At 70.1% G+C, this 49,545-nt stretch carries 45 protein-coding genes and 1 pseudogene; 25 read left to right on the forward strand and 21 right to left on the reverse strand.

Features of this window, described 5'->3' with window-relative positions; genetic code table 11:
- Nucleotides 1-482 precede the first annotated feature (482 nt).
- The 6 genes from ABZ208_RS33350 to ABZ208_RS33375 form a co-directional block, all read right to left on the reverse strand.
- Entirely contained in the window at nt 483-3,257 is a 2,775-nt protein-coding gene (locus tag ABZ208_RS33350) for a hypothetical protein (RefSeq protein ID WP_356913187.1), read from the reverse strand.
- A gap of 173 nt (nt 3,258-3,430) precedes the next feature.
- Nucleotides 3,431-4,324 (reverse strand): glycoside hydrolase family 19 protein, encoded by an 894-nt coding sequence (locus tag ABZ208_RS33355; protein ID WP_356913188.1) that lies wholly within the window; start codon nt 4,322-4,324, stop codon nt 3,431-3,433.
- Nucleotides 4,325-4,463: 139 nt separating this feature from the next.
- Complete coding sequence (locus ABZ208_RS33360) at nt 4,464-6,002, reverse strand: carboxylesterase family protein (RefSeq protein WP_356913189.1); 1,539 nt, start codon at nt 6,000-6,002, stop codon at nt 4,464-4,466.
- 88 nt (nt 6,003-6,090) lie between these two features.
- Nucleotides 6,091-6,912 carry a DUF4253 domain-containing protein gene (locus ABZ208_RS33365; RefSeq protein ID WP_356913190.1) on the reverse strand — a complete coding sequence of 274 codons (822 nt, stop codon included), beginning with the start codon at nt 6,910-6,912 and terminating at the stop codon, nt 6,091-6,093.
- 97 nt (nt 6,913-7,009) lie between these two features.
- The gene (locus ABZ208_RS33370; RefSeq protein WP_356913191.1) at nt 7,010-7,246 is read right to left on the reverse strand and encodes a DUF397 domain-containing protein; all 237 of its coding nucleotides are present in this window, start codon (nt 7,244-7,246) and stop codon (nt 7,010-7,012) included.
- The gene (locus ABZ208_RS33375) at nt 7,243-8,067 is read right to left on the reverse strand and encodes a helix-turn-helix transcriptional regulator (protein ID WP_356913192.1); all 825 of its coding nucleotides are present in this window, start codon (nt 8,065-8,067) and stop codon (nt 7,243-7,245) included. Before ABZ208_RS33375 ends, ABZ208_RS33370 begins: the two co-directional genes overlap by 4 nt.
- Before the next feature lie 113 nt (nt 8,068-8,180).
- On the opposite strand from ABZ208_RS33375, the gene ABZ208_RS33380 reads away from it, so the two are divergent.
- Entirely contained in the window at nt 8,181-8,582 is a 402-nt protein-coding gene (locus tag ABZ208_RS33380; RefSeq protein ID WP_356913193.1) for an ATP-binding protein, read from the forward strand.
- Here the strand turns inward: ABZ208_RS33380 and ABZ208_RS33385 are convergent.
- Nucleotides 8,572-9,207, reverse strand: coding sequence for a hypothetical protein (locus ABZ208_RS33385; protein ID WP_356913194.1), 636 nt, complete (start codon nt 9,205-9,207; stop codon nt 8,572-8,574). The two genes, ABZ208_RS33380 and ABZ208_RS33385, sit on opposite strands and share 11 nt — an antisense overlap.
- Before the next feature lie 156 nt (nt 9,208-9,363).
- Between ABZ208_RS33385 and ABZ208_RS33390 the strand changes: the two genes are divergently transcribed.
- Nucleotides 9,364-9,633, forward strand: coding sequence for a DUF1876 domain-containing protein (locus ABZ208_RS33390; RefSeq protein ID WP_356913195.1), 270 nt, complete (start codon nt 9,364-9,366; stop codon nt 9,631-9,633).
- 12 nt (nt 9,634-9,645) lie between these two features.
- On the opposite strand, the gene argS is transcribed toward ABZ208_RS33390, so the two are convergent.
- Nucleotides 9,646-11,415, reverse strand: coding sequence for an arginine--tRNA ligase (gene argS, locus ABZ208_RS33395; protein ID WP_356913196.1), 1,770 nt, complete (start codon nt 11,413-11,415; stop codon nt 9,646-9,648).
- Nucleotides 11,416-11,574: 159 nt separating this feature from the next.
- Here argS and lysS point away from each other — a divergent pair, with 159 nt between their 5' ends.
- Entirely contained in the window at nt 11,575-13,311 is a 1,737-nt protein-coding gene (gene lysS, locus ABZ208_RS33400) for a lysine--tRNA ligase (protein WP_356913197.1), read from the forward strand.
- A gap of 239 nt (nt 13,312-13,550) precedes the next feature.
- Here the strand turns inward: lysS and ABZ208_RS33405 are convergent, their stop codons facing one another.
- Entirely contained in the window at nt 13,551-14,963 is a 1,413-nt protein-coding gene (locus ABZ208_RS33405; protein WP_356913198.1) for a PLP-dependent aminotransferase family protein, read from the reverse strand.
- 434 nt (nt 14,964-15,397) lie between these two features.
- Between ABZ208_RS33405 and ABZ208_RS33410 the strand changes: the two genes are divergently transcribed.
- The 14 genes from ABZ208_RS33410 to ABZ208_RS33475 all read left to right on the forward strand — a co-directional run bounded on the left by ABZ208_RS33410 (nt 15,398) and on the right by ABZ208_RS33475 (nt 30,194).
- Complete coding sequence (locus ABZ208_RS33410) at nt 15,398-16,864, forward strand: anthranilate synthase component I family protein (RefSeq protein WP_356913199.1); 1,467 nt, start codon at nt 15,398-15,400, stop codon at nt 16,862-16,864.
- Nucleotides 16,865-16,905: 41 nt separating this feature from the next.
- Nucleotides 16,906-17,508, forward strand: a complete 603-nt coding sequence (locus ABZ208_RS33415) for an aminodeoxychorismate/anthranilate synthase component II (protein WP_356913229.1) — start codon at nt 16,906-16,908, stop codon at nt 17,506-17,508.
- A 227-nt stretch (nt 17,509-17,735) separates the two neighbouring features.
- Nucleotides 17,736-19,157, forward strand: coding sequence for a phenylacetate--CoA ligase family protein (locus tag ABZ208_RS33420; protein WP_356913200.1), 1,422 nt, complete (start codon nt 17,736-17,738; stop codon nt 19,155-19,157).
- A complete protein-coding gene (locus ABZ208_RS33425; RefSeq protein ID WP_356913201.1) occupies nt 19,141-19,794 on the forward strand; it encodes a hypothetical protein in 654 nt (217 codons plus the stop codon). The genes ABZ208_RS33420 and ABZ208_RS33425 overlap by 17 nt, the downstream gene beginning before the upstream one ends.
- A 38-nt stretch (nt 19,795-19,832) precedes the next feature.
- Nucleotides 19,833-21,122, forward strand: a complete 1,290-nt coding sequence (locus tag ABZ208_RS33430; protein ID WP_356913202.1) for an amidohydrolase family protein — start codon at nt 19,833-19,835, stop codon at nt 21,120-21,122.
- Complete coding sequence (locus ABZ208_RS33435) at nt 21,122-22,369, forward strand: MFS transporter (RefSeq protein ID WP_356913203.1); 1,248 nt, start codon at nt 21,122-21,124, stop codon at nt 22,367-22,369. Before ABZ208_RS33430 ends, ABZ208_RS33435 begins: the two co-directional genes overlap by 1 nt.
- 174 nt (nt 22,370-22,543) lie before the next feature.
- Complete coding sequence (locus ABZ208_RS33440; protein WP_356913204.1) at nt 22,544-23,314, forward strand: phenylalanine--tRNA ligase beta subunit-related protein; 771 nt, start codon at nt 22,544-22,546, stop codon at nt 23,312-23,314.
- Nucleotides 23,315-23,343: 29 nt separating this feature from the next.
- Entirely contained in the window at nt 23,344-24,561 is a 1,218-nt protein-coding gene (locus tag ABZ208_RS33445; protein ID WP_356913205.1) for an ATP-grasp domain-containing protein, read from the forward strand.
- The gene (locus tag ABZ208_RS33450) at nt 24,561-25,871 is read left to right on the forward strand and encodes an MFS transporter (protein WP_356913206.1); all 1,311 of its coding nucleotides are present in this window, start codon (nt 24,561-24,563) and stop codon (nt 25,869-25,871) included. Before ABZ208_RS33445 ends, ABZ208_RS33450 begins: the two co-directional genes overlap by 1 nt.
- 1 nt (nt 25,872) lies before the next feature.
- Complete coding sequence (locus ABZ208_RS33455) at nt 25,873-27,177, forward strand: TrpB-like pyridoxal phosphate-dependent enzyme (protein ID WP_356913207.1); 1,305 nt, start codon at nt 25,873-25,875, stop codon at nt 27,175-27,177.
- An 87-nt stretch (nt 27,178-27,264) separates the two neighbouring features.
- Nucleotides 27,265-27,957 (forward strand): flavodoxin family protein, encoded by a 693-nt coding sequence (locus ABZ208_RS33460; RefSeq protein WP_356913208.1) that lies wholly within the window; start codon nt 27,265-27,267, stop codon nt 27,955-27,957.
- 82 nt (nt 27,958-28,039) lie between these two features.
- Nucleotides 28,040-28,417: a cupin domain-containing protein gene (locus tag ABZ208_RS33465; protein WP_356913209.1), complete on the forward strand. Its 378-nt coding sequence runs from the start codon at nt 28,040-28,042 to the stop codon at nt 28,415-28,417.
- Nucleotides 28,414-28,731 carry a chorismate mutase gene (locus tag ABZ208_RS33470; protein WP_328397930.1) on the forward strand — a complete coding sequence of 106 codons (318 nt, stop codon included), beginning with the start codon at nt 28,414-28,416 and terminating at the stop codon, nt 28,729-28,731. The genes ABZ208_RS33465 and ABZ208_RS33470 overlap by 4 nt, the downstream gene beginning before the upstream one ends.
- Nucleotides 28,728-30,194 carry a UbiD family decarboxylase gene (locus ABZ208_RS33475; protein ID WP_356913210.1) on the forward strand — a complete coding sequence of 489 codons (1,467 nt, stop codon included), beginning with the start codon at nt 28,728-28,730 and terminating at the stop codon, nt 30,192-30,194. Before ABZ208_RS33470 ends, ABZ208_RS33475 begins: the two co-directional genes overlap by 4 nt.
- Here the strand turns inward: ABZ208_RS33475 and ABZ208_RS33480 are convergent.
- The 4 genes from ABZ208_RS33480 to ABZ208_RS33495 form a co-directional block, all read right to left on the reverse strand.
- Nucleotides 30,130-31,650, reverse strand: a complete 1,521-nt coding sequence (locus tag ABZ208_RS33480; protein WP_356913211.1) for a PLP-dependent aminotransferase family protein — start codon at nt 31,648-31,650, stop codon at nt 30,130-30,132. The genes ABZ208_RS33475 and ABZ208_RS33480 overlap by 65 nt on opposite strands.
- A 15-nt stretch (nt 31,651-31,665) precedes the next feature.
- Nucleotides 31,666-32,997: a DUF2637 domain-containing protein gene (locus ABZ208_RS33485; protein ID WP_356913212.1), complete on the reverse strand. Its 1,332-nt coding sequence runs from the start codon at nt 32,995-32,997 to the stop codon at nt 31,666-31,668.
- Between the two features lie 158 nt (nt 32,998-33,155).
- A complete protein-coding gene (locus tag ABZ208_RS33490) occupies nt 33,156-33,872 on the reverse strand; it encodes a DUF3558 family protein (RefSeq protein WP_356913213.1) in 717 nt (238 codons plus the stop codon).
- A gap of 123 nt (nt 33,873-33,995) precedes the next feature.
- The gene (locus ABZ208_RS33495) at nt 33,996-34,877 is read right to left on the reverse strand and encodes a DUF3558 domain-containing protein (protein ID WP_356913214.1); all 882 of its coding nucleotides are present in this window, start codon (nt 34,875-34,877) and stop codon (nt 33,996-33,998) included.
- Between the two features lie 195 nt (nt 34,878-35,072).
- Here ABZ208_RS33495 and ABZ208_RS33500 point away from each other — a divergent pair, with 195 nt between their 5' ends.
- On the forward strand, nt 35,073-36,329 hold the full coding sequence (locus ABZ208_RS33500; RefSeq protein WP_356913215.1) for an RtcB family protein: 1,257 nt from the start codon (nt 35,073-35,075) through the stop codon (nt 36,327-36,329).
- Nucleotides 36,330-36,600: 271 nt separating this feature from the next.
- Here the strand turns inward: ABZ208_RS33500 and ABZ208_RS33505 are convergent, their stop codons facing one another.
- Complete coding sequence (locus ABZ208_RS33505) at nt 36,601-37,518, reverse strand: hypothetical protein (RefSeq protein WP_356913216.1); 918 nt, start codon at nt 37,516-37,518, stop codon at nt 36,601-36,603.
- 291 nt (nt 37,519-37,809) lie between these two features.
- On the opposite strand from ABZ208_RS33505, the pseudogene ABZ208_RS33510 reads away from it, so the two are divergent.
- The 4 genes and pseudogenes from ABZ208_RS33510 to ABZ208_RS33525 all read left to right on the forward strand — a co-directional run.
- Nucleotides 37,810-38,211: pseudogene (locus ABZ208_RS33510) on the forward strand (RtcB family protein); the annotation flags it as partial.
- Nucleotides 38,212-38,475: 264 nt separating this feature from the next.
- A complete protein-coding gene (locus ABZ208_RS33515) occupies nt 38,476-39,945 on the forward strand; it encodes an amino acid permease (protein ID WP_356913217.1) in 1,470 nt (489 codons plus the stop codon).
- A gap of 488 nt (nt 39,946-40,433) precedes the next feature.
- On the forward strand, nt 40,434-41,351 hold the full coding sequence (locus tag ABZ208_RS33520) for a DUF2637 domain-containing protein (RefSeq protein ID WP_356913218.1): 918 nt from the start codon (nt 40,434-40,436) through the stop codon (nt 41,349-41,351).
- 253 nt (nt 41,352-41,604) lie between these two features.
- A complete protein-coding gene (locus ABZ208_RS33525) occupies nt 41,605-42,033 on the forward strand; it encodes a nuclear transport factor 2 family protein (RefSeq protein WP_356913219.1) in 429 nt (142 codons plus the stop codon).
- Here ABZ208_RS33525 and ABZ208_RS33530 read toward each other — a convergent pair.
- Nucleotides 42,020-42,823 (reverse strand): oxidoreductase, encoded by an 804-nt coding sequence (locus ABZ208_RS33530; protein WP_356913230.1) that lies wholly within the window; start codon nt 42,821-42,823, stop codon nt 42,020-42,022. The two genes, ABZ208_RS33525 and ABZ208_RS33530, sit on opposite strands and share 14 nt — an antisense overlap.
- 196 nt (nt 42,824-43,019) lie before the next feature.
- On the opposite strand from ABZ208_RS33530, the gene ABZ208_RS33535 reads away from it, so the two are divergent.
- Nucleotides 43,020-43,694 carry a DNA-binding response regulator gene (locus ABZ208_RS33535; protein WP_356913220.1) on the forward strand — a complete coding sequence of 225 codons (675 nt, stop codon included), beginning with the start codon at nt 43,020-43,022 and terminating at the stop codon, nt 43,692-43,694.
- 44 nt (nt 43,695-43,738) lie between these two features.
- Here the strand turns inward: ABZ208_RS33535 and ABZ208_RS33540 are convergent, their stop codons facing one another.
- Entirely contained in the window at nt 43,739-44,503 is a 765-nt protein-coding gene (locus ABZ208_RS33540) for an SDR family oxidoreductase (protein WP_356913221.1), read from the reverse strand.
- A gap of 83 nt (nt 44,504-44,586) precedes the next feature.
- Nucleotides 44,587-44,934 carry a YnfA family protein gene (locus tag ABZ208_RS33545; RefSeq protein WP_356913222.1) on the reverse strand — a complete coding sequence of 116 codons (348 nt, stop codon included), beginning with the start codon at nt 44,932-44,934 and terminating at the stop codon, nt 44,587-44,589.
- A 176-nt stretch (nt 44,935-45,110) separates the two neighbouring features.
- Between ABZ208_RS33545 and ABZ208_RS33550 the strand changes: the two genes are divergently transcribed.
- Nucleotides 45,111-45,599 (forward strand): MarR family transcriptional regulator, encoded by a 489-nt coding sequence (locus tag ABZ208_RS33550; protein WP_356913223.1) that lies wholly within the window; start codon nt 45,111-45,113, stop codon nt 45,597-45,599.
- A gap of 44 nt (nt 45,600-45,643) precedes the next feature.
- On the opposite strand, the gene ABZ208_RS33555 is transcribed toward ABZ208_RS33550, so the two are convergent.
- The 4 genes from ABZ208_RS33555 to ABZ208_RS33570 form a co-directional block, all read right to left on the reverse strand.
- The gene (locus tag ABZ208_RS33555; protein WP_356913224.1) at nt 45,644-46,369 is read right to left on the reverse strand and encodes a Mut7-C RNAse domain-containing protein; all 726 of its coding nucleotides are present in this window, start codon (nt 46,367-46,369) and stop codon (nt 45,644-45,646) included.
- Nucleotides 46,370-46,473: 104 nt separating this feature from the next.
- A complete protein-coding gene (locus ABZ208_RS33560) occupies nt 46,474-47,313 on the reverse strand; it encodes an NAD(P)H-binding protein (protein ID WP_356913225.1) in 840 nt (279 codons plus the stop codon).
- Between the two features lie 109 nt (nt 47,314-47,422).
- Nucleotides 47,423-47,947, reverse strand: coding sequence for a GNAT family N-acetyltransferase (locus tag ABZ208_RS33565; protein WP_356913226.1), 525 nt, complete (start codon nt 47,945-47,947; stop codon nt 47,423-47,425).
- A 40-nt stretch (nt 47,948-47,987) separates the two neighbouring features.
- Entirely contained in the window at nt 47,988-48,815 is an 828-nt protein-coding gene (locus ABZ208_RS33570; protein ID WP_356913227.1) for a helix-turn-helix domain-containing protein, read from the reverse strand.
- Nucleotides 48,816-48,878: 63 nt separating this feature from the next.
- On the opposite strand from ABZ208_RS33570, the gene ABZ208_RS33575 reads away from it, so the two are divergent.
- Complete coding sequence (locus tag ABZ208_RS33575) at nt 48,879-49,454, forward strand: TIGR03086 family metal-binding protein (RefSeq protein ID WP_356913228.1); 576 nt, start codon at nt 48,879-48,881, stop codon at nt 49,452-49,454.
- Nucleotides 49,455-49,545: the final 91 nt, after the last annotated feature.

Consider the following 49,545-nt stretch of genomic DNA (forward strand, 5'->3'; position numbering starts at 1 on the left):
CCGATGACCGTCTGGAGCAGCACCGCCTCCGCCTGCCCGCGGGGCAGCGCCGAGATCAGGGCAAGGGCTCTGCCGCGGCGGTCTGCGCGACCGCCGGAGCGGCCTGCGAGTGCGCTCCTGGATGCGCCCGCGGCGGTCCAGGCGGCAGGCGGGGGACGGCGTCGGGGCCTGCCGGTGGATCGCCGCCGCGCTCGTCCTGTACGTGGTGGCGTGATGGTGACCGGCAGTCAGAACGTGCCGCTCGACGACGGGCTCGACAAGGTGTCCCAGGTGGGCGGCCCTGCTCAGCTCACGTACCGCCACGGTACGCAGGGTGCCCAGGACGTCGGCGCAAGTCGCTCAGATCCTGGGCGCCCTGTGCGCCCGTAGCACTCGCCGCAACGCGGTTCGCCCGCGAGGCGCCGGCCGACACACAGGCATCGGCCGGCGCGACCCGGGCGGGGGTACTGGGGCGCTGCCCGGCTGCCGGGAGGCTCAGTGCCCTACGACGCGTCGAGCACCGTGCCGGTCAGCGCCGGGCCTTGGGGCTGGCCTTCGTCGTCGGTGGGCTGGAGGCCCACGTACTCCTTCGGCTCGGCCACCTGGTCCCGGACCGTGGGGACGGTCACCTCCGCGCTGGTCTTCCCGGCGGGTACGGACGCCCACAGGGAGGCGAACTCCAGCTGTGACAGCGGGACCTCCCCCTCGGGGACATTGCCGATCATGTCGAGCAGCCACTGCCGGTCGACGTCCTTGGTGGACAGCTCGGGGCGGCCCGGAACGGGCACGAACCGCAGCGTCCTCGTCATCTCGACGTCGGCGGGTGCGGACAGGGAGACCCGCCACTTCAGCGGCTGTCCCTCGGTCACCTCGCCGGCGACCGGCTTCACGGTGATCTTGGGCATCGGGTCGTCGTTCTCGGCGGTGACGCCGCCGGAGTGCGAGCCGACGACGGCCCCTCGGACCGCCTTCACGAGCACGTCGTGGGACTCGTCCCAGGCGTAGCGCTTGTTGCCCTTCACCTTCACCGTCACGTCGATGGTGCTGCTGCCGGGCCGTACCGTCACCAGCCGGTCCTTGCCCTTGCCCGTGCCCGGGTCCAGGACATAGAACCGCACCGTGCCGCTGCCCTTGCCGGACACGCGTGCGGGCACCCGGTACGTGCGTTCGCCCGAGTTGCCCTCCTTGACCTTCAGGCGGCCGAGGTCGACGCGGGTCAGCGGAGCCTCCTGTACGGCGGGGGTGCCCGGGTTCCAGGCCCAGGCGTCCATCAGCCACGCCCGCCCGGAGCGGTTGCGCGGGGTCAGCTCCAGGGAGGCGACCCGGCGCAGGTCGAGGCCGGCGCGGGTGGCGGCGGTGAGCGGTACGCGCACCTCGCGCGCCCAGTAGGAGGCGGTGCGGTCGCTTCCGGGCAGGCCGTCCACCTTGACGCGGCCGAGGTCGGCCCGCTTGCCGGAGGCGTCGGTGACGGACACGTCCAGCTGTGTTCCGGTGGAGTTCGGCGGCACGAACACGCGCAGCGCGAGGCTCTTGGCGCCCTTGGCGGAGAGCGGCTTCTCGGGGCGCACCTTCACCGCCGAGCCGGGCGCGGACCAGCGCAGTGCCACGGCGCGGCGGCCGGTCTCGCGTTGCGGCTGCCACTGCGCGAAGTGCGGCGAGGAGCCGCCGGCCTCCGCGTCAAGGCATGCGGTGCGCGGGTCGGGGTCGACCGCGGAGCACAGCCGTGCGCCGGTCACCTTCACGGAGCCGTCCGGCAGGAACCCGGCGCCGCGGTTCGCGCCGACCGCGTGGGTCAGCACCCGCGCGGGGTCGGCGGAGGGGGCCCGGCGGCCCGAGCCGTCGAGCAGCTCGCGCACCCGGTCGTCCCCGGCGACGAACAGCCGGGCCGCGGCGGCGATGTAGGTGGCGCCGGCCCGGTGCTGCTGGTCGGCGGTCAGCCGGGTCGCGGTGCCCGGCGAGCACACCGGGTCCGGCTGCTCGGGGTCGTGCCAGAAGTCGTCGTTGGCGGGCGCCTGGGCCTGGCCCGGCGTCCACTCGCTGTTGAAGTAGTTGTGGTTGGCGCCGACCATGTAGACCGCGCTGTGCAGGGCCTTGCCCCGGCTGACACCGCGGGTGCCGTCGGCGTACACCTGGCCCTGGAGGTCGGAGACATCGCCGTCGCAGCCCGGCAGGATCGTCAGCGACGGCACGTCCGGCACCGGGTTCTGGCCGAAGATCGTCGGTCCGATGAGCACGGTCCCGCGGATGTGCCAGCGCACCTTTCCGCGGTAGCCGTCCCGGTCGGCCGGGGGCGGGTAGAGGCTGTCCATGGAGGCGCGGTTGACGCCCTCGCCGCCGCGAGAGTGGCCGACGAGCAGGACGCGGGACAGGTCGGCCTTCGGCGCCTTGCGTACGGCCGCCGGTGCCGCGGCCGGCTTCGCGGACCAGTCGGCCCAGCGGGCCAGGTGCGTCCGCACCAGCGAGGAGCGCGCCTGCGCGCCACCGTCCTCGGCGTCCCCGTCCTGGCCGTTGATGCCGTTGGCGGAGATCGACACGGTCACGTAGCCCTGGGAGGCCAGCAGCTCCTGGTCGCGCAGATAGCCCCGGTGGCTCGGGATGGGCTTGGCGCCCTTGGCGCAGGGCCAGTCGATGTTCGGCTCATCGCTGCCCGGGACATAGCAGGTCGCGTGCCGGCCGTGCAGGAACAGCGCGATCGGACGCTTGCCGGTGGCGCCCTTCGGCGCCACGACGACGCCGCGCATCTCGACGGGCGCCGAGAAGCCGGGCAGGCGGACCGGGTCGAGCGTGTACTCGCCGGTGACCGTGCCGTACGTGCCGGGCTTGCCCGGGTCGACGGAGCCCGCCGGGAGCTGGGCGGGCGGCTTGGCGGCGGGTGGCGCGGAACCCCTGTCCTGGGCGTCAGAGCCTTCCTGGTCCAGTCGCCGCCCGGCCGCCATCACCTCAAGGTTGGCCAGGTCGGCCGTCCGTGCCTCGTCGAGGGGCAGCCGGAAGGTGCGGCCGTCCTCGTCCGGCTCGGGTGCGCCGACCAGCTTGCCGTCGGCATGGAACTCCACGCGTGCGTCGCCTGCCGGCACCGGCTTCGGGGAGCGCCATTCCAGCGCGCTCTCGCCGTCGGTGTTCGTGATCCGCCAGCCGGGCGGCAGATCACCGTCGTTGTCCGCCGCGGCTGCGGGCCGGATGCCGGGTGGCTGCGTCTGGGCCTGTGCCACCGCCGGCGACACCCCCGCCACTGTGAGCACCGCTATCGCGGTGGCCCATATCCTCCGGGCACGTATCAACGGTCCCCTCCTCAACCCCGTGGTCCGGGCGCCCGGTTGGCCCGAATGCCCTCGACCCCGGAGGACGGGGAGAAGATCCCGCGGGTTGCCTGTGGATCTCGCCAACATGGTGCGGCCGCGGGCCCGGGGGAACGCCCCGGGGCCGCGGCCCGTTCATGAGCCCGCCGGGGCGGTCAGCAGTAGAGGTTCCCGCCCGGGGCGACGCCCAGGATCTGCGTGAACTGCTGGTACTTGGAGACCCGGCTCTGGACCTGCGCCGGGTTCTTGCCGTCGCACTCCAGGGAGCCGTTGATGGAGCGGATGGTCTGACCGAATCCGGCCTGGTTGACCATCGCGTTGTGCGGGGTCATCGTGCCGGGGCCGTTCTGGGTGTTCCAGTACCAGAGGCCGGTCTTCCAGGCCACGGCCGATTCGCGCTCCACCCGCCAGGGGTTGTTGAGAAGGTCGATGCCGAGGGCGTCTCCCGCCGCCTTGTAGTTGAAGTTCCAGCTGAGCTGGATCGGTCCGCGGCCGTAGTACGCGGCCTGGCCCGCCGGGCAGCCGTAGGGCTGGCTCCAGTCGCAGTAGTGCGGGTAGTTGGCGGTGTTCTGCTCCACGACGTGGACCAGGCCGCCGGTCTCGTGGCTGACGTTCGCGAGGAAGGCTGCGGCCTCCTGCTTCTTGACGGTGTCGCTGCCGGTGTTGGCGAAGCCCGGGTAGGCGCTCAGGGCCGCCGTGAGGCCGCTGTACGTGTAGAACGAATTCCGGCTCGGGAACATCTGGTTGAACTGTGCCTCGCTGACCACGAAGCCGGAGGGGGACGGGTTCCCGCCGCCGCTACAGGTGTACGGGTCCCAGTACCAGGTGCTGATCGTCGGGTCGTAGCCCGGGTTGTCGTGCTCGGCTATGTAGTACGAGCCGTTGTACCTGACAACGTTGCCAGTCGTGTACCAGGCGCCCTGCTGCCAGTTGGGGGCGGTGTCGCAGACGCCGGCGGCGGACGCGGCCGAGGCGGAAGGCATCAGTACGGCGGCCAGACCGGTGGCGACGAGGACCGCGACCAGCAGCGCCATGAGGCGGTTTCTCATGACTTCGTTCACTCCTTTGCACGGCAACGGCCTTACCCGGAGCAGCAGTTCGCTCCGGGCCGACCGCGGTGGGGGGCTGTGTCCACACTCAAGCGTGCTGTCATGATCCAGTCAAGGTATAGACCAATGTGGGTCTTGGTCAGCCGAGAAGTTCCTTCCAGAACGGGTACTTGTGTCCACCCTCGAAGTCCGTCGGCCGCGGCCCGGCGGACGACAGCGACCGCACACTCGGCGCTGCGGGGGTGTACGGCTTCCAGGCCGCCCGGCCGGTGCGGGCGAAGTCCGACCAGGTGTCGATCAATGAGGCGGACAGGGCCTGTTGGGTCGTGTTCAAGGGCTCGGCCCACCCCAGGTCGAACAGGTACGGCAGCTCGGCGAGATGCGGCGCTCCGACCGGGAAGCTCCCCCGGGGCAGATCCTTGAACCAGGGGTTCTCGGCCTCGGCGAACTCGTACGCGTACGTCTGCGTACGCGCCCCCAGAGCGCGGTTCGTGTCGACCGCCGTACGGCCCCAGAGCGCGTCGGTCATCGCTGCCGCCAGCGCCCGCCCGTGCGAGGCGCCGTACGCGCTGGCCGGATAGCGCGCGAGGATGCGGTCCACGGCCCCGGCACCGAAGGCCTGCGACAGATACGTCCGTACGTCGGCGTCGGTGAGGGTCGCCGCCGGGTCCTCAATGCGTTTGGCGAACTCCGCACCCCAGATACGGAACGTCTCCTCGTCCCGGTTGATCCCGTGCAGCACCGGGACGCGGTTGAAGCGGCCGGACGCGAACGCCTCGCGAGGCGCGCGGGGAAGCAGCTTCGTCCCGTACACCGGGCCGTACCGGGTCTCCTCGTCGTCCGCCGCAACCAGCTGCTCGGCCCCGACCTCACGGAGATCCTTCTCGAACTTGCTGTCCAGCTTCTCGGCATTGCGCAGCGCCTCGGCGCGGGTGAGGTTCTCGTGGTCGTCGAGGCAGGGGCCGCTCTGCAGGATCGCCCGGTCGAACAGGCCGGCCGACGCGGGTGACACGAGGTTCGCGCAGACGCTGCGGGCCCCACCCGACTCGCCGAACAGTGTGATGTTGCGCGGATCGCCGCCGAACGCGGCGGCGTTCGCCCGGACCCAGCGCAGGGCGGCCTGCTGGTCCTGGAGACCGTAGTTGCCGTCGCCGAGCCAGCCGAGCGCTCCCAGTCGGTAGTTGACCGTCACCACGACCGCATCGCCCTGTGCGGCCAGACGCTCGGCGCCGTACATCGCGCCCTCTCCGTCCTCGTGGTCGCCGCCGTGCAGCCAGACCATGACCGGGCGGGGGGCGGCCGCGACGGTGCGCGGGGTGGTGACGTTCAGGAACAGGCAGTTCTCCTCGTTGCTCTTCGGCCCCTTGATCCCGATCGCTCCGGACTGCGCACAGGCCGCACCCGGCCGGGTGGCGTCCCGCACCCCGCGCCGGCCGGGCGCAGGCGCGGGCGCCGTCCAGCGGCGGCCCGCGGTGGGCGGGGCGGCGTACGGGACCCCCTGGAACACGCGCGCCGTCCCGGTGAGCGTGCCGCGGAGCGCCCCCTTGTCGGTGTGGACGACAGGGGAGGCGGTCCGGTCCGAGGCGGTGGACGTGGCCGGGGTGGCCGTGGCGGCCGTGGCGGTGGTCAGGGCGAGGGCGGCGATCGTGAGTGCGAGTGTCGCTGTCGTCTTCAACATGCCCATGACGCTAAGGAGTTGAAGACCGCGAGGGCAGCCGGTCATCCCCCGGTCCGGTGGTGGTGTCAGGTGCACCGTCACCGATCGCTCAGTCCCACCAGAACGACCAGGCCCGGTTGTCCAGAATGTCCTTGGCGGCACAGGCGCGCAGAGAGTTGTTGCCGTTCTGCATGATGCTGTCCGGGCAGAAGGCGAAGTGTTCGGCCGCCACGGCCTCTGCCTCGGCCATCGTGGTCGGGGGCGACGCCACCGAGACGACCAGCTCGTCGAAGGAGAGCGCGACGACCCTCGCGCCGAACCGGTCCTCCCAGGACCGCAGCACCGCGCAGAGGCGCGCGACATCGTTCTCGTAGTTCAGCGGGCCGGTCCAGCCGATGGCCGCCGGTATGTCGGCGCTGCGGCGGGCCGGGACGAGTGCCATGCGCGCGCCGTGCATCCAGCCGACCTCGTCGGCGAGGTCGGCTGCCACCTCGGCCGCGTGTGCGTCCGGGTCGACCGCGGAGGCGGGGGCGGGAGCGAGACCCGGCCACGCGGAGTCGAACGGCTCGGCGTCGAGCTCCTCGCCCAGCTCGTCCTCCGCGTACTCCTCCCAGAACGAGGCGAGCACCTCCTCGGCATCGTGGTCGCCCGGGTACGACATCCTGTCCGGGCTGAGCTCCCACTCCGTGGGCCAGTGGTCACGGGGGCCGCCGTGGATCAGTACGGGATGGAGGCCGGCGCTCCTGCGGGCGGGCAGCAGCCCGGCCCAGTCGTCGGGGGCTGCGGGTTCGTCGGCGAACCAGAGCAGTGGCTCGTGCCATGTGCCGTCGAGCGTCGCGTCGACCAGTGCTCCGGGCGGCAGGTGCAGCCCCAGGGACCGCCCTGTCGGGTCGGTGGCCAGGGCAGGCAGGGGATTGGGAAGCATCGCCATGGCGTGACTGTAGGGGCGGCCACTGACAGTGGGCTGTCCAGCTACAGCCGGGCCATGCCAGGGATCACAACTGATCCGGCGGCCGCGGCCCTTGGTGTCAGGCGAGCGTGGCCGTGAAGCCGGACCAGGTGGCGGGGGCGAGGGTGAGCACGGGGCCGTCGGGGTTCTTGGAGTCCCGGACGTGGACGGCGGCGGGGTGGGCGGCGACCTCGACGCACTCGCCGCCTTCGCTGCCGCTGTAGCTGGACTTGCGCCAGGTGTACGCGACTTCCAGGCAGGCGCCGCCTTCATCGCCGCTGTAGCTGGACTTGAACCACGAAAGTGCGGTGCTCATTGCTCTCCTACCAGCCGGCCCAACAGACCCTTCGTTTCCTCGGGATTGAGGGCCTGCGTTCGCAGCATCGCATACTTCTGCGCCAGGATGCTGACCTCATTCGGGTCGGTGACCAGCTGGCTGCCGCGCTGCGTCTCGGTGTAGGCCAGATGCTGGTGGTCGGGCGTTTCGAGCAGGATGAAGGGGCCGTTGAGCCCGGCGTGAGTGTGCCGTCCGAGCGGCATGACCTGGAGCGTGATGCCCGGAAGGCCGGCACAGACGCGTAGATGGCCGAGGGTTTCCACGTACACCTCGTCCCCGCCAAGACGGTCCCGCACAATCGCCTCCGAGATGATGAAGCTGGCCATCGGCGGAACCTTGCGATGCAAGATCTCCTGGCGTTCCAGTCGCGCCGCCACCTGGGCGGTGATCTCGTCCTCGCTCAGGATCGGGACCTTGCTACGGAACACCGCCCGCGCGTACCTCTCCGTCTGCAACAGCCCCGGCAGCACCTGGTTCTCGAACCACGACAGCGCGATCGCCTCGCGCTCCAGGTCCATGTACTGCTCCGCCCACGCCGGGATCAGATCGATCTCCGGCATGTTCGCCACCGCCGTCCCCAGCGCCCCCTTCGTCCCCAGCACCCCGTCCAGCAGCTCCGCCAGATCCGGTTTCAGCGGGCGGCGGCCCTGTTCGATCGAGGCGACCGTCTCCGCGTGGACGCAGATCCGGTCGGCCAGTTCCCGCTGCGTGAGGGCGGCGGTCTCGCGGAACCGGGCCACCAGCGCGCCTACGAGCCTCATCGCCGACGCGTTCTTCCGCTGCCGCTTCCTGGGGTGCATGCCCGTTCAACTCCCCACCCTCGGACGTACGTCACGCCTGCCGCGCCCGTACGGAAATCCCGTACGGGTGCGCGCACTGCATCACGGTAGTCACCGTCCGTGACGCTCGTCTCATGGATGACGTGATGCAACAGCCGCTTCTCCGCGAGCGGCTCTACCGGCGTGAGCGACGATCCGTGCCCGCTGCCCGGGAGTTCGTCCGCACGACGGCCGTCGGCTGGGGCCTGGACGCCCGTCTGGACGACCTGCTCCTGTGTACGAGCGAGCTCGCGACCAATGCCCTCGTCCACGGGGTGCCGCCCGGACGCGGTTACCGGGTGCGCCTCTGGCTGCACGGGGACGGGATCCTCCGCCTGGAGGTGCACGACAGCGGTGACGGGCGGCCCGCTGTTCGCGAGCCCGACGAGGAGTCGGGGCGTGGGCTGCTGCTCGTCACCGCGCTCGCCGACAAGTGGGGCGTCGGCGGGCGCGCACCCGGCAAGGTCGTGTGGTGCGAGTTCGGTGTCACGCCCTGAGCCGGACGGAGACGGCAAGGACCCAGTACATCTGGAGGCTCGCGATCACCGCCGTCGTCCCCCAGCCGACCGCGCTGTAGAAGTCCGCCGGGTCGGTCCCGAAGAAGAGGGAAGGGACGAACGCGAGGTTGACGGCCGCGACGACGTACGCGGAGAAGCCTGCCCAGCGAGGGAGTGCGGCGGTCCGCAGGACCAGGTGGCCCACTGCCGCGAGGAACAGCGCCGTGAGCACCCGGCCGACCGAGCCGTACAGCAGCGTCGCGGCATCGGCGAGTGGGCCCTCGGTGGTCGGGTCGACCGGCGTGCCGTCCGCACCGAAGACCACGCCCGCCTGGAGAGCATGGGCGACGAGCGTGACGCCGACGTACAGGAACGCCGCGGCGAAGGCGACGGTGACCAGCCACTCGTACGCCGGACCCGACGCCTGGCGCAGCAGCTGACGCAGACCGGAGAGGAAGACCAGGAGCGAGGCGCACACGAACAGGCTGAGCAGGATCCGCGTCAGGACGTTCGAGGCCGGCGGAGCCCCGGAATGCAGGAAGTAGAGCGGCACCTCGACGAGCGTGAGCAACGCTGCCGCCAGTCCGAACAGACAGGTGGCGCGGCGCACTTGTGGCTGATTCATGCCGTCGACGGTAGGCAGCCGGGGTGGGGGCGCGGCAGCCGTTCAGGTACCGGGGTGCGGGTGTACCTGGGTGCACCCAGGGGCGCCCCGGCCCGCCAGTGGTGATCTGTGCTCCGGCGGAGCACCCTGGAGAGGTACCGCTGGAGGTGATCCGCCATGCAGACACTCGTCGGATGGCACATCGAGATGGAGTTCCGGGAGGACGGCGACCGGACCAGGGCAGCCGCCATGGTGAGGCTGGGCGACGGCACGGAATACCGCGGCCACGGCAACGCGAATCGTCATCACTCCGACCAGCCCCAGCTGCTGGTCGGCGAGGAGATCGCAGGCGCACGCGCCTTGATGGACCTCGCCTCCCAGCTGCTGGAGAGGGCTCACGGGCAGATCGACTCGGCCTCGGGGAGGACGTCGCACCCGCTCGCGTGAGCCGTCGCGTCCCTAGAGGCGCTCCGGCGTCCTGATGCCGAGCAGCGCCATGCCCTGGTGGAGCGTGCGGGCCGTGAGGTCGACGAGGAACAGACGGTTCTCCCCGACGGCCTGCGGCGGCTCCGGCTTCACCACCGGGCACTGGTCGTAGAACGTCGTGAGAATCGACGCCAGCTGGTAGAGATAGGCCGCCAGCTTGTGCGGCTCGTAGGAGTCGGCGACCTCGGCCAGCATCTCCCCGAACTGGTCCAGGTGGAGGCTGAGCGCGCGCTCCGCCGGGGCCAGTTCGAGTTCCGGGTGGGCGGCCGGCGTGCGGTCGCCTGCTTTGCGCTTGATCGACTGGATACGGGCGTACGCGTACTGCAGGTACACGGACGTGTCGCCGTTGAGCGACACCATCTGGTCCAGGTCGAACTTGTAGTCGCGCACCGCCGACGTGGACAGGTCGGCGTACTTGACCGCGCCGATGCCCACGTACCGCCCGTTCTCGACGACCTCCTGATCGCTGAGGCCCGCCTTCTCCTTCTTCTCGGCGACGACGGCCGTCGCCCGGTCGATGGCCTCGTCCAGCAGGTCCACCAGCCGCACCGTCTCGCCCTCACGGGTCTTGAACGGCTTGCCGTCCTTGCCCAGCACGGTGCCGAAGGCCAGCTGGACCGCCTTGACCTTGTCGTTCAGCCAGCCGGCCCGGCGTGCGGTCTCGAAGACCATCTTGAAGTGCAGCGACTGGCGGGCGTCCACCACGTACAGCAGGGAGTCGGCGCCGAGGTTCTGCACCCGGTCGCGGATCGCGGACAGGTCGGTGGCCGCGTAGCCGTAGCCGCCGTTGGACTTCTTGACGATCAGCGGAACGGGGTTGCCGTCCGGGCCCTTCACGTCGTCGAAGAACACACACAGCGCGCCCTCGGAACGCACGGCGACGCCGGTCTCCTCGAGGATGCGGCAGGTCTCGTCGAGCATGTCGTTGTACCCGGACTCGCCGACGACGTCGGCGTCGCGGATCTCCATGTCGAGCTTGTTGAAGACCGAGTAGAAGTAGATCTTCGACTCGTCCACGAACTTCTGCCACAGCGCCAGCGTCTCGGCGTCGCCGGACTGGAGGTCGACGACCCGGTGCCGCGCCCGCTCCTTGAACTCCTCGTCCGAGTCGAAGAGCGCCCGCGAGGCCTTGTAGAGGCGGTTGAGGTTGGACATGGCCTCCTCGCCGGAGACCTCGCCCTCGCCTTTGTGGTCCAGCTCGTGAGGGTGCTCGATCAGGTACTGGATGAGCATGCCGAACTGGGTGCCCCAGTCGCCGATGTGGTGGCGCCGGACCACCTTCTCGCCGACGAACTCCAGGATCCGCACCATCGCGTCACCGATCACCGCGGAGCGGAGGTGGCCGACGTGCATCTCCTTGGCCACGTTCGGCTGCGCGTAGTCGATCACCGTCGTGCCGGCGTCCGGCGCGTACGGGACACCGAGGCGCTCGTCCGCGGCGCGGGCGGCGAGCGTCTCCACGATCGCCTGGTCGGTGATCGTGATGTTCAGGAAGCCGGGGCCCGAGACCTCGATGTCCTTCAGGACGTCGTTCGGCCCGATGGCGTCGACGACCTTGGTCGCGAGCTCCCTGGGGTTGCCCTTCAGCTTCTTCGCGAGCGCGAGGATGCCGTTGGCCTGGAAGTCGGCCCGGTCGCTACGTCGCAGCAGCGGGTCGGCGGAGCCGGCCTCCGGCAGGGCTGCCGAAAGGGCGTCCGCGAGGCGCTGCTGCACGGTCGAAGCGAGGGAAGGGACCGAGGCCATGAGCTTCCGTTCCTGTCAGGGTTCGGTGAGCCGGTGCGTCACCGGGTCTATTTCGGTTGTCAAGTGTCCCATGGGCGAGCAACCTCTTTCTCCCCGCTTTCTGTCTGGGAGAATGGCTTACGCCAGCTTCGACAGAATCAAGATCAAGCATCCAAGGACGTGCCGACCGTGGCTCAGAGCAGCACCGAGACCGACTGGGTCTCCCGTTTCGCGGACGAGGTCATCGCCGAGTCGGAGCGACGTGCGTCTGGCAAACCGGTCGTCGTCGCCTCCGGACTCTCTCCTTCCGGCCCCATCCACCTGGGAAACCTCCGCGAGGTCATGACCCCGCATCTGGTCGCCGACGAGGTCCGGCGGCGCGGGTACGAGGTCCGGCACCTGATCTCGTGGGACGACTACGACCGCTACCGCAAGGTGCCGGAAGGGGTCGAGGGCGTCGACAAGTCCTGGGCCGAGCACATCGGCAAGCCGCTGACCGCGGTGCCCGCGCCGGCCGGTTCGGCGTATCCGAACTGGGCCGAGCACTTCAAGGCCGCGATGACCGCGTCACTGGCCGAGCTGGGCGTCGAGTACGACGGCATCAGCCAGACCGAGCAGTACACGGCGGGTGCGTACCGCGAGCAGATCCTGCACGCGATGAAGCACCGGTCGAAGATCGACGCGATCCTCGATCAGTACCGCACGAAGCAGAAGCCCGGTGCGAAGAAGCAGCAGAAGCCGGTCGACGAGGCCGAGCTGGAGGCCGCGGAGGGCTCCGGCGCGGCGAATGAGGACGACGGCAGCGGCGGCTCGGCCGGGTACTTTCCGTACAAGCCGTACTGCGGACAGTGCGAGAAGGACCTGACCACGGTCGTCTCGTACGACGACGAGACCACCGAGCTCGTCTACACCTGCACGGCGTGCGGCTTCGGCGAGACGGTACGGCTGAGCGAGTTCAACCGCGGCAAGCTGGTCTGGAAGGTCGACTGGCCGATGCGCTGGGCGTACGAAGGCGTGATCTTCGAGCCGAGCGGTGTCGACCACTCGTCGCCCGGTTCGTCCTTCGTGGTCGGCGGTCAGATCGTGCGCGAGGTGTTCGACGGCGTGCAGCCGATCGGCCCGATGTACGCGTTCGTGGGCATCAGCGGCATGGCCAAGATGTCCTCGTCGCGCGGCGGGGTGCCGACGCCGGCCGACGCGCTGAAGATCATGGAGGCGCCGCTGCTGCGCTGGCTGTACGCGCGCCGCAAGCCGAACCAGTCCTTCAAGATCGCCTTCGACCAGGAGATCCAGCGGCTGTACGACGAGTGGGACAAGCTCGAGTCCAAGGTCCAGGACGCTTCGGCGCTGCCGGCCGACGCCGCCGCGTACTCCCGCGCGGTGGGTACCGCTGCCGGTGAGCTCGCGCGCACGCCGCGCCCGCTGCCGTACCGCACGCTCGCCTCGGTCGTCGACATCACGGCAGGGCACGACGAGCAGACGATCCGGATTCTGAGCGACCTGGACCCGGAGAACCCGCTGGCCTCCCTGGACGAGGCCAGGCCGCGGCTCGACTGCGCGGAGAACTGGATCACCACGCAGGTTCCCGCGGACCAGCGCACCCTGGTCCGCGAGGAGCCCGACACCGAGCTGCTCGCCTCGCTGGACGACGAGGGACGCGAGTCGCTGCGGCTCCTGCTGGAGGGCCTGGACACGCACTGGTCCCTGGACGGTCTGACGACCCTGGTCTACGGCGTGCCGAAGGTGATGGCGGGTCTGGAGCCGGACGCCAAGCCGACACCGGAGCTGAAGGTGGCCCAGCGGTCCTTCTTCGCCCTGCTGTACCGGCTGCTGGTGAGCCGGGAGACCGGTCCGAGGCTGCCGACGCTGCTGCTGGCGGTGGGGGCGGACCGGGTGCGCAAGCTGCTGGCCGCCTGACGGGGCCGGGCTCTGGTCGTGGTGTGGCGTGCCGTGTCGGCGGACGGAGTCCGGCGCGGCCGGTCGATGCCCGTGAGGCCCCTTGGTGCGAGGGCGGCGTCGGGAAGGGGTCGGGTCCGAGGCTGCCGACGGCGGTGGGGGCCCGACCGGGTGCGCAAGCTGCCGGCCGAGTAGTTCCGTAGGACGGAGGGCTCTCACCCCGCTCGGGGGTGAGAGCCCTCCGCCCGTTTCGGCCGGTGTCAGCCGGGCCTCCTACCGGTCACCTCCCGGTAGGCCGCCCCCAGTGCGGCGGTGCTCGCCTTCAGGCCGGGGCAGCCCACGGTGGCGTAGCTGACGACCAGCGCGGGTGGCCTTGTGCGGTCGTCCAGGGTGTAGAAGGTCCCTCCGCGGACCAGGACGGAGCGGGCGCGGGCGGACTGGACCAGAGCGGTCTCGTCGACGCCCGGCGGCAGCTCCACGTAGGCCTGCAGCCCGCTGTCTCCGCCGAGGACCCGGGCACCGGGCAAGTGGTGCGGGAGGAGTTCCCGGACGAGCTCGCGGCGTTTGCGGAACTCGGCGCGCAGCTTGCGCTGATGGCGATCGTGGGCGCCTTCGGTGATGAAGCGGGCGAAGGCCAGCTGCTCGATGCCGGAGCAGCCGATGTCCCAGCCGACCCGCGCGCTCTCGACCGAGGCCATCAGCTCGGAAGGCGCGGCCATCCAGCCGAGGCGCAGGGCGGGGGCGAGGACCTTGCTCGCGCTGCCCGCGTAGACCACCCGGTCCGGGGCCAGGCTCTGCAGCGCGGGGATGCGTTCGGAACGGTTCAGATAGGCACTGTCGAAGTCGTCCTCGACCACATAGCCGTCCACGGCGCGTGCCCAGGAGATGAGACGCTCACGGCGTTCCTGGCTGAGCGGGACACCCGTCGGGAACTGGTTGGCGGGGGTCGTCAGCACGACGCGGACGCCGCTCTCCTCCAGCCGGTCCACGCGCAGACCGTCCGCGTCCACCGGTATGCCCACCGGCCGTAAGCCCGCGCTGGTGATGAACTCCCGCTCGCCCGGGTGCCCGGGATCCTCGACCCCCAGGGCATCGTGGCCCCGGTCGCGCAGCACCTTGCAGAGCAGCGCGAGCCCCTGGGCGAACCCTGCGGTGATCATGAGGTTCTGGGGCTGGGTGCGCACGCCCCGGACCCTTCCGAGATAGCCGACCAGTACGTGACGGGTCAGCAGCACCCCGCTCGGCGGACCGTAGCCGAGTTCGGTGCGGCCCGCGTCGGTGAGCGCCGCGGCCACCGAGCGGATCCACTCCTGGCGGGGAAAGGTGGACACGTCCGAGCTGCCGGTGCGTAAGTCCCATGTGGCGTCGGTGGGTTCCGGCTGCGGACTGGTCAGGACGGAACCGGCGCCCGGGTGGTCGCGGACGTTCTCCGCGACCACGGTGCCGGATCCGCGCCGGGCGACCAGATACCCCTCGGCGGAAAGCTGTTCGTACGCCTCCACCACCACGCTCCGGGAGATCTCCAGATCGGCGGCGAGCTGGCGGCTCGAGGGAAGGCGCGAGCCGGAGGACAGAGTGCCGTCCTCGATCAGCCTGCGAAGGGATCCCTGCACCTGGGCACCGAGGGGGAGTTGTGCGTTGCGGTCGACGGTGAGGGAGAGGTGCCAGGGCAAGTGGTCTCCTTTCGCAGCCCGGAAGTGGTCTGGACCGGGAAGGTTTGCATTTGATGAGCTCGTTCCAGGCAGAGATTTCGCCAGCCTGTTCGTATGTGCGGCTCCGGCAAGGGGCCGGCTGTCGTCAGGCGAACGGTGCCTCCGGGGACGCCGCAACGGAGCGGTGGGGGGCATGGCGGGTCTGTGCAGCGGGTGCGGTGCACCCGCCAACGGGGTGGGGGATCCGGCGTCTTTGCCGGTTGTGCGGAGCTGTGTCCTGAGCACGGGGCACGCCGCAGCGTGCTCGTCCACCTGTCGTGCAAGTGGTCCAGGTGGACCGGAAAGGCTGTGTCGTCGTGTCCTTGCTGTCAGCACCGAGTATGCCCGCACCGCCGCCAGTGGACCTGGCGGCCGATCAGAACAAGTCCCTGCGGACCGGAGCCGTCCGGGTCCGTGTGACGGCAACCGAGCTCCCGCCGAGCGACCCGGTCCAGGTCTACGAAGCACTGGCCCAGGACCGGGCGCAGGGTGATGTGTATCTCTTCGAGAGCCTGGACGGTCCCGTCCAGGACCGGCACTCCGCCGTCGTCGGCTGGGGGCGTCTCGCCGAACTCCGTCTCTACGCGGACCGGGTGGAGCTCACGGCGCCCGGCGAGCTGGGGACCGCCCTGGCCGATGTGATCTCCGCTGTGGGCGGCGAGCCGCCCCGGCCGCGGGGCGATGTGAGGGTGTGGGCGGCGCACGACTCAACGGCCGCATGGCCGCTGCTGCGGGCGGTCCAGAGCGCCTTCGCGCTCGACACCGAGGTGCCCGAGTCGACCTTCGCGTTCGGGTTCCTCACCACGCTGGCCTACGAGGCCGCCTGGGGCATGGAGGATCTGCCGCAGACGCAGCAGGAGTCGGATCTGCCGCGCTGCACCCTCACGCTCTTCTCGAACACCGTCTGGTACGACCTGCGCACCGGGGACGTGCGCCATCTCGTCGCGTCCGGTGCCCACCTGCCTGCGCCGGGCGGGCCTGTGCCGGACGTCCTGACCGCAGGCACACGTGACGCCGGGACCCCGGTACCGCCCGAGGCGCCGAAGCCCCGGTCGGTACGGGACAACGTGGACGAGCGGACCTTCTCCGAGCGCGTCGAGCGCTGTCTGCGGCACATCGGAGTGGGAGACAGCTACCAGATCCAGATCGGCCATCGCATCGATGTGGAAACGGAACTGACGCCCTTCCAGGTCTATCAGCGGCTGCGGCACCGCAACCCGTCCCCGTACATGTATCTCGTGCCCTGGGCCGACCGGACCGTGATCGGGGCGAGCCCCGAACTCTTCATCCGGATCGAGAACGACCGGATCTCCATGCGCCCGATCGCCGGGACGGCTCCCCGGGCCGCGGACGAGGCCGAGGACGCCCGCCGGGTCACCGAACTGCGCTCCAGCGCCAAGGAACAGGCCGAGCACATCATGCTCGTGGACCTGTGCCGAAACGACATCGGCCGGGTGTGCGTGCCCGGCACGCTCGCGGTGGACTCCATGATGGAGGTCGAGCCGTTCGCCTATGTCCACCATCTGGTCTCGACCGTGTCGGGGCAGGTCACCGACACCACGGACGTCTGGTCGGCGATCTGCGCCACGTTCCCTGCCGGGACCATGACCGGGGCGCCGAAAGTGCGCGCCATGGAGATCATCAACGACATCGAGGACGATCCGCGCGGCATCTACGCGGGCGCGCTCGGTCTGGTGGACGTACGCGGCTTCGCGATGCTCACGCTGTGCATCCGCACCGCCGTCCACGACGGAGAGCGCTACACGACCCAGGCGTCGGCGGGTGTCGTCGCCGACTCCGTGCCCGCCGCCGAGTGGCGGGAGACGCTGGCCAAGATGAGCGCCACCTACTGGGCCCTGACCGGTGAGGAGCTGCTGCCGTGAGTGCCGCGCAGTCCACGAACGACGCCACGTCCGCGAGCCCGCTGAACGTGCTGCTCGTCGACGCCTACGACAGTTTCAGTCACATCATCGACCAGTACCTGCGCACTCTCGGCGCCAGGACCGAAGTGGTGCGCTCCCGCACCCGTACCCCCGGCGAACTGCTGAACCTGCGTCCGGACGCGGTGGTGCTCGGCCCGGGGCCCGGTCACCCGGCCGACTCCGGCCATGTCGAGCTGGTGCACACCTTCGCGGGGCGCGTGCCGCTCCTCGGAGTCTGTCTCGGGCACCAGGCGATCGGCCTGGCCTACGGGGCCCGGATCGACGTCGCCGGAAACCTGATGCACGGCAAGACCAGCCTCGTGCAGCACGACGGCCGGGGCCTGTTCGACGGCGTCGCGCAGCCGCTGACCGTCACCCGCTACCACTCACTGATCGTCGACGAGGCCCTGGCGCCCGAGCTCGACGTCACCGCGACGTCGCTCGACGACGGCTATGTGATGGGCGTGCGCCACCGCACCCTCGCCGTGGAGGGGGTGCAGTTCCACCCGGAGAGCGTGATGACCGAGCACGGGCTGCGGCTCTTCGGCAACTTCCTGGAGTCCGCGCGGCATCCACGCGTGCCTGCCGGCCTGCCCTACCTGTAGAGGCGTCGTCACCGGTCCGGCCCCGTGCGATCCACCGCGGCCGGACCGGCCGTCGCGCACGCCATGACGGGTGCGCCGGACCTCGCCGACGGCATGCACCGGGAGCCGCCGCCCGGGGACGCTCCGCGCGATCCCATCCGTACCGACCCGACCTCCGCGCTGCCCGACGCGTCCCGTCCGGCGTCCGGTCCGCGGCGCGCTCCATCACTCGAGAGGACCACCGTCACATGTGGCTGCCCACACACGGCCCCGCGGCCGAGTTCGCCGCGAGGTATCTCGACATCCACCGAGCCTTCTACGACCGCACGCTCACCCAGGAACGGCTCGACGACTGGCGCGAGCGCCAGCTGCGCACCGTGCTCGACCAGGTCGCCGACGGTTCGCCCTTCTACGCACGGCACTTGAAGGACGTCGATCTGACGGCGGTGACGCACAAGGACCTGACGTCGCTGCCCTTCACGACGAAGGCCGATCTCCGCAGTCAGATGCTCGACGTCCTCAGCCGCCCGCTGGCCGACGCCGTCTTCTTCTACGAGACCACCGGCACGACCGGGCCCGCGACCCCCTGCCCGCGCGACGAGCGCGAAGCCATCGCGAGCAACGCCCATGTCACCGAGTCCTGGGCGTCCATCTTCCGCCACCACTTCGGTGACCACGCACCGCGCATCGGACTGATGGGCCCGACGGAGGTGCACTCCTTCGGTGACACCCTCGGCGACATCGCCCGCAACGTCGGCTCGATGAACGCCAAGATCTGGCCGTACTCACCGGTGATCGGGTTCGCCAAGGCCCTTCAGCTGATGCGGGACCTGGAGCTGGAGGTGATCTGCTGTACGCCCGGCGTCGCCCTCACCCTCGCCAAGGCGGCCGAGCACCACGGCTACGACCTGCGCCGCGACTTCTCCGTGAAACTGCTGCTGGTGACGGGGGAGATGTGCACGCCCGCCCTGGCACACAATCTGGAAAGTGTCTGGGGTGCCGAGGTCTACAACATCCTCTACGGCTCGCAGGAAGCCTTCGTCATCGCCACCGCCTGCCGCAACAAGCGCATGCACCTGTCGCAGACCAACTATCTGATCGAAGTGGTGGACCCGGACACCGGAGCGTCCCACGGGCCCCGCGGCAGCGGTGAGCTGACCGTGACGATGCTGGTGGACGGCGTGAAGCCGCTGATCCGCTACCGCACGGGCGACGCCGTGACCATCGAGGAGTCCGACTGCGGCTGCGAGATGCCGGGCGATCTCGTCCGGCTCGTCGGCCGCACCCTGGACCGGCTGCACCTCGGCGGGGAGCAGTTCACCGCCGGTCAGATCGAGACGGCCGTCATGACGGACGTCACCGGATCGGCCGGCTACCAGGTGGTGATCGAGAGCGACGCCGACGGGCGGGACCGGCTCACGGTCCGTCTCGAACTGCTGGGCGCTCTCGTCGAGAATCCGGACGCGATCGCCGCAGGCGTACGCGACCGGGCCGCCGCTGCCCTCGGCGTACCGGTCGCGGTCGAACTCAGCGACGGACTCGACCCCATCGTGAGCACCGGCGCCTTCGTCAGCTGGAAGGCCGCCCGCATCGTCGACCGGCGCACCGAACCCGACCACGAGACCCAGGTCGCGCAGAAGATGGCGGTGAACCGTGGTTACGGGCGCTGACACCGCGACCCTGCCGTCGCAGTTCGCCGAGGCGTACAGCGCCCGCTGGAGCGAGCTGATCGATCGCTGGACCGAACAGCCGGGGGTCCTGCTCGGCACGCTCGGTCCGGCCGGCACATCGAGTCATCTGGCCGCCGAGTTTCTGGCCGGGCGGTACGGACTGACCATCGAGCTCTTCCCCACGTTCGACGACGTGCTGTCCGCACTCATCGCCGAGAAGGTCGAGTTCGCCCTGGTGCCGAGCGCCTACCAGGGGCTGACCCGTTTCCACTGGCACCAGGATCTGCGGCTGCAGGCGTTCTTCCCGCAGGCCACTCCGCAATACGGCATCGCCGCGAGGAAGCAGGGCGAACTGCCCGCGGGTACCGGCCCGGTCACCGTCGCGGCGATGTGGGAGGTGCGCTGGATCTACGCCGAGATCGTGCCTCCCGCTCTCAGGGAGCGGGAAGTGCGCTGGGCCGACGCGGCCTCCACCCAGCATGCCGCCGAGATCCTGGCGGACGGCGGTGCCGACCTCGCGCTCACCAACGCACCCGGAATCGACCGCCATGGACTGCGCTGGGTGGCCGACCGTCCCGGCGCCGAGATCATCTGGACGCTCTTCGGCCACGCCCGTGATGCCGCCGCCGGCACCTGAACCTGCCCTCGCACAGCCGAGTAATGGAGATCGCTCTCGTGTTACGCAAGACCCTGCTGCACAACGCAACCGTCCAGGAGGGGCTGGGCACGGCCTCGTTGCCGCGCCGCAGCGTCCTGATCGACGGCGACCGGATCGCGGCCGTACTCCCCGCCGATCTGGCCCCGCTGCACTCGCCCGAGGTGGATGTCCTCGACCTGGACGGGCGCACCGTGATGCCCGGCATGACGCTCGGGCACACCCACATCGCCTATCTGAACATCCTCGACGGACGGGAGATGCTCTTCAAATACTCCGTCCCGGAGGTCACTCTGGCCGCTGCGGAGAACACCACGAGGCTGCTCGAGCTCGGTTACACCGCCTTCGTGGGAGCGGGCTCGGTCGCCGGGATCGACATGGCGCTGCGCCGGGCCGTCGACGCGGGGCGGCTGAAAGGGCCCCGGATCACGCCGTGCAGCCGTGACCTGATGGTGTCGGGGCCGCCCGACCGCCGCAATCCCGAAGTCGGCAGGCGCATCCCGTCCGACCTGATGCGGCTGGCCGACACTCCGCAGGAGATGGCCGAGTACGTCGCCGGTGAGATCGCCCAGGGTGCGGAGATCGTCAAGGTCTTCTCCTCCGGAGACGACACGTTCCCCAACGGGCGCTCCCACGAACTGCTCTTCACCGCGGAGGAGCTGGTGATCGCCGCCCGGACGGCACATGAGCACGGAGCCCGGATCCGTGCCCACTCGCGCGGTCTGGACGGTATCCGCAACGCCATCGCCGCCGGGGTGGACGTCATCGACCACGCCACCTACGCGGACGACGCGGCCCTCGAGGCCATCGCGGAACGCGGCATCTTCGTCGTGCCCAGCCTCTACCAGCCGCACATGCTGCTGACCACCGGCACCGAGCACGGCAAGACACCGGAGTACCTGGAGACGCTGGAGTTCGAGGCCGAGATCGAGAACACCCTGCGGATCCTGCCGATCATGGCCGACATGGGGGTGCCGATCGTGGCGGGCGACGACTTCGGCTTCGCCTGGACTCCGCACGGCAGCTACGCCAAGGAGCTCGAGTTGTACGTCACGATGGCCGGCATCCCGGCGCCGACCGTGCTGACCTGGGCCACCGCCAACGGTGCCCGGCTGGCCGGGCGGGGAGACGAGGCGGGAACCGTACAGGCCGGGCGCCTCGCCGATCTGGTGGTCACCGAGGGGGACCCCGCCGAGGACATCTCCGTGCTGAGCCGTCCCGACACGATCGAGATGGTGCTGCTCGGCGGGCGGACCGTCGCAGGCAGCGCGGACGCGTTCCGTGTGCGCACCCCGGCCGGAGCCGTGTGATGGCGGGCACGGACACGGGCGTGACGCCCGGCTCCAGGACACCCGTGCTGCCGGTGCTGGCCGTCGGCGCCTTCGCCATCGGCACCGACACGTTCGTGGTGGCGGGCGTGCTGCCGGAGGTGGCCCGTGACCTGCACGCGGGACTCGCCGACACCGGATGGGTGAGCACGGTCTTCGCCCTCACCTACGCCGTGCTCGCGCCGGTGCTGGGCGCGCTCACCGGCCGCCTCGAGCGGCGTGCCGTGCTGCTGATCTCGCTGACCGGCTTCGTGCTGGGCAATGCGGCATCCGCGCTCGCCCCCACGCTGGGGCTGCTGCTGGCGGCCAGGATCGCCACCGCCGCGAGCGCCGCCCTCTACATTCCGGCCGCCTCCGCGACCGCGGGGTTCCTGGCCGCGCCGGAACGGCGCGGCCGGGCCCTGGCCGTGGTGCTCGGCGGGCTGTCCGCGGCCACCGTCGCGGGGGTGCCGTTCGGCACCTGGCTCGCCGCCGACGTGGACTGGCGGGCCACGTTCTGGATGCTTGCCGGTCTCGGTGCGGCATGCGCCGCGGCGGTGGCCCTCTGTCTGCCACAGGTACGCCTGCCGGGCGCACCGGGGCTCGCCGCACGGCTGGCCCCGGCACGGAACCTCCAGGTGCTGCTCACCGTGGTGACCACGCTGCTGTTCATGACAGGCGGCTATCTCGCCCTCACCTACATCGGCGCGGTGCTGGCCCCGGCGACCGGAGGGGACGGTACGACGCTGGCGCTGCTGCTCCTGGTCTTCGGCGTCACCGCGACGGCGGGCACCGTGCTGGGCGGCCGGGCCACCGACCGCTGGGGGGCGACACCTGTGCTCACCGTGGCGCTCGTCGGGCTCGCCGTGGTTCTGGGGACCCTGCCCTACAGCCGGGACGGTCAAGGCGGGGCGGTGATCGCCATGGCCCTGTGGGGACTTGCCGCGATGGCCACCCAACCACCGCAGCAGCACCGGCTGTTCACCATCGAACCGGGCTCGGGCCCCTTGCTGCTCTCCTTGAACTCCTCGGCCACGTTCGCCGGGATCTCACTGGGCGGCTTTCTGGGCGGACAGCTGATCGCCCACGGTGGCGCGGACGGGCTCGACACCCTCGGCCCGGCCGGAGCGGGGCTCGTCGTTCTGGCCGTGCTCCTGGCGCCGGCCGTGGCCCGTACGGCGAGAGGCGGCGCCGGCGCGGCGGGAAACGGCGCATCGGACGCGCCCCGGACCACGGCGGACCGGACCTGACCTGACCGACCTGACCGGCTGTCCCCCGGGGCGTGGCCGCCGGGCCGGCCGGGAGGATCCGGTGGCTCAAGTGGCCTTCCAAGATCGCTTGGAATTGGCCACAACCGGCGGCGTTCTCCTGCCTACTGTCGAACCGTCACAACCCGTCCTAGACCAGGCACGAAAGGCGATTTCATGGAGCGGTCCACCCCCTTGGAGGGCAGTCTGACGGTCACGGTCGCCGAACGGCTGCTGGAGCGTGTGCCCGGCTACGTCCTGGGGCTGATCGCCGTCCCGGACATCGAGGTGGTGGCGGCCGCCCCGGCGGTGTCCGCCCTGCTCACCGAGGCCGAGGACAGCCTGCACAAGGAGACGCTCAGCAAGGCGGACGTCTCCGCGCTGCCGACGGTCGCCGCCTGGCGAGAGGCCTACCGGGTCTTCGACGTCAACCCCAACCGGTTCCCCTGCGCGGCCGAGTCGCTGCTGCGCCGGGTGGCCAAGGGCGACCGGCTGCCACGCATCAACTCCCTGGTGGATCTCTGCAACGCCGTCTCGCTGGCGACCCGGCTGCCGGTGGCCTCCTGCGATGTGGGCGACATCGAGGGCGAGCTGTCCGTACGGCCCGCCGACGGCGACGAGATCTATCTGCCGCTCGGCGCGCCCGAGGCCCCCGAGCACCCGGAGCCGGGCGAGGTCGTCTACGCCGACAGCCGGGGCCGGGCGCACTCGCGCCGGTGGAACTGGCGGCAGAGCGACGTGATCAAGACGGATCGCGGACGGCGCCGGCTGCTGATCACCGTGGAAGCGGTGCACGACGGCGGCCGGACGGCGGTCGAGGCGGCCCTCGGACGGATCGCGGACGTGCTGGACGGGCTGACGCAGGGCCGGCAGGAGCCGGTCGTGCTGGACCGGGCCACGCCGTCCGGCGTCCTGTTCAGCCCATCGGTGGCCCCGACGGCCCGCTGAGCAGCATCCATCCGCTGAAGGAGATCCCGATGAACAGCTCGATCCTGGTCGTCTACCGGCCCGAGGCAGGCCGCTACGCGGCACAGTTCCACAGCGTGGTCGCCGCCGCCACCGATCTCGGAGTGCAGACGGTGGTGCTGCTGCCCACGGGCTGGGAGGCGCCCGAGGCCGAAGAACTGCCCACGTACCAAGCGGACCTGGAGGACACCGCGTCCGTGCGCGCCGCCGTGGACCGCATCGTCACCGAGCACCGCATCGAGCGGATCTTCCCGCTCTTCGAAGGCGATGTCCTGTCGGCCAGCCGCTGCCGCCGTGACCATGGCATCCCCGGACTGACCCCGGACCAGGCGCTCAACTTCCGCGACAAGAACGTGATGCACCGCAGGGCCGAGGAGCTCGGCATCCGGGTGGCCCGCTCGGTGCGCCCCGACACCGTCGGCGCGGTGGCGGAGTTCGCCGAAGAGGTCGGCTACCCCGTCGTGATCAAGCCGTACGCAGGCTGGGCCTGTGGCAACACCTACCGGGTGGACGGCCGCGAGGAGCTGGACCGGGTCTGGCAGGAGATGGGCGACGACCGGCACGAGTACCGGGTCGAGGAGTTCATCAGCGGAACCGAGTTCCATGTGGACTCGCTGCTGCAGAACGGCGAGGTCGTGTTCGAGCAGCTCTCCCAGTACACCTACTCCGTGCTCGAGTACCTCGACGAGCCGGGCGGGACGATCTCCCGCAAGCACAACCTCTCGGCCCGCGAGCAGCGGATTCTCGAGCTCAACGGCGAGGTGCTGCGTGGCTTCGGGATGCGTACGGGGGTCTCGCATGCGGAGTTCTTCCTCCTGGACGACGGCGATGTGGTCTTCGGCGAGGCAGGCGCACGCGCCGGCGGCGGTTCGATCGTTCCGGCGATCGAGGCAGGCCGGGGCATCAATCTGGCCGGTGAGTGGTGCCGGCTGGAACTCGACGAGAACCACCGGCCGGCCGCCAGGACCGGTCCCGAGGTGGGCACCGAGTACCTGAGCTCCGCCAAGTACGGGCGGATCACGGACATCAGCACGCCCGAAGACCTCACGGCCCTGGAATCGGTGCTGGACGCCGATGTCTGGAAGAGCGTCGGTGATGTGCTGGCCCCGCCCACCAGGTCCAACGACGTCCTGGGCTGGTACGTCTGCGAGGGCGCCGACTTCGAGGACGTACGGGCGCGCTTCAAGACGGTCCGAGACGCCTTCCACGTCGAAACCGTGCAGAACTGATGGCAACCGACGAGCCGGGAGGCGGGGGACCGACGTGGCTGACCCGGTTCAGAGCGCTGCCGCTCGCGCTGCGCGTGCTGTTCCTGGCCGCCTTCGTCAACCGGGCGGGAATGTTCGTCTTCCCGCTGCTCGCCGTCTATCTGGTGCGGGGCAAGGGGCTGAGCACGGCCGAGGCCGGGCTGCTGATCTCCGTCGGCAGCACCGGGCTGCTGGTGGGCAGCCTGCTCAGCGGGCCCTTCTGCGATCTGCGCGGCCGGCGCCCGGCCCTGGTCTGCGCGCTGCTGCTGAACGCGGCCGGCTATCTGGGACTCGCCACACTGGACGGTCCGCCGTGGACGTACGCGGTCCTGCTCTTCGCGGCCCTGGTCGGGATGGGCATGTTCGGCCCCGCGTCCAACACGCTGATCGCCGATCTGACCACGCCCGAGCAACGGCCCTTCGCGTACACCGTCAGCTACATCGGCAACAACATGGGCATGGGCATCGGCCCGCTGCTCGGTGGTGTGGCGGCGGCCTACTCGTACCACGTCATGTTCGCCGGGAACATCGTCGCCGGGCTCCTGTGCGCTGCGCTCATCGTGGCGTGGGTCCCGCGCGACAGCAGGCGCGGTGCGCGGCGGACGGACGGTGACGCCGACGGGGCCGCCAGGACCGAAGGGAAGAGAGGCCGTTACAGCGCGCTCGGGCACGGGCATGTGCTCCTGCTCGTGCTGGTGTCCTTCTTCTACGTCGCGCCCCTGATCGGCCTCGAGTACGCACTGCCGCTGGCGGTGACCACCGTGCTGGACGAGTCGGCGGGCCTGGTCGGCGTCGTCTACACGATCAACAGCGTCATCGTCGTCTGCTTCGGCCTGATGGTCGAGAAGCGGATCCAGCAGTACAGCACCAAGGCGCTGCTGATCGTGGCCGGTCTGCTGTGGGCGCTGGGCCTCGCGGTGCTGTACTTCGCCTTCTCGCTGCCCGCGGTGCTGCTGTCCACCGTGGTGTGGACCCTCGGCGAGATCATCGCCTCCGTCGTCGTGCCCACCTATATCGCCGACCACGTCGACGAGCGCCGTGTCGGCAGCTTCATGGCGCTCAACGGATTCGTCCTGGGCGTGGCACGGCTGGTCGTACCGGTCGGACTGGGCGTCATCTGGCAGTCCCATGGCGACCGTCCGGTCTTCCTCACCCTGCTGATCACCCCCGTCGTGGGCATGGCCGCTTTCGCGCTGCTGCGCGTGCGGAACGCGGCAGCCGCCCTCGACACCACGATCCAGACCTCACCCACCGCACCATCTGCAACGTCCGCATCGACTACAGGAAAGTGACATGGCACCCACGAAGTTTCTGCTCCCCGAGGACAGCATCCCCACGACCTGGTACAACGTGGTTCCCGATCTGCCGGGCGGCCTTCCTCCGATGCTTCACCCCGGCACCAAGGAGCCCCTCACCGAGGCCGACCTCGAGCCGCTCTTCCCCGCCGAGCTGATAGCGCAGGAGTTCACCACCGCGCGTGAGGTGGACATCCCCGGCGCGGTTCTGGACGTCTACCGGCAGTGGCGGCCCGCACCCCTGATCAGGGCCCGCCGGCTGGAGAAGGCGCTGGACACCCCGGCCCGTATCTACTTCAAGTACGAGGGTGTCAGCCCGGCCGGCAGCCACAAGCCCAACACGGCGGTGCCGCAGGCCTACTACAACAAGCAGGCCGGGGTGGAACGACTCACCACCGAGACCGGCGCCGGGCAGTGGGGCAGCTCCCTCGCACTCGCCTGTTCCTACTTCGGCCTCGCCTGCGAGGTCTACATGGTGAAGGTGAGCTATCAGCAGAAGCCGTACCGGCGCGGCCTGATGGAGACCTTCGGCGCGAGTGTCACCGCCAGTCCCAGCGAGCTCACCGACGCCGGCCGCGCGGCGCTCGCCGCCGACCCCGATTCCACGGGCAGCCTGGGCCTGGCCATCTCCGAGGCGGTGGAGGCCGCACTGAACAGCGGCGGAAAGGCCAAGTACGCGCTGGGTTCGGTGCTCAACCATGTGCTGATGCACCAGACGATCATCGGCCAGGAGGCCCGGCTCCAGATGGAGCTGGCCGAGGACTACCCGGACATCGTCATCGGCGCCGCGGGTGGCGGCTCCAACTTCGGCGGACTGGCCCTGCCCTTCCTGCGTGAGCAGCTCGGCGGCGGCCGTTCGGTGCGCGCCATCGCCGTCGAACCGTCGTCCTGCCCCACGATGACCCAGGGCAGCTACGACTACGACTTCGGCGACACGGCCGGGCTCACCCCGCTGACCAAGATGCACACCCTCGGCCACGAGTTCGTGCCGCCGGGCATCCACGCCGGAGGTCTGCGCTACCACGGCATGGCGCCGATCATCAGCGCGCTCAAGGAAGCGGACCTGCTCGAGGCGCGCGCGGTCCCGCAGACCGCCTGCTTCGAGGCGGGTGTGACGTTTGCGCGCAACGAGGGCATCGTGCCGGCGCCCGAGTCCACGCATGCCGTACGGGTCGCCATCGACGAGGCGCTGCGGGCGAAGGAGGAAGGAGCCGAGCGGAGCATCCTGTTCACCCTCTCCGGGCACGGCCACTTCGACATGCAGGCCTACATCGACTACTTCGCAGGAAAGCTGCAGGACTGACCTTCAGGACCGACCGACCTGCAGTCAGCGGCAGGCCCTTCGGCGGCCTGCCTGTCGTGAACCGTGTACGGGGAGCGGGGGGTAACAATGCAAGGAAATCGACCTTTCATACTGGGGATATCCGGTTCCGAACGGGCCGGGGGCAACACCGATCTGGCTCTGGACCACGCGGGGGAACTGGTGCGGTCGCGGGGTGCCGTGTTCCAGGCCATCCATCTGCGTGACCACCGGATCTCGCCGTGCAGCCCGTGCGGCGACTGCAACAGCCGGGCCGTCCCCTGCGAGCTGCGGGACGACATGCCGGGCATAGTCGAGCAGATGAAGCAGGCCGACGGGATCATCTACGCCGTGCCCGTGCACGGCTTCGGGCTGGCTCATCTGATGCAGATCTTCATCGAGCGCGCGGGCGTCGGCTATCTGCGCTTCGAGCGGCCGCTGGCCAACAAGGTCGCGGGGATCATCGTGACCGGCCGGCGCTACAGCGACTCGTCCGTGCACAACCAGCTGGTGGACAACGTGCTGCTGAACCGCATGATCCTGGTGGGCAGCGGGTTCCCTGCCCTGCTGCGCAACACCTCGAGGGAGCCGGGCCTCAACGACGCCGAAGGCCTGGACGCCCTGGAGCGCATGGTCCACCGGATGATCGACATGGCCGAGCTGCTCAAGCGCCAGGCAGCGGTGACCGGCGAGCCGGTGCTGCCGCTGACCGACCGCAACGAACGCGTGGAACGCCGGCTCAACAGCAGCTCCTTGGGACCAGGGCTGTGCGAGGCGTCGTGAGCGGGATGCCGCCGCGCGCCGTACCCGGTGATCCGCTTCTTGTGATCCGTACTCAGTGAGACCCCCGGAGGGGAAACCGAGCATGACGACAGAGACGAATCGAACCACTCAGGCGGCCGAGGCCGCGATGCCCACCCTCGTCGGCATCGACTTCGACACGATCCCCTGGGAGAAATGGCACAAGCCCGGTGCCGACGGCCGGGTGAAGATCGCCTATACCCAGGGGCTGCGGATCCGGCTGATGGAACTGCCGGCAGGCTTCGACGAGAAGGAATGGTGCACCCGCGGCCATCAGGGCTACGTGCTGCAGGGCGAGTTCACCATCCACTTCGACGACCGCTCCGTGCCGTGCCGGCCCGGCATGGGCTTCATCATCCCCGGAGAGGAGCGGCACCGCTCGCAGGGGTCCGACGCGGAGCCCACCGTCGTCTACGTGATCGATCAGGTGCCGGCGTCATGACCACCGTGGACAGCCCGATCGGTGAACTGCGGCTCACCATCGATGCCTTGGACCGGCAGATCGTGTCCCTGCTGGCGGAGCGGACCACCGTGGTGCGCACCCTCACCGAGTACAAGCAGGACGAGGAGACCGTGCGCTCCCCGGGCCGGGTGGAGGAGGTCGTCGCCAAGGTGCGCGGGCTCGCCGAGGAGTTCGGAATGCCTCCGGGAATCGCCGAGGCGACCTACCGCACCCTCATCGGCGAACTGACCAGGCTTCAGCTGGACCGGCTCGCCGAGCGGCAGCAGAGCGCCCGGGAAGAGGCCCGCCCGTGACCCACCGCCTCGCGGATCTGCGCACCACGCTCGCCGGGCTCGACTCGCTGCCCGGCGAGCTGGTGCGGGTACGGGAGGAGGTCCCCGCCCGGTTCGGGGTCTCCGCCCGGTACGCACAGTGGGCCGGGGCCCCCGCCCCGCCGCCCACAGGGCCGGGCCCGGCCGTCCTGTTCGAGCGGGTCACCCCCGAGTCCGGCGCGGCGAGCGCCGTACTCATGGGGCTGTACGGGACACGCCGCAGAGCCGCCGCCCTGCTGGGGCTCACCCCCGCGCAGCTGCCCTTCCGGCTGCTCGACGCGGTGGCCTCACCGGTACCGGCGGTTCACGTCAACGGCGAGACACGCTGGGCCAGGACCTCGTACGCTCCGGATCTGGCGAGCCTGCCCGTGCCGGTGCTCACCGACGAGGACGCCGGTCCCTATCTGACGCTCGGAGCGGTGCTGGCCACCGATCCGGAGACCGGCGTACGGAATCTGTCGGTCCACCGCATGTGTGTCCAGGGGCCCGATCTGCTGACCATCTGGATGCTGCCCGGCCGCCATCTGGAGCGGGCGTACCTGGCATCGCTGCGCCTCGGGAAGCCGCTGCCCGTCGCGATCCATCTCGGTCTCGCCCCCGCCATACTGCTCTCCTCCTGCTGCCCCACCTCGCTGGTCCCCGAGGAACTGGACGAACTGGCCGTGGCCGGCGCGCTCGGCGGTGCGCCGGTCGAGCTGATGCCCTGCCGCACGGTCGACGCCGACTGCATCGCGCACGCCGAGTACGTCCTGGAGGGCGAGCTGCTGGCGGACACACTGCCGGAGAACCCCTCGGGTACGGCGGCCATGCCTGAGTTCCTCGGTTACCGGGGCAGCGCCCACCCCGCGCTGCCGGTCATCCGGGTCACCGGCATCACGGCACGCCAGGGGGCCATACTCCAGTCCGTGTCGGGCCCCGGACACGAGCAGTCGATCCTGCTCGGCTTCGGGATGGAGGCCGCGGTGCTGGACCGGCTGCTGCGGCGCGGCGCCCCGGTCGTCGCGGTGCACTGCCACACCGCGGGCGGCGGCCAGCTGATGCTGGTCGTGCAGTGGCGGCACAAACGCTCCGCCGAGGACGACGCACGGGTCCGCGAGGCGTGTCAGGCGATCCTGGCGGAGTTCCGGATGATCAAGCTGGTCGTCGCCGTGGACGAGGACGTGGACCTGGAGTCCGACCAGGACCTGTGGTGGGCGATGACCACCCGGCTCCAGGCGGACCGGGACGTGGTCGTGCTGCCGGACCAGGAAGGCTTCCGCCTCGACCCCACCCAGGCGATGTCGTACTCCCCGACGCTCTCGGACGACGGCCGCACGGCGAAGGCGGTGTTCGACTGCACGGTGCCGTACGCCCACCGCGAGCGGTTCCGCCGGGTGGCGTTCACGCCGGCCCAGGAGCAGCCGTCTCCCGCACAGCGGCTGCCAGCAGGGCAACGCCTTCCGTGATGTGCGCGGTGGGCAGCGCCGCGTAGCCCATCAGGAACGTGGGCTCGGACGGCGGGTCCTGCACGTAGTACCCGGACGCCGGGTAGATGCGCACCCCGAGGCCGGCCGCCCGGTCGGCGATCCGGGCCTCGTCCCCGGCGGGCAGACCGGGCAGGGTGACCATGACGTGCAGGCCCGCCGCCTCGCCGGAGATCCGCACCCCGGCGCCGAAATGCTCGTAGAGCGCTTCCAGGAGGCGGCGCCTGCGCTGCCGGTACAGCCTGGTCATCTTGCCGATGTGCCGGGCATAGGCACCGCAGGAGATGAAGTCGGCGAGTGCTTCCTGCTCCACGGTCGCCGTGAGCCGGTCGGTGATCCACTTGATACCGAGAAAAGGCTGCACGAGGTGTCGCGGAAGGATCGCGTAACCGATGCGGAGGGAGGGGAACAGCGTCTTGCTGAAGCTGCCCACATACACGACGACGCCCCCGTGCCGGTCGGCGGCGAGAGCGGGCAGCCGGCTGTCGGAGAACGTGTACTCGTTGTGGTAGTCGTCCTCCAGGACGGTCGCCCCCCGCTCGTGCGCCCACTCCACGAGAGCACGCCGCCGCGACTCGGACATGACGCAGCCGGTCGGGAACTGGTGCGACGGCGTCACATAGACCAGCCGCACCCGGTCCGGGTCATGGCCGTGGGCCCGCACCTGGGCATCGATGTCACCGACCCGCAGCCCCTCCTCGTCCACCGGCACCGGCACCACCGCCGCCTGTGAGGTACCGAAGATCTGCCGCAGCACGGTGTGGCTGGGGTCCTCGATCACCACGACATCGTTCGGGGCGACCAGGGCCCGCACCAGGATGTCCATCGCCTGGGTCGCGCCGTTGGTGACCACGATGCTCTCGGGGGAGGCGGTCAGAGCGCGGCTCTGCCGCACCAGCGTGGCGATCTCCGTGCGCAGCGCGGGCGACCCCTCCGCGAGCCCGTAACCGAGCGAGGTCGCGTCCGCCCTGCTCAGGGCGTCGGACACGGACTGCCGCCAGCGGGCGACAGGAAAGCTGGCCAGCGCCGGTGTGCCGTGCCGGAAGTCGAGTGAGCCGCCGGTGCGGTGCATGGGCGGCGGCTCCCAGGGCTGCCACAGCGCGTGCCCCGTGTCGGTGGGCCTCGGCGGCTGAGGGGCGAGGGGGGCTCGGGAGAGGGGCCGCTCGGCCGGGGCGGGTAACTCCTCACGGGCCGCCACCTGGGTGCCGGAGCCGCGGCGCGCGGTGAGGACGCCGTTGGCGCGCAGCAGCTCGTAGGCCCTGAGCACGACGGTCCGTGACACGCCGAGCTGATGGGCGAGCTCGCGGGAGGGGGGCACGCTGTCCCCCGGGCGGAGCCGGCCGGAGCGCACCAGCGCAACGAACTGGTCGCACACCTGCTGTTGGAGGGGCAGGGCACTGTCCCGGTCCAGAACGATCAGCAGCTCGGTCGATCCCAACGCGGGTCCTTCCGGTTACGCGATGTGTTCGGACTCGAGGTCAGCCTGGTGGCGGGCCTTGAACTCCGGGTACAGGCGGCGCAGCAGTGAGGAGCTCCGGGGGTGGCGTATGCCGTGCCCGTCGGCGAGGTGTATCTCGAACTGTTCGACCTTGGGGTAGTCGCCGTACTGGTCGACGTACGTCCTGAAATGGGGGTACGCCAGCTCGGAGAACTCCTTGTCCTCGGAGGTGAAGGCCGGGGCCGGGGCGGGGACAGGATCGGGCAGCGGCTGCTGCACCGGCTCCGTGTACTGCGCGACGTACTCGTCGGCGTACTGCTCCGGGTACGGCTCCTGTTCCGTACGGGGGCCGGGGACCACACCGGCGCCGAGCGGGCGGGTGCGGCCCGGACCGGCCGGCACGGGGACCGGGCCGGGACCCAGTTCCTCGACGTACATCGGGTCGTAGCCGCTCTCGTACACGTCCTGGGGAGCATGGGCGGCGGCGAACCAGGGGCTCTCGTGGGAGCCGACGCCGTGCTGCTCGGCCTGGTCGTCGAACTGGGCCTCGGGGAGGGCCGGTGCCGGGTCCGTGTCGCGCTGATGCTGCGGCTGTTGATGGGCGGCGCGCGGCAGCTCCGGCTGCTGCTCGACGACCGGGGAGGGCGGGAGCAGCACGGGCTCGACGCCGGCGGCCGCCAGGCCTGCCGCGGCCGTGTCCGCCAGGGGGACGCCGTACTTCGCCAGTCGCAGGGGCATCAGCGCCTCCACCGGGGCCTTGCGCCGCCAGGCCCGGCCGAAGCGTGCCTGGAGACGTGCCTGGTAGATCAGCCGGTCCTGCTCGAGCTTGATCACCTGCTCATAGCTGCGCAGCTCCCACAGCTTCATCCGGCGCCACAGCTTGAAGGTGGGGATCGGCGACAGCAGCCAGCGGGTGAGGCGCACACCCTCCATGTGCTTGTCGGCCGTGATGTCGGCTATTCGGCCGACCGCATGCCGGGCCGCCTCGACGGAGACGACGAACAGCACCGGGATCACTGCGTGCATGCCGACGCCCAGTGGGTCGGGCCAGGCCGCTGCGCCGTTGAACGCGATGGTCGCGAAGGTCAGCAGCCAGGCCGTCTGGCGCAGCAGCGGGAACGGGATCCGCATCCACGTCAGCAGCAGGTCCAGTGCGAGCAGCACACAGATGCCCGCGTCGATGCCGATCGGGAAGACGAGGGAGAACGAGCCGAAGCCCTTCTTCTCCGCAAGCTCGCGGACGGCGGCGTACGAGCCGGCGAAGCCGATCCCGGCGATGACCAAGGCTCCGGCGACGACGACACCGATCAGTACGCGGTGCGTGCGTGTCAGCTGCATCGCGGCCATCCGCGACCCCCTTCCGTGCTCGAATCCAGCGGGCAAAGCCTGGCACATGCCTGCGGAGCGCGTCCCTCCGGGCTCCAGGGTCTTCGAGGAGGGACGGCGCGGGCTGTGCCGGCAGGCCGGGGCCGGGCCGGCCCCGTCGGCCGACGGCGGTGTGCTTCCTACTTGTTGGCGGTGGTGACCGAGGTCACCGCTTCCTTCGCCGCCTTGAGCGCGTCCTTCGTCAGGTCGGCGGTCGAGGGGTTCTTCGCGCCGGCGTAACCGGTGCCGTTGTAGGTGAGCACGACGACGCCGTTCGCGGTGCGGGCCACGACCGTCGCGTAGCTGAAGTCCTCGCCCGTCTTCCTCAGCTTGTAGGTGACCGTGGTCGCCTCGTCGCCGATACCGGGCGCCGCAGCCGACTTCACTTCCTTGGCCCCCTCGGTCGCCTTCGCCCGGGATATCTCCTTGCCGTACTGCTCCGTGGCGCGCTGCTCGCCGCTCAGGGCGATGGAGGCGTCGGAGTCGTAGCGGTAGAAGGAGACGTCCAGCCAGCGGTACTGGGAGCCCTTGACGCCGTTGTCGTCCAGGCCGTTCCACGAGCAGTTGCCGCGGCTCGAGACGTCCGAGGACTTGCCGGCCGTGCCCGACTTGGACTTCGTGCCCGGGACCAGGTCGGTGATCGTCTTCGTGGCGATCGAGGAGCAGGGGTCCGGCAGCTTGGCGAACTTGGCGGGTGCGACCGTCGGCGACTTCTTCGCCGACGGGGAGGAGCCGGAGGAGGACGAGTCCGAGCCCCCCTTGCTGTCGGAGTCCGACGAGCAGCCGGCGACGACGAGCATCACCGGGACGGCTGCGCAGGCGAGTATGCGGGTGAGTCGCGTGGCTGAACGGTGCATGGTTCCTTCAGTCGATCTGGGGCTGGGTTCGTCCGGTCGGCGAGGCCACCGTACGCGCAGACGGGCCATCGGCGGGCGGCCTGTGGACAACCGGTCCGGCGGAACGGGCCGGCGGTGTGCGGCTCAGTCGTTGAACTGCTCAGCCAGCCCGCGGGCCAGACTCTGCGCCTTTTCCTGCAGTTCCTTGCTGTCCGGCACCTCGGTCGTACGGGCCGGCTGCTCGACGTAGACGATGGTGACGATCACATTCGATGTGCGGAAGACCACGCTCACGGTGCGGCGCTGGGCGGTGGATCCGGCCCGGCCGAGCACATCGTCGAGGAAGGCGGCGTTGCCGAGTCCCTCGAGCATGCGCGGCTCCAGGCCCGTGGCGCTCCCGGGGCTCCCGGACGGGGTGGCGGTCGGGGTGCCGTCCGGGTCGCCGGAGCCCGGCGTCCGCGATGTCGTGGCTTCGGACGGGGTGTCCACGGGGGCGTCCCCCTTGGCGTCGTCGCTCGCGGGCGGAGCGGCGGCCCCGGCCGTGGCGGACGGGGTCTGCCCCCCTTCCCCCGGTGCGGCGGCGAGGGGCACGGAGGTCGCTGCCTGCTTCTTCGCGAAGACCTCGAGGGCGCGGTCGTCGTCGCTGACCGCCGGGTCGTAGGAGACCACACGCTCAAAGTCCACCCGGAGCTGGTGCGAGGCATCCGGCGCCTCGCCCTTCCAGCTGCACGCGACCCGGCGGTCGGTGTCATAGGTGACGGCCGCGGTTCCACGCAACACCGCCTGCTGCTGCTCCTCGGGGAGCGTGACGACGCCGGGCAGCAGGTTCTTGAGAGTCGACGCCTCGACGGAACGGCAGGGCTCGGGGAGCGTGCGGTACTTGCCGGGCGGCGCCGCGGGGGAGGCGGTGCTGCCCGGCTTGGCCGCCGCGTCGGAGCCGTCGCTGCCGGTGCCGGAGGTGCAGCCGGTGACGAGCGCCGCGAGCAGCGCCGCCGCCAGGCCGGGTACGTACGCCTTTCGTTGCACGTCACAGGCTCCCTTCTGTTGCGTGTGCGCCGCCTGTCGGCGCGGGCCGCGGGGGAAAAACGGTTGCCGCCCGAAGGCGGCCGGTGGACACAATGTGTATCGCACGCACCGCTGTGGATGCCGGGCCGCCGAGGCTTTCGCGGATATCAGGCAGGGCTTTTGCGTTATCTGTGTTTTCGGGGGAATCGGGGAGTTATGTCGTATGTAGAGGTACCGGGAGCCAAGGTCCCGATCCGGATGTGGACAGATCCGGCGACGGTCGAGGACGTGGCGATGCAGCAGCTGCAGAACGTCGCCACGCTGCCCTGGATCAAGGGCCTGGCCGTCATGCCGGACGTCCACTACGGCAAGGGCGCGACGGTCGGCTCGGTGATCGCGATGCACGGGGCGGTCTGCCCGGCGGCGGTCGGTGTGGACATCGGCTGCGGCATGTCGGCGGTGAAGACGTCGCTGACGGCGAACGATCTCCCGGGCGACCTCTCCAGGCTCCGTTCCAAGATCGAGCGGGCGATCCCGGTGGGCCGCGGTATGCACGACGACATGGTGGATCCGGGCCGGATCTACGGATTCGCGCACGCGGGCTGGGGTGACTTGTGGGAGCGGTTCGACGGGGTGGCCGACGCGGTCAAGTTCCGCCGGGAGCGGGCGACCAAGCAGATGGGAACGCTCGGAGCCGGAAACCACTTCATCGAGTTCTGCCTCGACGAGTCGGGGTCGGTCTGGCTGATGCTGCACTCCGGGTCGCGGAACATCGGCAAGGAACTCGCCGACCACCACATCGGCGAGGCCCAGAAGCTGCCGCACAACCAGGGTCTGGTCGACCGTGACCTGGCCGTCTTCGTCGCGGACACCCCGCAGATGGCGGCGTACCGCAACGACCTGTTCTGGGCGCAGGAGTACGCGAAGTACAACCGCGCCGTGATGATGGGGCTCTTCCAGGAAGTGGTCCGCAAGGAGTTCCGGAAGGCGAAGGTGGCCTTCGATCCGGTCATCTCCTGCCAGCAGGAAGATGCCGAAGGTCAGATGAGGACCGTCGAGCTCCGCCCTGGTGTGATCAGCTGCCACCACAACTATGTCAGTGAAGAGCGGTACGAGGGGATGGATCTGCTGGTCACCCGTAAGGGAGCCATCAGTGCGGGCTCGGGGGAGTGGGGGATCATCCCCGGCTCGATGGGAACCGGCTCGTACATCGTCCGCGGTCTGGGTAACCCGAAGTCGTTCAACTCTGCCTCGCACGGTGCGGGTCGGAAGATGAGCCGGAATGCCGCGAAGCGGCGCTTCTCGACGCGGGATCTGGAGGAGCAGACGCGGGGTGTGGAGTGCCGTAAGGACTCCGGCGTCGTGGACGAGATCCCGGGTGCGTACAAGCCGATCGAGAAGGTGATGGAGCAGCAGCGGGACCTGGTGCAGGTCGTGGCGAAGCTCAAGCAGGTCATCTGCGTGAAGGGCTGACCTCCAGCACTCCGCCTGATCGACAGAGCCCCGGAGTCTGCGTCCGGGGCTTCGTGGTGTGACGCGTCGTCTCGATTGGATCAGCTGAGCCCCGAGAGTCGGGTGTCAGGGGACTGCGCAGTGCCGCATGGGATCCGCGTACGGGAAGGGCCCGCACCAACGTAGGTGCGGGCCCGGCCGTCCGTTCGATTCGGACGGGATTCCCATCGTGACGTCTCCGGCGGGCCCGGTGCGCGGTGTCCTCTCAGCGGCGTGCCCAGCCGGGGCGGGGTCAGGACTTGAGGAGCGTGACCTCGGTGGTGTGGTCTCCGGTGTTGACCGTCACCGGGTAGTCGCGGTCGTTCGACTTGCCGAAGCCGCGCACTGTGGCGGTGCCGGGCCGGAAGGTGGTGCCGGGCTCCATGCTGGCGAAGGAGACGGTCCACGGGACCGGGGCCTCGGGCGTGCAGGCGACGGTCTTCTCCTCGTACCGGCCCACCGGCGTCTCACGCTTCTGAGTCTGCGAGACGTTGCCGGCGAGAGTGACCTGCGCCGGCTTGTTGCAGGTTACTGTGCCGCCGACGGTGATCTGGCCGGTCTGGGTGTCGATCTTGCCCGTAGTGTCGAGGTTCAGGCCGATGGCCAGCTCCACCGGCGGTTCGGCCGTACGGGCGTGCACCTCGCCGCGCAGGGGCACCGGGGAGCCGTTGCAGTACTGCTCGAAGGTGGCGTCGAGTTCGCGCACGTAGCCGTAGGGGCCGTAGGCGATGTGGGAGATGGTGAAGGAGCCGGTACTGGTGTCGCACCAGCGGTCGTTCTCGCCGAACTGCAGCTTGGGGTCCTCCGGTTGGGCATGAGGCCAGCGCGACGCGCCGGTGAAGGTGGCGCCGTCGGTCAGCTTCTGGCCCTCAGGGGCTTCCATGTGGAGGGACCAGCGTTTGCCTTCGGCCGTCACGACCGTGACGCCTACGGCCTGCTCGCTGGTGGGCCCGGAGACATCGAACATCTCGACCGCCCCGGCCGTGTACTGGTGGGACTGACCGTCCGATACGAATTCACCCGGCTCGCCGCTGAAACTGAGCGATCCCGAAACTGCTTCGTGGGCCTGCGCGGGGCCCGTCAGCGGGGCCGCCGTCACCGCCACGGCCAGGGCCGTCGTAAGAACGGTCGCTGCACGAGCCAGGCCGGATCCCAGCACGCTGCTTCTCATCAAGCTTCTTCTCCAAAGGGAGTGATTCCGGCCTCGGTTGACCGGAATGCCGTCACACGACGCATCACTGCATGTCAGGTACCGGTCAAGCCGGTCGGAGGGGGCGGCCGTAAAGCTCCTCAGCGACGCACCGGAAAGCTAGCAGCCGCCACTGACAAGCGGTCCGGCCGGTGCTCGTTTCGGTGGTGACCCGGCACTGGCGGTGGGCGGGGACGACCTCGTTGCCACCCGCGACGAGGACGGAGACCCGAGGCCGGCTAGGTTGCCGGGCCTGCGTGTGTGCAGGGCGACGTCGTCGGGTGCCACCACAACTACGTGGCGGAGGAGCGGTACGAGGGCATGGACCTGCTGGTCACCCGCAAGGGTGCGATCCGTGCGGGCTCCGGCGACTTCGGGATCATCCCGGGCTCGATGGGCACGGGCTCGTACATCGTGAAGGGCCTGGGGAACGCGGCGTCGTTCAACTCGGCCTCGCACGGCGCGGGCCGCAGGATGAGCCGCAACGCGGCGAAGAGGCGCTTCTCGACCAAGGACCTGGAGGAGCAGACGCGGGGCGTGGAGTGCCGCAAGGACTCGGGGGTCGTGGACGAGATCCCGGGTGCGTACAAGCCGATCGAGAAGGTCATCGACCAGCAGCGGGACCTGGTGGCGGTCGTTGCCAAGCTGAAGCAGGTCATCTGCGTCAAGGGCTGACGTCCAGCACACCACGTGATCGACCGAGCCCCGGATCCGTCCGGGGCTTTGTGGGTTCGCCGGCGGTCGGGCCTGGTTGCCACGGCTCGGGACAACCGATCGCTCGTGACGATGTTCACGCGACAGGCGCCGGGCGACAGCGTGGCTTCGCAACCGTGTCGTATCCGGCAAAACATGACACGGCCGATGAGGATATGGCGCTGGTCGCGAAATCCACATCGGTGTGGACGGTCGGCGGCCTCGACGGAAGATGAGGTGGGCGAGGTGGCGGAACCTTCGGCAGGTACGCAGGACGGTGAGAGTTCCGTCGAGCTCGGGGGCTACCAGCAGGAGCTGCAACGGTGTCTCGGCTCCTTTCAGGTGTTCGCGGTCTCGTTCGCGTTCATCTCGGTGGCCGTCGGCATCTTCGCGACGTACGACGATGTGCTGCTGACCGCGGGGCCGGTCGGCATCTGGCTGTGGGTGATCGCTGCGGTGGGGCAGACCCTGGTGGCGTTGGTGGTCGCGCAGTTCGCGGCCCGCATCCCGCTCAGCGGCTCCTCCTACCAGTGGGCTTCGCGGCTGGCCAACCCGAAGGTCGGCTGGGGCTTCGGCTGGCTGACCTTCTGTTACCTGGCGGTCGCCGTGGTGGCGTCCGACAACGCGCTCGCGAGCCAGGCACTCATGCCGCTCGCCGGCATCGAGCCGGACGAGGGCACGGCGCGCCTGATCACCATCGTGGTGCTGCTCGTCCAGGCCGTGCTCGCCGTGGCCTCGACGCGCATCGTCAGCTGGATCAATTCGGCCGCGGTCGGGCTCGAACTGGCGCTCGTCGTGGTGGTGGCGATCGCGCTCGCCATCGCTGTGGCGCTCACGGACAATGGCGCAGTCGGCAACCTCACCTCGCGCGGTGTCACTGAGAACGCCCCCGACTACTTCGCCGTCGGCGGTGGGTTGATGATCGCGATGATCATGGGACTTGCCACGCTCGTCGGCTTCGACTCCGCGGCGAACCTGGCCGAGGAGGCCAAGGATCCGTTTCGCACCGTCCCGCGCGCGATCGTGGGATCGGTCGTGGCGGCCGGAGTGCTGGGAATGCTGTTCCTGATCACGCTCACCGTCGCGATCGACGACATCCCCCGGATCACCGCCGACGGCTCACCGGTCGCGGCGATCATGCGCGATCAGCTCGGTCCGGTGATGGAGAGGACGCTTCTGGTCGCGGTCTCGTTCGCGTTCTTCGGCGCCGGGATGGTGATCATGGTCTCGTGCTCGCGGATCATTTTCGCGATGGCGCGCGACTCACGCTTCCCTGCCCACCGGCTGATGCGTCGGGTCAATCCGCACACGCAGACGCCGATCCCGGCGACGATCCTGATCTTCGCTCTGGGAGTCGTCCTAATGGTCGCCCTGCCGGGTGCCGCACTGCTGGAGCTGATCACGGCAGGGACGATCCTTCCGGCGATCACCTACGGCTCGACGATCGTTCTCTACCTGGCGGTGCGCGGACGACTGGACCGCAAGAAGGGCGCGTTCGACCTCGGACGTTTCGAGCTGCCGGTCGCGATCTGCGCGCTGGTGTGGACGCTCGTCGCGCTGTTTGTGCTGGTGGCACCCCGGGAGGCGCTCGTCTCCGTCGTGATCGTGGTCGGTCTGCTCCTCGTGGGCGGGCTGTTCTTCCTCGGCATGCTGAAATTCGACCGCCAGGCGCTGGAGACCGAGCCCGGGGACGTGCGTGCCTTTGACGAGAGGTGACCGTGTCGTTGCCGCATCCGGTGGCGGTCGTGGCGATTCGGAAGCAGGTCATTGGTGTGAAGGGACGACCAGGCCGCGTGGATTGTTGTGGATGATTCGTCGCAAGAACCGATAAAATTGCGCGAAAATCACCCATCCGGCGCAATGTTGTCACCTGGATGCCGCACACCAGGGCTAACACCGGAGTCGTTGTTGGAGAGTGACGAAAACACAATCCCCACCCGCGGTTTCACCATGGCGCGTGGCCGGCACCCGCGCGGCCTGGTCGGGAAATTGGACTTTGTCCCCCGCCTCCCCTGAGTGTGCAGCGGAAGGCAACGCAACGCTCCACTACGAGGACCAGCGAATCGAGCTGAGGTACTCCTCCTCGGTGCTGGCGGACTTTCTGGCGGTGATCGGTCAGATCGAGGCGGAGTTCCATCGGCGGTCGGGCGCAACGCGGTCCTGGTACGCCACGAACAGCGACGATTGGGCGGGGCAAAGCGTCCATGTATGACGAGTACGGCTATGGTTCAGCGGCTGCGCACCCCGATGTGATCGGCCGGGCAGGGTGGCCGGACCCCTATCTCACGTCCAACGAGGTCTCGCTGGGCGGCTATCAGGCGATGACACCCCTGACCCCGGAGATCCTTGACGAGCCGTGGGATCCGGCGGTCGAACTGGAACAAATGCTGCAGACCAACGCGTGGCAGGAGTTCGGCACAGTTCCCCCGGCACCGGACGGCGACCCGCTCGCGCGGCCGAACGAGATCACCACCGAACTGCCCTTCGCGCGGCTCTCCTCCCGCGGTCACCGGCGGCGGGCCCCCGCGCGGAAGTCCAGGTTCACGCTGGTCCAGACGGCGAGCTTCTGCCTTGCCACGCTGGGTGCGGTCGTCGTCTCCATGGTGAGCGTCTTCGGGGGCATGGTCGCCCTGGATCCGCTGCGCCACATCGCCGCACCGCGCATGGCCGAGGGGCTGGCCGGCTGGTGGCCGCTGCTGGTCTACGGGCCCTGGCTGGTTGCTTCGCTCTCCATCCTGCGTGCCTCGCTCCACCAGCGCCGTGTCGTGCACTCGTGGTCGGTCGTGCTGTTCTTCTCCACGCTCACCACCGTGCTGTGCGTGGCGCATGCTCCGCGGACGCTCACCGACGCGGCAGCGGCTGCGCTGCCTCCCCTCGCCGCCCTGGCCTGCTTCCAGCAGTTGGTCAGGCAGATCACCTTGACCCGGCCGCCTCGCCAGGCCGCCGCGCGCCATCGCACTGCCGCGTCCTCTTCCGCTCGGCCCTCGTCCCATGAGCAGGGAAGCAACTCCTCCCACGAGCAGGGAACCAAGGGGACGTGGACGCACAGCTCGATGTTCCCGTTCGGCAGCGCCGCGCGTGGCGAACAAGGACCTGTGGGAAATGCGTTTCCCCGGCAGTAGCGGACTTCGCCGCTTCTCGGCCTCGGCCAAGGGCATGGAGGAGCAGACGCGAGGTGCGGCGTGGAGCGCACAGGGAAGGCCCCGGACCGGGGCCTTCCGGCTGTGGCCGGTGATCGGGCCGGGTGGCGAACAGATCGATCTTGGTCTCGGTGCGGACCCTTGTCGGCCGACCCCTTCCCTCTCCTCGGCGGATCCCGCATCATACTCAAGAAAGTGACTAATCTTTTTCTTGAGTATGAGAGAGGGGTCCGTCATGACGACGACCGCTGACCGCTTTCGCACCGCCGTGGAGAAGGGCGACCTGGGCGCTCTGGACGACCTGTTCACCGAGGACATCCGCTTCTACAGCCCGGTGAAGTTCACCCCCTTCGAGGGCAAGGCCATGGTGCTGGGACTCTTCGGGGTGTTGCTGCGCACCTTCGAGGACTTCCGGTACATCGGGGAGTTCGACGGCACCGCCGGGACCAGCGCCGACGGCGCCGAGGCGCCGTCGGCCGTCCTGCTGTTCCGCACCACTGTGAACGGCAAGCAGATCCACGGCATCGATCTTCTGCACTTCGAGGGCGACGAATCGGGCCGGATCAAGGAGTTCACGGTGATGGTCCGCCCGCTGTCCGCCGTGCAGGCTCTGAGCGAAGCGGTGCTGGCGGGGCTGGTCGCCGACGGGCTCATCGCCGGCTGATCGAGTCCAGTTCGGCAAGGTCCTCGGTGTGGAGGCGGAGGGTGCCCGCTGCCACGTTCTCCTCGAGGTGTGCCGGTGAGGAAGTACCGGGAATGAGCAGCACGGTCGGGGACAGGGCCAGGAGCCCCGCGAGCATGACCTGGACAGGTGTCGCCCCGTGCCGGTCGGCGATGCCCTGGAGCCGCCCGGTCTCCGCGATGCCCAGGCCGCCGAGCGGGAAGTACGGCACGAAGGCGATGCGCTTGTCGGCGCAGATGCCGACCATGGCGGCGCCGGGACGGGTCACCAGGTTGAACTGGTTCTGTACCGCGACCACGGGTGCGATCTGCTCTGCCTCGGCGAGGTGCTCGGGGCGGACGTTGCTGAGACCGAGGTGCCGGATGAGGCCCTGCTCCCGCAGCGCCGCGAGGGCGCCGAACTGCTCCGAGAGCGATTCGACGCTCGGGAGACGGCGCAGATAGACAAGGTCGAGGTGGTCCCGCCCGAGTTCGCGCAGATTCCGGTGGACGGCGGCTGTCAGCTCGTCCGGGCCGGCGGGCGACATCCACTCGCCTTCGGGGGTGCGGCCGGGGCCGACCTTGGTGGCGATCACCAGGTCGTCGGCGTAGGGGTGCAGAGCGGTGCGGATCAGCGCGTTGGCCGAGAGGTGCTTGTAGAAGTAGAAAGCCGCGGTGTCGATGTGGTTCACACCCAGCTCGACCGCCCGGCGCAGGACGGCGACGGCGCGGTCGGGGTCGCCGGCCGGGCCGTCCCAGTCCGGTGCCGGCAACCGCATCGCGCCGAAGCCCATCCTGGCGATTTTCAAGTCGCCGCCGAGGTGCCAGAGTCCGGCGTGGCCGGCGTGAGCCCCGGAAATGCCGGCGGTGGTTGTCGTGGTGGTCGCATCAGTCATGTCGTTCGTGGCCATGCCGAGATCCTGCGGGCAGTCGGCACGGTCGGCGGAGGACTGGCACCTTGCTGCCACGTTGACCGACACTGGGCGGACGATGACCACTGATCAGATCGTGACCCTGCGGGGTGAGGGGGAACTGGTTCGCCGGGCCGGGCATCTGTTCGGCGCTGCCCGTCAGGAGTTCCTGTGCGCGGCAGCCGACCTGGTGACCTGGTCGGCCGGGGTGAACGCCGCTTTTGCCGAGGGCTACCGGCCCTCTCTGGTCTCGGGTCTGTCGATGCGCAAGATCTACACCCCACGGGCGCTGGCCGACGACGAGTCCGAACGCCGGCTGGTCAGGATCGCCGGCTCCGGAGCCCAGGTGCGGATCTCCACCGCGCCCCTCGCCCGCGAGGCGATCATCATCGACCGGCGGATCGCGATCCTCGCCGGGGCAGACGCCGGTGGGGTGCGGACGTACTCGGTGGTGCGGTCCCCCGATGTTGTCGACGGTGTCCGGGCGCTGTTCGGTGTGGCCTGGGAGACCGCGACGGATCTGGCCGAGTACCGGCGTCTGCGGGCCTCGCCGCCGCCCGAACTGAACGAGCAGGCCCGGGACATCCTGCGGATGCTCAGCGCCGGGCACACCGACGAGACCGCGTCACGTCATCTGGGTATGTCTCTGCGGACCTACCGCAGGCGGGTCGCCGAGCTGATGACGCTGCTCGGCGCCACGTCACGGTTCCAGGCGGGGCTGCGGGCGCGGGAGTTCGACGCGAGGAGTCGGTGAACGCAGTGAAAGAGCCGGCCGGGTGGAGGCGATCCGGTCGTTCGTCACGGTGCGCGGTGCACCTTGGAGTTGGAGGCCTGGGCGCGAGGCCGCACCACGAGAAGGTCGATGTTGACGTGGGAGGGGCGGGTGATTGCCCAGGTGATGACATCGGCCACGTCGTCGGCGGTGAGCGGATCGGCCACGCCCTCGTAGACCTTGGCGGCCTTCTCGGTGTCGCCGCGGAAACGGGTGGTGGCGAACTCCTCGGTCTTGACCATGCCGGGAGCGATCTCGATCACCCGGACCGGGCTGCCGACGATCTCCAGGCGCAGGGTCTCGGCAAGCACGTGGGCGCCGTGCTTCGCGGCGACGTAGCCGGCGCCGCCCTCGTAGGTGGAGAGCCCGGCGGTGGAGGAGAGGACCACGACCGTGCCGTCGCCGCTCGCGGTGAGCGCGGGGAGCAGGGCCTGGGTGAGGTTGAGCGTGCCGATGACGTTGGTCTCGTACATCTCCCGCCAGTCGGCCGGGTCGCCGGTGGCGACGGGGTCGGCGCCGATGGCGCCGCCCGCGTTGTTCACCAGGACGTCGACGCGGACCAACGATGCGGCGAGGGTGTCGACCGCGGGCCGGTCGGTGACATCGAGCGCATGCGCGGTGGCCTGACGGCCCGCCGCGGTGAGCTCGGCGGCAAGGGCCTCGACACGGTCCTTGCGGCGCGCGGTGAGTACGACGTGGAAACCGGCACCGGCAAGCTGTCGGGCGGTGGCCGCACCGATGCCGCTGCTGGCTCCGGTGATGACCGCGACGGGGGTCCCAGCGGCTGTCATGTCGCAACTCCTCGAGCGTGTGATCGATCCACGCCCAGGATAGGCCGGACCGCGGACCAGGTGCCGCGGTGTCCATAAGTGGATCAGCGTCCGCGAGGGGCGTACATGATCACTGCCATGCCCGCGAGGCAGATCAGCGCGCCGATGACGTCCCAGCGGTCGGGTCGGTAGCCGTCCGCGACCATGCCCCAGGCGATCGAGCCGGCCACGAAGATTCCGCCGTACGCGGCGAGGATGCGGCCGAACTCGCCTTCCGGCTGGAGCGTGGCCACGAAGCCGTAGAGGCCGAGGGCGATCACGCCGGCGCCGATCCAGATCCAGCCCCGTCCGCCGCCGTCGCTGCCCCGCACGCCCTGCCAGACGAGCCATGCGCCGCCGATCTCGAACAGCGCGGCCAGGACGAACAGGGCGACGGAGCGGGCGATGAGCATGGGTACACCCTGGCACGCAGGGTGCGGGCAACTCGCCGGGGCTGACACCTGGTCGGTCGCAGACCGGGGCAACCGTGTCTGACAGAGGCGGCCTGGCCCGGATCATCGGGGGCGCGGCGGGTCCGACAGGTCGCGGCCGCGCCGGCGTATCAGGCTCTGCGCCGTACACTCTCTGCATGGCGCAGGAGAGTTCGGGGACGCGTGACAGGCTGATGAACGAGATGTTCGCCGCCTCGCGGCGGTACATGGCCTCGTACGCACTGTTCAACCAGGCCCTCGCCGACCATCTGCGGCTGCACCCCACAGATCTGCAGTGCCTGAACCTGCTGGGACTGGAAGACCGGCCCGTCACCACCGGGCGCATTGCCGAGCTCACCGGGCTCACCACCGGTTCGGCCACGCGGCTCGTCGACCGGCTCGAGCGCGCCGGGTACGTCACGCGCGAGCGGGACGCCCATGACCGCCGGCGGGTGCTGGTGTCGCTCGTGTCCGAGCGGATGGCGGAGTTCGGCGCGCTGTGGGAGCGGGTCGGCGGCCCGTGGGCCGCCATGTTCGATGCGTACAGCGACGACGAGATCGCCCTGCTCACCGCGCACATGCGGCGCACGGTAGAGGTGAGTGCGGGCCAGATCGAGCGGCTGCGCGGCGGCGGGTTCGACGCATAGCCGCGAGCTGCGCGGGTGGTGTGCACGAGCGGCAGGGGCGGGCCTCAGGGGCCGGCGGTGCGCAGCGCGTCCGCGACGATCGCCTCCAGGCGGGCGTGGTGTGCCCCGCGCCAGTACACGCGCTCGCATGCCGTGCACTGGGCGAACACGTCGTACGACCGCTGGGTGCCCTGCTGGAGATGCTCCTGCACGGAGTCCTTGTCGGCCTCCGTCAGCTTCCCGTTGCACGCGGTGCAGCGGGTCCATGGCGCGAGTGCGGGGGCGAACCGCTCGAGCACGTCGCGCAGTTGGTCGTCCGGTCGGTCGCTGTAGATGTACGCGCCCGCCCAGATCTCACGGCGGCGCAGCAGCCCCCGGTCACGTGAGAGCAGCACCCGCCGCTCCTTCGCCGAGAGCGCGGCCAGTGCGGGGTCGCCGATGTCCTCGTTCTCGTACGCCGCATCGACGCCGAGCAGCCGCAGACGGCGGGCCAGCGTGCCGAGATGGACGTCGAGGAGAAAGCGCAGCGGTGCGCCGGGGACGTGCTGTGGCCGCTCGACACCGCACACCTCGACATGCTCGCCCGCGCGCGGGATGTGGGAGACGGGAACGTGGCGGCCGTCGACCAGCAGCCGGCCCGCCTCGGTGAGCGGGACGCCGAGCGACTCGACGACATGGCCGAGCGTCGACGAGCCGTCGGTGACCACGGCCGTACGCCCCTGACGGCGCTCCGAGGTGACGAATAGGCGCAGCTCGGGTGCGACGCTGAGGGAGATCTCCGGTCCGTTCACGGAGTAAGCATGTCATCGTGCGGTGGCTGTCAGCCAGGTGTTTCCGGCGGCTGCGGGCGAGCCCCCGAGGCGGCTCCGAGGCCCGCGCGGCGCCATGGGCGGCGTCAGGCGCGGAAGGCTTCCGCGTGTTCCTCCGCCCATGCCGTGAAGCTGCGGGGCGGGCGGCCCGTCAGCTGCTCGAGAGTGCCGGTCAGGTGCGCGGGCGAACCGTCGGTCGAAGCCCAGTAGTCGAGCAGCGCCTCGGCGAACTCGTCCGGCAGGTAGGCGGATACGGAAGCCCGCCAGGCGTCGCGGCTCACCGCGCGGACGGCGATGCCGCGGCCCACGACGCGCTCCAGGATCGCGATCTGCTCGGCGAAGGTGAGCGACTGCGGACCTGTCAGGTGGTAGGTCCCGCCGCGCAGCTCCGGCCTGGTCAGGACGGCGACGGCGGCCTCCGCGAGATCACGCTCATGGACGGGGTCGCCGTAACTGCCCGGGTAGGGCAGCTCGATGACGCCGGAGGACCGCAGGGCCCGCGCCCACTGCCGGGCGTTGCCCGCGAATGCGCCGGGCCGCAGGACGGTCGTCGTGACGGGTGCGGCCGCCAGCGCCTGCTCGACCGCGAGATGGGACGCGGCGATCGGGTTGTCCGCGGCGTCCGGGTCCAGAACCGAACTGGAGGAGAGCAGCACGATGTGCTCGACGCCCGCCGAGGCCGCCTGTTCGGCGAAGGCCCTGATGTGCGAGGGCTCGGCATAGAGGAAGACCGAGGTGACGGAGTCGAGGGCGGCCGCGAAGGTCGAGGGCTCGTCGAGGGCGCACCGCACGGAATCGACGCCCCGGGGCACGGTGAGCTTGTCGGGGCTGCGGGACCCGGCCCGGACGCTCAGGCCCTGCTCGTGCAGGAGTGTGAGGAGGGTGGAGCCGACGGTGCCGCGGCTTCCGGTGACGAGGATCGGCATGGCGGATTCCTTGGGCTGGAGGAAGAGTAATGCGTTACGCAGAAGCTGCGTTACGCAGATAAATATCCGTGAAAATGGGCCCGCTCGTCAAGCGGGCCCGATGCGGCGCTCAGAACCGCCCGAGGTCGATGCGCCAGTCGTGGGACCGGAGCTGCTGCCCGGGCGGGTACTCGAACTCGCACTCGCCGACCAGCGTGAAGCCCGCCTTCCGGCACACCGCGTTGGACGGGCCGTTGCCCACGGACGGGAAAGCGTGCAGGAAGCGGTGCTTGCGCGCCGCCCTGGCCTGCTCGACCGCAGCGAGCGTGCCGGCGGTCGCGATGCCCCGCCCCTGGAAGCCGGGCAGCACGCTCCAGCCCGTCTCGTACACCTGCCGGCCGTTCCAGGTCTTCTCCCAGAATCCGACTGTCCCGGCCGCCCGCCCGTCGGGCTCCCAGACGATGCGGAACATGCGGCCCCGGCCGGTGCGGTCCGCGCTCAGGTACACGTACCGCCCATGCCGTAGGACCAGCTGCTCCTCGGTCTCCGGGCCGCCCAGGTGGTCCATCAACTCGGGTGCGTTCGCGGCGCGGAGGAGGTCGAAGTCGTCCTCGGACCACGGCTCGATGCGGATCGTCGATGCGTTCTTGCCCATGCGTCGCACTGTAGGCCGGGGCTCTGACACCGCACGCGGACTACGCAGCGCCCGCCCGGGCGTACGCGGTCGGCGGCACGCCCACCGTCGCCGTGAAGTCCCGTACGAGATGGGCCTGATCGCTGTACCCGAGTTCCGCCGCCAGCGCCGCCCAGTCGAGTCCGCAGCCGCCGTTCTCGCCGTACTCCGCGCGCTCCAGCGCCTCATGGATGCGGTAGCGCAGGATCACCCACTTCGGGCCCACGCCGACGTACGTCGCGAACAGGCGCTGCAGCGAGCGGACCGACACCCCTTCCGCGGCGGCGAGTTCGGCGACGCGCCGGACCGAGCGGTCGGAGCGGACGGTTTCCACCAGCTCCATGGCGTGCAGTGCGTGCGGGTCGGCCCGCGGAGCCAGACCCAGCAGGAACGCGTCCAGGGCCGTCACCCGGGCGTCCTGATGGTCCGGCAGTACGACTGCGTCCACGGCGCTCTGCCCGGCGCCGGACACGACGTCCGCGAGCGGCACCCGCCGGCCTGTCCACTCGGACACCGGCCACTTCGGGGCGAACGGCCGGAAGCCGCCGGGCCGGAACTTGACTCCGCACACCCGGCCGCGCCCTGTCAGCTTCTGGGTGAACAGCTCCAGCCCGATCCCCGCGACCTCGGCCCAGGCAGGCTCGTCGCCGAAGCGCTGGAACACCATGTTCACGCAGGGGTGGGGTACGACATGCGAGGCGTAGGGCTCGGTCAGATCCCAGTCGATGAGCCAGTAGTGCTCGAGATACGGACGCAGCTCGGGGGCGGGCTCGCGGCGGCGGAAGTCGACGCGCGCGAAGAGCTCGCGGGCTTCGACTATGCCTTGGGTGTCAGTGCGCGGCCCCGCCATGCCGGGGATCCTACGTCGCGTTTCTTCAAGACGCACAGGCGTGCGCCGCCCTACGGTCGACGCATGACGAACAGCATCAGTGACCTGCTCCGATCGGCGGCCGATCAGGCCGTTCCGATCGTGCGGGGAATTACCGACGACCACCTCGCCGACCCGACGCCGTGCGCCGAGTACGACGTACGCCAGCTGACCGATCACCTCATGCAGGTCGTGATCAACTTCCAGGCCCTCGCGGCGAAAGGGCATCCGGACTTCGGCGTGGAGCCGCACTTCGTCGAGGGTGGCGGCGACTGGCGGGCCCGGTTCGCTGCGGAGACCGCCGCCCTCGTCTCGGCGTGGGCGGCGCCCGGGGCCGAGGAAGGCACGTCGGGGAGGATGGGTCTGCCTGCACGGACGGTCGGCACGATGGTGCTGGGCGATCTGACCGTGCATGCGTGGGATCTGGCCCGTGCCACCGGCCAGGAGTTCACACCGGACCCGGTCGTCGTCGCGGAGGTCTGGCCGGCGCTCACCGAGCTGGCGCCGAAGGCCCGCGAGGGCGGGGTGTTCGCCGAACCGGTGACCGTGGGCACGGAGGTGTCCGACTTCGACCGTGTGCTGGCGCTGACCGGCCGCGACCCGCAGTGGAGGGCTCCCTAGGACTTGTCCGGCCGATCATGTGCGGAGCCAGATGGTGAGGGCTGCGGCGGTGGCGGTGCCCAGGTAGACGTAGCGGCGCTTGTCGTAGCGG

It is taken from the genome of Streptomyces sp. NPDC006208 (assembly GCF_040613775.1).
In the GTDB taxonomy this organism is placed as follows: Bacteria; Actinomycetota; Actinomycetes; order Streptomycetales; family Streptomycetaceae; genus Streptomyces.

Excerpts from the sequence above, each read along its gene's own strand:
- ABZ208_RS33355 (WP_356913188.1), bottom strand. The coding sequence starts at position 4,324 with ATGAGAAACCGCCTCATGGCGCTGCTGGTCGCGGTCCTCGTCGCCACC.
- ABZ208_RS33360 (WP_356913189.1), bottom strand. The coding sequence starts at position 6,002 with ATGTTGAAGACGACAGCGACACTCGCACTCACGATCGCCGCCCTCGCC.
- ABZ208_RS33365 (WP_356913190.1), bottom strand. The coding sequence starts at position 6,912 with ATGGCGATGCTTCCCAATCCCCTGCCTGCCCTGGCCACCGACCCGACA.
- ABZ208_RS33370 (WP_356913191.1), bottom strand. The coding sequence starts at position 7,246 with ATGAGCACCGCACTTTCGTGGTTCAAGTCCAGCTACAGCGGCGATGAA.
- ABZ208_RS33375 (WP_356913192.1), bottom strand. The coding sequence starts at position 8,067 with ATGCACCCCAGGAAGCGGCAGCGGAAGAACGCGTCGGCGATGAGGCTC.
- ABZ208_RS33380 (WP_356913193.1), top strand. The coding sequence starts at position 8,181 with ATGGATGACGTGATGCAACAGCCGCTTCTCCGCGAGCGGCTCTACCGG.
- ABZ208_RS33385 (WP_356913194.1), bottom strand. The coding sequence starts at position 9,207 with ATGAATCAGCCACAAGTGCGCCGCGCCACCTGTCTGTTCGGACTGGCG.
- ABZ208_RS33390 (WP_356913195.1), top strand. The coding sequence starts at position 9,364 with ATGCAGACACTCGTCGGATGGCACATCGAGATGGAGTTCCGGGAGGAC.
- argS (WP_356913196.1), bottom strand. The coding sequence starts at position 11,415 with ATGGCCTCGGTCCCTTCCCTCGCTTCGACCGTGCAGCAGCGCCTCGCG.
- ABZ208_RS33420 (WP_356913200.1), top strand. The coding sequence starts at position 17,736 with ATGTGGCTGCCCACACACGGCCCCGCGGCCGAGTTCGCCGCGAGGTAT.
- ABZ208_RS33435 (WP_356913203.1), top strand. The coding sequence starts at position 21,122 with ATGGCGGGCACGGACACGGGCGTGACGCCCGGCTCCAGGACACCCGTG.
- ABZ208_RS33440 (WP_356913204.1), top strand. The coding sequence starts at position 22,544 with ATGGAGCGGTCCACCCCCTTGGAGGGCAGTCTGACGGTCACGGTCGCC.
- ABZ208_RS33445 (WP_356913205.1), top strand. The coding sequence starts at position 23,344 with ATGAACAGCTCGATCCTGGTCGTCTACCGGCCCGAGGCAGGCCGCTAC.
- ABZ208_RS33450 (WP_356913206.1), top strand. The coding sequence starts at position 24,561 with ATGGCAACCGACGAGCCGGGAGGCGGGGGACCGACGTGGCTGACCCGG.
- ABZ208_RS33455 (WP_356913207.1), top strand. The coding sequence starts at position 25,873 with ATGGCACCCACGAAGTTTCTGCTCCCCGAGGACAGCATCCCCACGACC.
- ABZ208_RS33460 (WP_356913208.1), top strand. The coding sequence starts at position 27,265 with ATGCAAGGAAATCGACCTTTCATACTGGGGATATCCGGTTCCGAACGG.
- ABZ208_RS33465 (WP_356913209.1), top strand. The coding sequence starts at position 28,040 with ATGACGACAGAGACGAATCGAACCACTCAGGCGGCCGAGGCCGCGATG.
- ABZ208_RS33470 (WP_328397930.1), top strand. The coding sequence starts at position 28,414 with ATGACCACCGTGGACAGCCCGATCGGTGAACTGCGGCTCACCATCGAT.
- ABZ208_RS33485 (WP_356913212.1), bottom strand. The coding sequence starts at position 32,997 with ATGGCCGCGATGCAGCTGACACGCACGCACCGCGTACTGATCGGTGTC.
- ABZ208_RS33490 (WP_356913213.1), bottom strand. The coding sequence starts at position 33,872 with ATGCACCGTTCAGCCACGCGACTCACCCGCATACTCGCCTGCGCAGCC.
- ABZ208_RS33500 (WP_356913215.1), top strand. The coding sequence starts at position 35,073 with ATGTCGTATGTAGAGGTACCGGGAGCCAAGGTCCCGATCCGGATGTGG.
- ABZ208_RS33505 (WP_356913216.1), bottom strand. The coding sequence starts at position 37,518 with ATGAGAAGCAGCGTGCTGGGATCCGGCCTGGCTCGTGCAGCGACCGTT.
- ABZ208_RS33520 (WP_356913218.1), top strand. The coding sequence starts at position 40,434 with ATGTATGACGAGTACGGCTATGGTTCAGCGGCTGCGCACCCCGATGTG.
- ABZ208_RS33525 (WP_356913219.1), top strand. The coding sequence starts at position 41,605 with ATGACGACGACCGCTGACCGCTTTCGCACCGCCGTGGAGAAGGGCGAC.
- ABZ208_RS33530 (WP_356913230.1), bottom strand. The coding sequence starts at position 42,823 with ATGGGCTTCGGCGCGATGCGGTTGCCGGCACCGGACTGGGACGGCCCG.
- ABZ208_RS33535 (WP_356913220.1), top strand. The coding sequence starts at position 43,020 with ATGACCACTGATCAGATCGTGACCCTGCGGGGTGAGGGGGAACTGGTT.
- ABZ208_RS33540 (WP_356913221.1), bottom strand. The coding sequence starts at position 44,503 with ATGACAGCCGCTGGGACCCCCGTCGCGGTCATCACCGGAGCCAGCAGC.
- ABZ208_RS33545 (WP_356913222.1), bottom strand. The coding sequence starts at position 44,934 with ATGCTCATCGCCCGCTCCGTCGCCCTGTTCGTCCTGGCCGCGCTGTTC.
- ABZ208_RS33550 (WP_356913223.1), top strand. The coding sequence starts at position 45,111 with ATGGCGCAGGAGAGTTCGGGGACGCGTGACAGGCTGATGAACGAGATG.
- ABZ208_RS33560 (WP_356913225.1), bottom strand. The coding sequence starts at position 47,313 with ATGCCGATCCTCGTCACCGGAAGCCGCGGCACCGTCGGCTCCACCCTC.
- ABZ208_RS33565 (WP_356913226.1), bottom strand. The coding sequence starts at position 47,947 with ATGGGCAAGAACGCATCGACGATCCGCATCGAGCCGTGGTCCGAGGAC.
- ABZ208_RS33570 (WP_356913227.1), bottom strand. The coding sequence starts at position 48,815 with ATGGCGGGGCCGCGCACTGACACCCAAGGCATAGTCGAAGCCCGCGAG.
- ABZ208_RS33575 (WP_356913228.1), top strand. The coding sequence starts at position 48,879 with ATGACGAACAGCATCAGTGACCTGCTCCGATCGGCGGCCGATCAGGCC.